Genomic DNA, 55645 nt, shown 5'->3' on the forward strand with positions numbered 1-55645 from the left:
GCTAGGGTTCATACGTGGGTCAGGTTTGAACGGAAATCAGTGCGGTCGGTGGGTCAGGATTCGGCGGCAATCAACACTGCATCCCTGGGACGCCGTCACCCCTGGCGACACGGCGGTGCTAGCCTGCGCAAGGCCTCAGGACGTCAGGAGTGCTGCCATGCGCATCGCGACACGTGTCTCTCGAGCCTTCACGCTTCGCAGGTTCCTGGTCACCGTGCCGGGCCTGCTGGCGATGATCCTGGTCGCCACCGGGTCCGCAGCGACGGCCGCCACCTACAGCGGGGAGGCGCGCAGCGAAGCCCGGACGCTGAATCTCATCGCGCCGGTCGACGCCCGATCGGTGGTGGACAACGTGCCCACCGGCACCTTGACCTCTGCGGAGATCGCGGAATATCGGCCGAATTTCAATGGCGCGGAGAGCAGCAGCAGTGCCGGCGGCGGTGCGCTCGCGGGGCTGGTGTTCCTGTCCGCCAACGCCACGACGCGCACCATCGGGCATGACGACTCGGCGTCCATCGCCTCATCGAGCGCGTCGGCCCGGTTGACCGACAGTTTCATCATCCATTGCGGCGGCTGCGCGGACGGCACGGTCGGCACGATGCTGTTCCAGGTGGTGACTGCGGCCAAGCTCTCTTCGACCTCCTTTGCCGGCGGCATCATCGGCACACCGCCTTTCGGCCTCGCGCGCAGCGAGATGACATGGAACACCTCGCTGCAGGTGAACAGCACCGGACTCGACGCGGTGACCGGCGCCTGGCCGACGACCGTCATGGCCGGGTCGGGGATCTCCCGCGTGACCGACAGTACCGGGCTCGACGACCTCAGCGTGACCGGCCTGCACGGCGCGAGGCATACCTTCGCGTTGACCTTTGCCTTCGGGCGGCCGATCGAGCTCGATTTCGCCGCCGCGATGCAAGCCAATGGATCCGCCATCCCGACGGGGCTCGAGTCGCAATACGCCTATGGCAACTGGGGGATGGGGGAAGCGTTCACCGCGTGGGGCGGCATCCTGTCGGTGCGGGACTCGTCCGGGCAACTGGTGAGCGGGTTCTCGGCGCTGACCTCGCAGGGGATCAGCTACGCACAGTCTTTCTCCGAAGTGGTCCCCGAGCCCGCCACCTGGGCGCTGATGGGGCTGGGCGCCCTGGTGTTGCCGCTGCTGGCGCGCCGGGCAAGACGCATTGACTCGATTCCACCGGTTGAATGAATGCGGGCTTCCCAGGATCCCGCATGAGGGATCCAGCCCTGGATGAGTTGCTGCGATCCATTGGGAGGGAGGAAAGCAAAGCCGCAATCTTCTGCTTCGCCGCGCGATCGGACTTCGCGGATACTCCCGCGCAGCCGTTGCACGCTCCTTCATGACCCTTCGCCGCATCCGCTTCGCCGCTCTTTCTGTCCTCCTGGTCGTGGTCATCCTGGCCGCGGGCGCCGCGCTGGTCTACATGTCGCAGCGCATGGCCGCTGATGGGAGCTTCAGGACCCGATCGACGCTGATCACGGCAACGGATCGTCCGGTGTACTTCTGGACGGTGGTCGCGATCCCCTGGCTCGCGGGCGTCGTCTTTCTCGCAAGCGCTCCACTGGTGGCATGGCGCGCATGGAAGGCCACCCCGGAAGAGCAGGACAAGTTGGAGCGCCAGAATCCGCGCATCTATGGTCAGACTCGCCGCTCGTTGACCATTGCCTTCTGGGTCCTGGTCGCAATGATCTGCACGATCCCTGCGTGGGCGGTGACCTTGCCACTGTCCGATGCTGAGCGTCCGTCTGCGCCCCTCGATCTGCGGCTGCCTCCGCATGCGGCGCGCGATGCGGCTCCGGCCGCGCAACTGCCGGCGGCAAAGCCTGTCGCAGGCACCGGCCAGTCCATGCGCGTGCAGCCGATCAGGACCCTCTTCGAATGGGGCGTCGAAGGAAGCCGCGAAGCGCTCATCGCTTGTCAGCGGGGCGCCTACCCAGGCGCGGCGGTCGCTGCGTATCAGACCTGGACGCCGAAGAGCAACGCCCAGCCGGATCACTGCGACAGGTTCTGAAGCCTCCTCGTCGGCTGAACCGGCGGCCACCGCTCAGAGCGTCAGCCACCCCACCAGCACCGCGCACACCACCAGGAAGGGGAGGCTGATGCGATGGAACTCCGCCAGCCCGCCCGGCACGCGCGCCAGGCGCAGGGCGATGAGGTTGGCCATCGATCCCAGCACGAAGCCGAAGCCCCCGACGTTCACGCCGATGGCCAGCACGGCCGGTTGCGGCAGGTGGTCCGCCAGCAGCAAGGTGGCCGGCACATTGCTGATCACCTGCGAGCTCACGATCGCCGCCAGATAGGCCGGCAGCGGCTGGTCCAGCGGCAGCCGCGCCAGCAGGCCGGCCACCTGGGGCAGGGCGACGAGCTGGTGCAGGTCCACGAACATCAGGGCGAAGGTGGCGAGCAGGGCCCAGTCCAGCCGCTTCAGCACCTCCCGGTACCAGAGCGCGTAGACCGCCACCACCACCGCCAGCGCGGGCACCCACTGGTGCAGCTCCAGCGACAGCACGAAGCCCACGAACAGCACGACGGACAGCGTCAGCAGCCGGGGCTGGGTGGCCGTCTTGTGCCGCGCGGGCGCGATCGTGATCGGCGTGCCCGGCATCGTGAGGAGGATGGTCGCCGTCAGCAGGACCAGCATCACGCCCACCGACGGTCCCATCATCGCGATGAAACCGCCGAAGGACTCGCCGGAGCGATGCCAGAGGTAGAGGTTCTGCGGGTTGCCGATCGGCGTCAGCGACGAGCCGGCGTTCACCGCCAGCGCCTCCAGCGCGACCAGTCGTGCCAGGGGCAGCTTGGCCTGCGCGGCCAGCTCGCGGGTCAGTGGCACCAGCAGGAACAGGCTCACGTCGTTGGTGACCAGCGCGGCGAGCACTGCGGCGACCGCGCACATCACCAGCGCCAATTGCCGCGCCGTGCCGGTGCGGGCCAGCAGCGCGCGGGCGGCACCCTGCAGCACGCCGCTGCGTTCGACGCCTTGCGTGATGGCCAGCAGGCCGGTCAACGCCCCCAGGGTCTGCCAGTCGATCAGGCGCAACCAGTCGCCCGGCGAGATCGGCCGCAGCAGGGCGAAGGCGACGGCCACCAGGGCCAGGAAACCCAGCAGACGGTTGCCGCCCGGGCCGGCATCGTGATCGCCGGGCGGGAGGTCCGGTGCAGGGTCCGACGGATCGGGGCTGGGGCGTGAGGAGAGGGGGGCGCTCATGAAACGATGGGGGGCGAGGGCTCGACGCCCGGGGGAGTGGCAGGATGACGCGCAGTACCGGTTTCCGGCATGCGTGTCGCGAAGAGGGGCAGCGCAGCGCAAGCGATCAACGCCAGCACGCTGAAGGCCCACGCCGGTGCCCGTGACGGCCAGCGCCAGACGGAGGCCAGTACGGCCTGGAGTGAACGGCGCGCCCGGCGGCGACTAGCCGTCGCCCAGGCTGACCAGGCGTTGAATCTCCTTGCGGCGCGCGCCGATGGCCGAGTCGATCCGGGGCAGCCACGCCGCGAGCAGACTGTCCTTGGCCGCCGCGAAATGCACGTCTTGCGCCGACAGCGGCTGTCGTCCGACCTGCAGCGTCTGCAGATTCCCACCCGCCGCGCGCAGCCGGGCATGGACGCTGTCGGCGGAGCCATGAAAACTGGTCACGAGCAGCACGTCGCAGTGTCCGGCCTCGAGCGTGCGAAGCCGACGCGACAGGTCACCCGCCACCGGTCGCACGTCCAGACCATCCGCGGCGGGATTGGCCAGCGCGTTGCCGTAGGTCGCCATGCGGGACATGCAGACCACCCGACCGCGCAGGTCGTCGACATGGCGGACATCGAGCTGGCGGTCCCGCCGGCTGACGGTCCAGATGGCGCCGCGGAAGAGGGGCACCGAGAAGCTCAGCCGCTCGCTGCGCTCTTCGGTCGGGCTGACGCCGAAACCGATGGTCTCGCCCCGTTCGACCAGCCGGAGCAGGCGGGAGAAGGGCACGGCGCTCCGCTCCCAGCGCAGCTTGGCGGCCTGTTCGACGACCGTCAGGATCGGGGTCAGGAAGGTGGCATCGACGGCCTCGGACAGGGCCAGCGGGACGACCGGGGGCACGCGCCCGGACTGCGCGACGGCCGGCGTCGCGGCGACGAGCGCCGCGCCAAGGAAGCTCCGGCGCTTCAGGGGCTGGCCTGCCGTCAAGGCCAGGTCGGCGAGGTGTTGCATGCGTTGATTCCTCTGTCCCTTGAACGGGTCTGAGGAACATTGTCGGGCAGTCATGCGACAGCAGGATGCTTCCTCCGCCTCGGTCCGGACGCAACACCTGGCACCAGGCCCCGAAGGCCACCTGTTCCGCGATTGATGACAATGATTCTCAATTGAGATCAATTCTCATCTATAGTGCCGACCGACTCAACCCGGCACGAATCGCGATGTCCCTCTTCACGCTCGACAAGATCGGCCCCTGGCTGACCCCGCTGCTGCTCTGCGCGGGCGCCCAGGCCCATTCGCCCTATCTCAAGCCCAATACCTTCAGCGCCGAGGAGCAGCGCAAGCAGGTGATCGTGGAAGCCTCGTTCGCCGAAGGCGACCTGCGGCCCGACGTGGCGATGAAGTCCGACGCCTTCCACGTGATCGGGCCCGACGGCAGGAAGCTGGCGCTGACGCCGGCGGCCGCGCTGAAGGAGGCGACCTATCTCGAGGTGCCGCTCGGCGCCGGCAACGGCACCTATCTCGTGTCGTCGGGGGTGCGCAAGGGCCGGCTGGCCAAGGGCGTGCTGCGCGACGGCAAGGTGCATTTCGCCGAACGCGCGGAAGACACGCAGCCGGGCGACAAGCCGATCGAGGTGCAGAGCATCACCCGCGCCGACGTCTACGTCAGCCGCGGCCGTCCGAGAGCGGCGGATTTCGACACCGACGGCGTCGGCATCTATCCGGTGACCCAGCCCTATGACCTCTATGCCGGAGACCCCGTCACCGTGCGCGTGCGCGACAGCCGCCAGCCCCTGGCCGGCGAGACCGTGACCGTCATCGCCGACGGCCAGAACTACGTCAGCCACAAGCAGGCGGAGCAGGACTTCACCACCAACGCCGCCGGCGAAGTGAGCTTCAAGCCGAAGACGGCGGGTCTCTACCTGCTCCAGGTGCGCGTGCGTCGCGCCTCGGCGGACAACCCCGCGCTGTGGATCAGCACCACGGCCACCCTGACCATCGAAGTGCAGCCCCAGCCATGAAGACCTCCCTCCCACGTCACCTGTTCGTCGCCCTGCTGGGACTGGCCGCGCTGCCTGCGCTGGCCGCGTCGCATTCCTCGACCACCTTCATCGCCGAGCAGGACCTCAACGGCGACGGCAAGGTGCTGCTGGCCGAATTCAAGCTGGGCCGCGAGGTCGAGTTCGTGCGCATCGACTTCAATGCCGACGGCCAGCTGAGCGAGGCCGAATACCTCGGCGAATTCGAGGGTCGGCTGATGCAGCGCGTCGGCAAGATCGCCGACCCGGAGAAGCGCCGCGAGGAACTGCAGCGCCAGATGCGTCAGGCCAAGGTCCGTTTCGGTGTGCTCGACACCGACAAGAACGGCAGCATCAGCCTGGAGGAGTTCCAGACCGCCGGCCTGCGCATGTTCACCCTGCACGATCGCAACAAGGACGGCGCGGTGGACGAGGCAGACCTGAAGATCGCCGAGGACGAGAAGAAGGCGGGCAAGGAAAGCTTCGTTTCGCCGTGAGGTGTATGGCACCTTCTCCCGCTTGCGGGAGAGGGCGGGGGTGAGGGCCAGCGGCCGCGGCAGTCATCAGCGCCCATCCAGCCGGAACGACGCCCTCGTTTCAACCGCCGGCGCCGCGTCGCCGCTCTCATCCTTCAAGGCAACACCTGTCACCTGACGGGATCGCGCCTCGTTGAGCAACCACGCGAGGCGCGCCGCCGCCGCGTCCGGCGCCAAGCCTTCCGGCCTCACGTTGGAGATGCAATTGCGCTCCGCGTCCACGCGGCCGGGCCGAGGCGCCCAGGTGACGTACACGCCCATGCTGTCGGGGGAGCTCAGGCCCGGGCGCTCGCCGATCAGCACGACGGCGAGCTTCGCCCCCAGCGCGTGACCGATCGGATCGCCGATCGCGACGCGCGCCTGGCGAGCGATGGCCACGGGCGCCCAGCGCCAGTCGTTCGCCAGCAGCGGCCTGAGCGCCGAGATGAAGGCGAGGGCATGACGCTCGATCGCCAACGCGGACAGGCCGTCCGCCACGATCAGCGCGAGGTCTGGCGGACCTTCCACCTCACACCCGGCCAGCAGCGCGGTCGACCTGTCGTCGAGCCGACGACCGAGATCCGGCCGCTGCAGGTACATGGCCCGATCGGTGGCGGCGCTGTGCAGATCGAGTGTCGCCAGCCCCGCCGCGCTCAACGAGGCGGCGAGCGCCTCGTGATCCAACTCGCGATGCACCGCGTCCCGCGCCTGCGCATGGGCGAGCTGGAACGCCAGGTGCGCCGCCGTGGGCTGACTGACGCCCGCGCGGCCCAGGCCGATGCGCGCCGGCGTGTGCCGGCGCAGCGTGCTCCAGGGGTTGGAAATGAGGGTGTCGCTCATGGTGTCGTCGCTCATGGCTGTCCTCACGACGACGGCAGCAAGGCCGCGAAGGCCGGGGACATGCCGTCCACCAGATGACCCGGCGCGCCGGGGCGGGCGATGCGCATGCGCTCGAGCCAGCGCTCGAACTCCGGCGCGGGGCGCAGTCCCAGCACCCGCCGCGCATACAGCGCGTCATGGAAGGACGTGGTCTGGTAGTTGAGCATCACGTCGTCCGAGCCCGGGATGCCCATGATGAAGTTGCAGCCCGCCACGCCCAGCAGCGTCAGCAGCACGTCCATGTCGTTCTGGTCGGCCGCGGCATGGTTGGTGTAGCAGATGTCGCAGCCCATCGGCAGGCCGAGCAGCTTGGCGCAGAAGTGGTCCTCCAGTCCCGCGCGGATGATCTGCTTGCCGTCGTACAAGTACTCGGGCCCGATGAAGCCGACCACCGTGTTCACGAGCAGCGGCTCGAAGTGCCGCGCCACCGCATAGGCCCTGGCCTCGACGGTCTGCTGGTCGCAGCCGTGGTGCGCGCCGGCGGACAGCGCGCTGCCCTGGCCGGTCTCGAAGTACATGACGTGCCGGCCGCGTTGTCCGTCGTCGAAGACGGCGCCCCGCGCCAGCGACAGCGCCGCCGCGCGGGCCTCGCCCAGCAGCTTCAGGTCGATGCCGAAGCTGCGGTTGGTCGCCTCCGTACCGCCGATGGACTGGAACACCAGGTCGACCGGCGCGCCGCGCTCGATGCACTGCAGCGTGTTGGTCACGTGGGTGAGCACGCAGCTCTGGGTGGGAATCTCGAAGCGCTCGATGACCTCCGCGAGCAGGCCCAGCAGGTGCGAGACCTGGGTCACGTTGTCGGTCGCGGGATTGATGCCGATGACCGCGTCGCCGCTGCCGTACATCAGCCCGTCCAGCACGCTGGCGGCGATGCCGCTGGCATCGTCGGTCGGGTGGTTGGGCTGCAGCCGCGTGGACAGCCGGCCCGGCAGGCCCAGCGTGTTGCGGAAACGCGTGACGACCTCGCACTTCCTCGCCACCAGGATCAGGTCCTGGTTCCGCATGATCTTGCTCACCGCGGCCACGATCTCGGGCGTGAGCCCCGTAGCCAGGCGCGTCAGGGCCGCCGTGTCGGCCGCGTCCGAGAGCAGCCACTCCCGCAGCCCGCCAACCGTCAGGTGCCCGACCGGGAGGAAGGCCGCGGCGTCGTGCGTGTCGACGATGAGGCGGGTGACCTCGTCGTCCTCGTAGGGGACCAGCGCCTCGTTGAGGAAGGTTTTCAGCGGCAGATCGGCCAGGGCCATCTGCGCGGCGACGCGCTCCTGCTCGGAGCCGGCGCCGACGCCCGCGAGCCGGTCGCCCGAGCGCTCCGGCGTGGCCTTGGCCATCAGCTCGCGCAGGCTGTCGAAACGGTAGCTGACGGCACCGACACTCTCGCCGTAGGCCGAGGCCCTGGAAACGTTCATCGCTGGCTCCTTGCGCGCCAGCTTAACCGCCGCCCGGGACGCCCGTCCGCCTCCCCGCCCGGAACGCCACGGCGGTGCCCGGACTCATCAACACGGATGATGCGACGGCTCGATGCATTGCCTACGCTGATTCTTTCGGTGCAGCCCGCAGGCCGCGGTGATCGCCGGGGGATCGAACCCTGATCGCTCTCCTCCCGATCTCCGCCTGATCTCCCTCGGATCGCTGCCTCATCCCCCTGCGCGCACCGAGGGAGTCATCGCCATGTCCGTCCGATTCCAGGATCATCCCTTCACGCTGACCCAGCCCGACGGCAGCACGCTGGCCGTGCGCGGCAGCGGCAACCAGTTCCGCGCCACCTTCGAGACCCTCGACGGCCGGCCGGTGGTGCTGAACCCGCAGACCGGCTGGTACGGGCCGGTCGCGACACCGCCGCCGGGACTGGTGGCGGCGCTGGCCGCTGCTCCGGGCGGGACCGGCAGCGCCGGACTCGTGCAGGTGTCGCCATTGCAGCGTGAAGCCGCCGGCAGTCCGCTGGCCCGCCGCTGCGATCAGCGCCGCGCGGAACGCCAGCAGGAGCTGCGCTCGCTGCGCAACCTGGGCTCGTCGGGCGGGCCGCTGCTGGCCCCGCCGCAGCGCCAGACGGTGGGCGACTTCGTCGGCCTGTGCCTGCTGATCGACTTCGTCGACGAGCCGGCGACCATCCCCCGCGACGAGGTCGATCGCTTCTGCAACCAGGTCGGCTACAACGGCTTCGGCAACCAGGGCTCGGTGCGCGATTTCTTCCTCGACAACTCCGCGGGGCGCTGCAAGTACAGCAACGTGGTGGCGCCGTACTACCGCGCCAAGCATCCGCGCACCTACTACACCGACGAGTCGATCCAGATGCCGATCCGGGCCTGGGAACTGATCGGCGAGGCGCTGGCGCACCACAAGGCCACGGGCTTCGACTTCACCCCGCTCACCGCCGATGCGCAGGGCTTCGTCTACGCGATGAACGTGTTCTATGCCGGCGAGGTGCGCAACAACTGGTCCCGCGGGCTGTGGCCGCATGCGCACCGGTTGCAGGCGACGGTGCCGCTGGCGCCGGGCAAGGGCGCGCTGGACTACCAGTTCACCGCCATGACCAGCGAACTGACGCTGGGCACCTTCTGCCACGAGAACGGCCACATGCTGTGCGACTACCCCGATCTCTACGACGACGAGGAGGACGCGCAGTCCAGCGGCGTGGGCATGTACTGCCTGATGTGCGCCGGCAACTTCGACGAGAAGAATCCCATCGCCATCAGCGCCTACCTCAAGCGCCTGTCGGGCTGGGCGAACCAGGTGATCCCGCTGGAACACGACCGGATCGTCGAGCTCAAGGCCGGCAGCAACGACATGGCCATCCACAGCCGCGGCGGGCGCGAGTACTTCCTCGTCGAGAACCGCCAGCGCAGCGGGCGCGACGGCTCGCTGCGCGACAGCGGCCTCGCCATCTGGCACGTGGACGAGACCGGCGACAACAGCCGGGAACAGATGACACCCGCCAGCCATTACGAGCTGTCGCTCGAACAGGCCGACGGGCTCTTCCAGCTCGAACGCGGGCGCAACCAGATGGGCGATGCCGGCGACCTGTACAAGGGACCCGCCGCGCGTTTCGCCGACGACACCACGCCCTCCAGCCGCTGGTGGAACGGCACGGCCTCCAACCTGACCATCGACCAGATCTCCGCCTCCGGGGCGACGATGAGCTTCCGCAGCCGCTTCGGCGCCGGCACGCCGCCGGCCGCGGTGCGGCACGTCGCGCAGCCCGACCTTGCCATTCCCGACAACGACGCCGCCGGCATCCGCAGCACGATCCAGGTGCCGGAGGACGTGACGCTGGCGTCCATCAAGATCGGGCTGACCATCGCCCACCCCTATGTGGGCGACCTTCGCGCCTCGCTCGCGACGCCCTGGGGCGCCGTGGTCGAGTTGCATCCGAAGGGGCAGGGCGGCAACGCGAAGAACCTCGACCTGACCTACGACGAGTCCACGCTGCCCGCATTGGCCACGCTGCGGGGACGCAGCAGCCGCGGCGCCTGGACGCTGACCGTGCAGGACCTCGCGCCGCAGGACCGCGGCCGTCTGCAGCGCTGGGGGCTGGACCTCACCGCCGCGGCCGCGCTGCCCGACGTCGTGGTGCTGAAGGAATCCCCCGGGACCGCGATCCCGGACGGCAAGGCCGCCGGCATCGAGCGCACGCTGAGCAATCCCCGGGCCTTCGTGCTCGCGAGCGTGGAGGTGTCCGTGGAGATCTCGCACAGCTGGGTCGGCGACCTGGAAGTCAGCCTCGTGTCGCCGGCCGGCACCCTGGTGCCGCTGCATGCGCGCGCCGGCGGGTCCTCGCACGATCTCGCCGCGACCTACACGTCGGCGACCACGCCGGCGCTGGCGGCCCTGGCCGGGCAGCCCGCGGCCGGTGCCTGGAAGCTGCGTGTGGCCGACCGCGAGGCGCAGGACGTCGGCAAGCTCAACGGCTGGCGTCTGACCTTGAAGGCCTGAGGGGGAGCGTGTCGGCCCGCGCCTGCGCGGGCGGCCGCTCCGTGCGGCCGTCCGCGTGCCGGGCGAAGCGGTCGTCGCCGTCCCCGCCTTCTTCCTTGCCGTCCCCGTGGACCGGCGCGGCGTCGGGCCAGGGCCAGCCGCCGAACTCGGTGCGCCGGTAGTCCTCGAAGGCCTGACGCAGCTCCTGCTCGGTGTTCATGACGAAGGGACCGTACTGCGCCACCGGCTCGCCGATGGGGCGGCCTTGCAGCATCAGCAGCTCGCCCGGTTCATCGCCGTTGGTCAGCACGACCCTGGCGCCCGCGCGCACTTCGATGGAGGAACCGACGGGCACCACCTGACCCTCGATGGTGATCCGGCTGCCGGCGAAGAAGTACAGCTTGCGCCGCGTGCCATCGCCCAGCGCCGCGGGCAGGGTCCATGTCGCACCGGCTTCCAGGCGCAGCGTCCACATCGCCAGGTCCGAATGCAGGCGAGAGCCCCACGAGTCCGGCGGCGGCGCGAGCGGTCTGGCCGCGCCGGCATGGCCGTCGCCATCGACGGCGGCCGGCAGGCCGCCCGCGATCACCACGACCTCGGTCGCGCGTCCCGCTTCGTCGACGAAGGTGTGCCGCGGGATGTCCTGCGACCAGAACATCGTGAAGTGCGGCTCGACCATCTTGCTGTCCGCCGGCAGGTTGAGCCAGATCTGGAACAGCTCCAGCGGGTTGGGCCGGTCGGTGTGCAGCAGCGGGAACATCTCCGCGTGGACGATGCCCTTGCCGGCGGTCAACCACTGCACGTCCCCGCCGCCGAAGCGCGCGCCGGCCCCCAGCGAGTCGGCATGGTCGATGCGGCCCTTGCGGACGATGGTCACCGTCTCGAAGCCGCGGTGCGGGTGCGCCGGGAAGCCGGGCACCTGCTGCCCGTGGTACATGCTCCAGCCGTCCTGGCGTGAGAAGTCCGAGCCCATCTTCCGGCCCGCCAGCAGCGACGCGTCCGGTCCGTGGCGGCCGTTGCCGCGCGGATAGGCGTCGTCATGGTGGACGCAGAACAGGAACGGATCGATCGTCTCCCAGGGCATCCCGAGCGGCTGGATGGAGACGATGGCGGAGGAGGGCGCGTCGGTGGCGGTGATGGCGGTCGTTGCTGTCATGGCTGTTACGGCGTTCTGGCGTTGGCGTTGGCGTTCTGGCGTTCTGGCGCTTAGGCGCTTAGGCGCTTAGGCGCCTAGGCGATTACCCGGATATCCCTCCACCCTAACCCGAACCGGCCGTCCGCGCTCGAGCCGAGGCATTCCTGACGATCTGCCGGGGCAGGCGGGCCTCGTCAGTCGTCGCCCTACACGAGCTTCATCCAGTCCCGGATGGTGCGTCCCAGGGGGCCCGCGTACAACGTCCACCATGGACCAAGGGCGTGAATTCCCCGCCGATGGCTCCGCTCGAAGGAGGCCTTGCCGTGCAGCAACAACGAACGAAAGCGACGACGTCACTGACCCGCCTGCGCCGCTGGCTGGCCGCGGGCAATGTGGCGCTGGGACTGATGCTCTGCGTGGCGGCCGGTCTGAGCCTGCACAACGCCCGCGAAGGCGATGAAGGCGCGGCGCAGCTGACCGCCGAGAATCTGGCCACGAGCATGGGCAGTGAAGTGGCCGCGGAGCTGCGCCTCATCGACAACGCCCTGGCCACGGTGGCCGAGCGGTATGCCAAGACGCCCCGCGCGGCGGACCGGGCGGACGTCCTGGCGGCAATGGTGGCCGAGCAACGGCAGCTGCTCCAGCACGTGAGCGCGATTCGCGTGGTCGATGCGACCGGTGCGGTGGTCGCCGACGAGGGCGCGGGCATAGGCACGGCGGCCATCCACCTGGGCGACCGGCCGTACTTCGAGCGCGCGCGGGCGCGCGACGCCACCGTGGTGTCCGAGCCGCTGAAGAGCCGCACGGCGGGCGTGTGGTGCATCGTGCTCGCACGGCGCCTGATCAACGGCGACGGCGGCTTCGACGGCGTCGTGCTGACGGAGGTGACCTCGGACCACTTCGCGCAACGCTTTGCCGGCATGGAACTCGGACGGTCCGGCGCCATGGCGATGCGCATGAACGACAACTTCCTGCTGGTGGCCCGGCATTCCGCGTCCGAACCCCGGTCCCTCAAGGGCCTGGGCGAAGCGAACGTCTCCAAGGCCCTGCGCGAGAACATGCAGCGCGACGCGAGCCACGGCTGGTACGTGACCCCGACGGCCCTGGACAAGGTCGAGCGCATCACCGCCTACCACCGCGTGCCGGGCTACCCGTTCACGATCTACGCCGGCCTGAGCACCGAGGAGTATCTCGGGGCCTGGTACCGCCAGGCCGCCGAACTGTCGGGGCTGGTGGCGCTGATGATCGCCTTGGTCGGCGGCGTCTCCGTGCTGCTCTATCGCGGGCACAAGCGCGAGAGCGAAGGCCGCATGGACGCGGACCGCACCGCGCGCGAGCAGTCGCTGATGCTGGAGAACGACCTGGTGGGCATGGTGCGCCTGCGGTCGCGCGTGATCCTCTGGGACAACCGCGCCCTGGCGCGCATCCTCGGCTACGACGCCGGCGAACTGCGCGGCATGTCGATGCGCGACCTCTACCTGGACCAGGCCACCTTCGACCACATCGGCCGGGCCGGCTACGGCGCCCTGCATGCCGGCGAACGCTTCCGCACCCAGGTGCAGATGCGCAGGAAGGACGGCTCCGCGCTGTGGATCGATCTCAGCGGCATGCTCGTCTCCGAGGACGAAAGCCTGTGGATGCTGGTGGACATCGACGCGCTCAAGCAGAGCGAGGAGAAGGCCTACGGCATGGCCTTCCGGGACGCCTTGACCGGCCTGCCCAACCGTCGCCTGTTCGAGGAAAAGCTCGCCGACGCCCAGGCGACCGCGCTGCGGGCGGACACGGGCCTCGCGGTCTGTTACCTGGACCTGGACGGCTTCAAGCCCGTCAACGACCGCCATGGGCACGAGGCCGGCGACGAGGTGCTCAAGGAGGTCGGCGCGCGGCTGCAGCAGACCTTGCGCGCCAACGACATCGTGGCCCGCCTGGGCGGCGACGAGTTCGCGATCGTGCTGACCGCCAACAGCGAGGTGGGCGGGGCCCGCGCCGTCCTGCAGCGCTGCCTGGCGGAGATCGAGCGGCCGATCGAGGTCGCGGGCGGCCACCGCGTGACCGTGAGCGCGAGCATCGGCATCGTCCTGGCCCGCGGGGCCTGCGAGACGGCGGCGATCCTGCGCGGGGCCGACGAGGCCATGTACGCGGCCAAGCGGGCGGGCAAGGGGCGCATCCAGATCGGATCGACCTTCTCGTCGGCCGACGCGAGCACCTTGACGCCCCGCTCGACCGTGCCTGCCGCGCTGGTCGAGCGGCCGTTTCGCGTGGCCTGAGGGGTGAGGTGCCCGGCGCTGGCGCCGGGCGGGAGCGGAAATTGCCGCGGCGCGTGATCCACCCTGTCCAGGCGGCGTTCGCGCGGCTCGGGGCAGGCCTGACCGCCTCCCGTCCGCTCCTTCCGACTCATGCCCCCACCACGCTGTTCCACCGGTATTTCCGGCCTCGATGACATCCTCCAGGGGGGGCTGCCCCCCGGCCACCTCTACCTCTTCGAGGGGGAACCCGGTACCGGTAAGACCACGCTCGGCATGCATTTCCTGCTCGCCGGGCTGGCCGTCGGGGAATCGGGTCTGTACGTCACGCTGTCCGAGACCGGCACCGAGCTGAAGGAGGTCGCCAAGTCCCACGGCTGGGACCTCGATCAGGCCGGCCTGGAGGTGTTCGAGCTGGTCAGCGCGGAGCAACTGGGCCCGGAGGCGGAGCAGTCCATCATCCACCCCGCCGAGCTGGAGCTGAACCAGACCGTCCAGGGCGTGATGGCCCGGATCGAGGCGACCCGTCCGAAGCGCGTGGTCTTCGACAGCCTGTCGGAGATGCGTCTGCTGGCGCAGGACCCGTTGCGGTACCGGCGCCAGGTGCTCGCGCTCAAGCACTTCTTCGCCCACCACGACTGCACGGTGCTGATGCTGGACGACCTCAGCGCCTCCACCGGCGACATGCAGCTGCGCAGCATCGCCCACGGGGTCGTGTGGTTGCAGCAGATCGTCGGCGAGTACGGCGCCGACAAACGCTTCCTGCGCGTGGCGAAGATGCGCGGCATCGGCTTTCGCAGCGGCGAGCACGACTTCACCCTCAAGACCGGCGGCCTGGAGGTGTTCCCGCGCCTGGTCGCGGCCGAGCACCACAAGACCTTCATTCCGGAGAACGTCAGCACCGGCAACGCGGCCTTCGACGCCGCGCTGGGCGGCGGGCTGGCGCGCGGCAGCAACACGCTGTTCGTCGGACCGTCCGGCGTCGGCAAGACCACCACCGCCATCGCCTGCGTCCACGCCGCGCTGCGGCGCGGCGAGCGGGCCGCCTACTACCTGTTCGACGAGGGGCTGGGCACGCTGCTGCCGCGCGCCAGGACCCTGGGTTACGACCTCCAGGCCGACATCGACGACGGGCGTTTCCTCCTCAGCGCCCTGGATCCCGCGGAGGTCACCGCGGGGGAATTCGCCGCGCGCGTCCGGCAGTCGGTCGAGCAGGACGGCGCCCGCACGGTGGTGATCGACAGCCTCAATGCCTACCTCCAGGCCATGCCCGGCGGCAAGTTCCTGATGCTGCAGATGCATGAGCTCCTGACCTACCTCAACCAGCGCGGCGTGATGACGATCCTGGTGCTGGGCCAGCACGGCATCCTGGGCCAGGGACGGATCGACATCGACCTCAGCTACCTGAGCGACGCCGTGGTGCTGTTCCGCTACTTCGAGGCGCGCGGCAACCTGCTGAAGGCGATCTCGGTGGCCAAGAGCCGCACCAGCCGCCACGCCAACACCATCCACGAGTTCCGCCTCGGCGACCAGGGCGTGGAAATCGGCGAGGCGCTGACGGACTTCGAGGGCGTGGTGTCCGGCGTCTCGCGTTATGCCGGGGACATCGCGTTGCTCGGCGATCGCGACGACGAGCGGCAGCGGCGCTGAATGACGAGTGCCTTCGAATCCCGCGTGATCATCCTGGCCCCGTTCGGCCGGGATGCCCAGGTGATCGCCGAGGTGGTGACGGGCATGGCGCCGGCCCAGCCCGTCCAGGCGCCGGAGCAGCTGCTGGCGGCGCTGAACGAGGGGGCGGCGGCCGCCGTCGTGACCGAGGAAGCGCTGTCCATCGCGCCGGGCAGCCCGGTGCACCTGTGGCTGAGCCGGCAGCCGTCGTGGTCGGACTTCCCGTTCGTCGTCCTGACCAGCAAGCGCACCGGACGGCGCCCGCCCAACGCGGCGACCTCGCTGCACCTGATGGGCAACGTCATCCTGCTGGAGCGTCCGCTGAGCCCCGACACGCTGCACACCGCCGTGGAGGCGGCCGTGCGCGCCCGGGCGCGGCAGTATGCGAACCGGGCGATGCTGGCGGAGCTGGCGGTCGCGCACGATGCGGTGGAGCGGCTCAATCGCGAGCTCGAGGACCGCATCGAGAGCCGCACGCGCGAGCTCTCGATGGCCAACAACCGGCTCATGAACGAGATCGCCGAGCGCGAGCGGGCGCAGGCGGCGCTGCTGCAGGTCCAGAAGATGGAGGCCATGGGGCACCTGACCGGCGGCATCGCGCACGACTTCAACAACCTGCTGCACGTCATCGGTACCAACCTCGACCTGCTGGCGCGGCTGGACTGCCCGCCGCCGGCCGGCCGGATCGTCGAAGGCGCGCGGCGGACGGTGAAGCGCGGCGCGCGTTTGACCGAGCAGCTGCTGTCCTTCGCCCGCAACCAGTCGCTGGTGCCGCAGGCCATCGACATCCACGCGTCGATCAACGGCATGCAGGAACTGCTGCTGACCTCGGTCGGTTCGCGCGTGCGCATCGCCCTGGAGCTGGCGCATCCGAAGCCGATCGTGCTGCTGGATCCCAACCAGCTGGAGATGGCCGTGCTCAACCTCGCGCTCAATGCGCGCGACGCGATGAAGGAGGGCGGCACCATCGCCATCACCACGCAAGAGGCGGAATGCGAGCGCGAGGGTCAGGTCGTGCCCTGCGTGCGGGTGACGGTGGCCGACAGCGGTGCTGGCATTCCGCCGTCGATCATCGAGCGCGTGTTCGAGCCCTTCTTCACCACGAAGGCGATGGGCAGCGGCACCGGCCTGGGCCTGGCGCAGGTGTACGGCTTCGCGAAGCAGTCCGGCGGGCAGGTGAGCATCGAGAGCGCGCCGGGGCAGGGGACGCAGGTCCACCTGCTGTTCCCGCTGGCGACGGAGTCGCTGGCGGAGGAGTCCGAGGCGGACCGGTCCAGCCTGGTCACGCCGCGCCAGGACATCCTGGTCGTCGAGGACGACGACGAGGTGCGCCATTCCATCGTCCAGAGCCTGGAGCTGCTGGGCCACCAGGTGTCGGCGGTCTCCAACGGCGCGGATGCGCTGCGCACGCTGGGCGAGCGCCGACCCAGCCTGCTGATCGTGGACTACGTGATGCCGGGCATGAACGGCGGGGAACTGATCCGCCGGGTGCAGGACGCCTGGCCCACGATCCCCATCATCCTGGCGACCGGCTATGCCGACATGGAGAAGGTCGGCCAGGTGCTGGGCGCCAGGTCCATCCTGAAGAAGCCGTTCCGCGTCGATGCGCTGGCGGAGGCGGTGCATCTGGCGGTGGCGTGAGGGGCCGCGCTCAAACGCGGCTGCGGGTCAGGACGCCGGATCGAAGAAGAACACGCGAAGCTCCTGTTGGCAGCGGCAGGCCTTGGCGATGCGCGCGGCCCAATCGACGGCCGCTTCGCGAGAAGGCAGTTCCAGGACACAGAATCCGCCGTTGAGCGTCGGCGCCCACGGATAGCCGCCTTCGGCGACCGTGCCGTCCGCCGAGACGAGCACGGGCGGAACGCTCTCGTCGATGCCGCCGCCGAAGACATAGACACGGGCCGACTTCGCCTCCTCGATGACGGCATGCGAGTCGCGGACCACGGCGTCCCATTCGCCGTCGGGGACGACCATCGCGGCGCTGGGGAAGGAGATCAGGTACTTGGCCATGGGGCGGGTGCTCCTCTGTGCTGGACCCGCGATGATGCCCAGGATCGGCGTGCGCGCCATCCGTGCTCGCCAGAGTCGCCGCCTGAGGGGCGACGCCTGCGATCACGAGGCAGGAATGATGTTGAAATCGCGGTGCCCGTCCACCTCCCATCTCGAATCGCCACGTGATCACCTTGCACATCACCACCGACAAGTCGGACCTGGACATCGACCTGATCCACGCGTTCCTCGCGAACGAGTCGTCGTGGGCAAAGGGAATCTCGCGCCAGGTCGTCGAGCGATCCATCGAGCATTCGCTGTGCTTCGGCGGTTTCGTCGACGGACGGCAGGTGGCCTTTGCCCGCGTCATCACGGATCGCGCGACTTTCGCGAACCTCGTCGATGTCTTCGTGCTGCCCGCGCATCGCGGCAAGGGCTACAGCAAGCGACTGATGGAGGCCGTGATGTCGCACGCCGATCTCCAAGGGCTTCGGCGGTTCACGCTGGCGACCGGCGATGCGCATGCGCTCTACGCGCCATTCGGATTCACGTCGCCGTTGATGCCGACGACGCTGATGGAGCGCTACTTCCCCGGCTTGTACGAGTCGACAGCGGGTGAGAGGCTGAACGAATGACAGCTCCCCTCTCCGTTCATCGCGCCTTCGAGCGGATGGCGCGCCACCGCCACGCGCAAGGCTATGTCGCGCTCGTGCTCGCCGGCGGCTACGTGGAGGCGGGCGATCGTGGCCGGGTGCGTGTCGAGGCCGGCCAAGCCGTGTTCCATGGCGAGCACGAATCGCATCAGAACGAGTTCTTCCGCGCCGGCGCGCGTGTGCTGAATCTGCCGGCGCTCGGCAGCGATTTCCACGATCCGTTCGGACATGTGGACGATGCGGACGCGATCGCCCGGCTGGCCGAGCGCGATCCCCACGAGGCCGCCGCGCTGTTGCGCCGGACCTTCCGCCCTTTGGCCATGCGGCTCAACGATTGGCCGGACTTGCTGGCCGCGGCGCTCGCAGCCGATCCGGCCCTCAGCCTCGCCGATTGGGCCGATGCCATGGGCATCGCGCCGCAGTCGCTCAGCCGGGGTTTCGGCCGGGCCTTCGGCACCAGTCCGAAGCGCTACCGGTTGGAGCTGCGCACGTTGCAGGCGCTGCGCCGGCTGCCGGGCTGGCAGGGCTCGATGGCGGCGCTCGCCGCCGAGACCGGCTTCGCCGACCAGGCCCACCTGACGCGCGCCATCGTCGCGCTGACCGGGCGGACGCCGACCCGCTGGGTGGGTTAAGTCCGTTCAAGAACGGAGCGCCTCGCTTGCCTAGCATCGGGGCATGCAACGACGAACCTTCCTGACCGTGCCGCTGATCGCTTCGGTGGCGTCCGTGCTTTGCACTCTGCCTGCCGACGCCCGGCCCGATGCCCGAGCTGCCAGCCGCACCCGATGGAAGGTGCGCGCTTCGGAAGGCTTCGATGCGATCGCCTTCCTCGGCCCCCTGTCGGGCACGCAGCTCTACCTGGACTTCTACGGCGAGGACGCCGCCGCCTTCGCGCCGCGTCTTCCCGAGGTGGTGCGCAGCGACGTGCCCCGCCTTTGGAACGAGGCGACAAAGGACGGCTTCGGCTTGCTCGGTCCCAACCTGCAGGTGCTGTTCTCGGCCAACGGCAACGACGCGACGATCGCCACGCTGCTGACCGCGCTGCGGTCGCGGCAGACGGCCATCCTGCCGAGCTACAAGGCCAGCAGCTACTGGAGCGAGGAGGACTGGACCTGGTTCGATCGCGCCGCGCCGCGGATCGATGCGATCTTCAGCGCGATGCAGCGCGCCGGGTTCGCGGCCTTCCGCAAGGAGCGGATCGGCAACGATCTGGACCAGCGCATCGCCGAGGTGCAGCGCGCGCTCGCCGGCTTCGACGTGATCTCCTGGCAGGAGAAGCTGACCGGGCGGAGCTTCGATCCCGAGATCCAGATCGTGCTGCTGCAGTTCTCGAAGCCGCATGGCATCAAGGTGCAAGGCCAGACCTTCCTGCAGGCCGCCGACTACGACACCGCGACCACGGTGCGCATCGCCGCGCACGAGATGCTCCATCCGCCCGTGCCGATGGACGGCCCGGCCGCGACGGCGGCGCTCGCGGCCCTCGGTCGCGATCCGCTGATCACGAAGATCGTCCGCGACCACGATCCCCGCTGGGGCTACACGACGCTGCCGGGTCTTCTGAACGAGGACCTGTGCCAGGCGCTGGACCAGTTGATCAGCGAGGCGCTCGGCGCGGCCCGCAATCCGGCGGATCGCTGGCGCAAATCGGACGACGGCATCCACGTGATCGCCGCCGGCCTGTACGGCTTGCTGCGCCAGGATCGATGGGCGGAGAAGGGCGGATCGATCGAGCGTTGGCTCGCTGCCGCCGCCGCCGAGGGACGATTGGATCCGGCGGTGTTCCATCCGGCGGCGGCGCGGGTGCTGGAGCGGCCTATCGATGCCCTGTGGCCGTTGTAGTTGCCGCTCAGAACACCCACTTCGCCCTCGCGTAGTAGTACGCCCCGTTGAACCCCACCGGCGACAGCACGTCGTAGGGGAAGTTGCCGAAGTACGCGATGTCGGACGTCGAGCGGCTGGGGTAGCGGTCCGTCGCGTTGACCGCGCCGACGCTGACGCTCAGCGCGCGGGTCGCCTGCCACTGCGCCTCCAGGTCCAGCTGCCAGACCGGCGCGTAGGTCTGCGTGGGCACGAAGCCGTCGCCGAAGTCGAAGACGCGCGTCGTGCTGCCGTGACGCGTCAGGCGGCTCAGCAAGGACCACGCGCCGCCGCGCCATTGCGCGGTCAGGATGTGGCGCTGGCGCGGGGCGGCGTTGGTCAGCGTGTTCAGCTCCTCCAGGCCCACGTTCGCGTCGGCATGCGGTCTCGCCGTCGTTTTGCTGAACGCGGCGGCCCACGACAGCCGCAACTCCCCGTCGAGTGCCGCGCCGTTCCACTCGGTCACCAGGTCCGCGCCGCGCGTGCGCGTGTCCAGCGCGTTGGTGAAGAAGTTGACCCCGTCGATGCCCGGGACGCCGAAGAGGGACGCCAGCGTTTGCGACAGCCCGTCGCCGCTGATCCGCTGCGACAGCGTGACGCGGTCCTTGACGCGGATCGCGTAGGCATCGAGCGTCGCCGACCAGTGGCGGTCGGGCTGCCAGGTCAGGCCGAGGCTCGCGTTGCGCGAGCGCTCCGCCTTCAGGTCCTGCGCGCCGAGGTAACGAGCGATCGGACTGTCCACCGGAAGCGTGCGGATCTGGCTGAGCTCGCCGCCGTCCCCGCGGTCGGTCACGGTGAAGCTGAAGCCGCGTTGCGCCAGCGAGGGCGCGCGGAAGTTGGTCGAGATCGCGCCGCGCAGCGCGAAGCCCCCGGCGAGCGCCAGGCGCGAGGACAGCTTGGCCGTCGTGGCGTTGCCGAAGTCGCTGTAGTGATCGTGGCGCAGCGCGGCTTCGGCCTGCCAGTCGCGGGTGAAGGACGCGCTCAGGTCGACGTAGGCGCCGATCACGCGGCGCGACAGGCTCGCCGCATCGCCCTGCTGAAGACCCGGCCCGGCCTGTGCGCCGGCGGGGCCGTCGAAAGCGCCGACCGCGTAAGAGGCCGCGTCGCCCGCGCCGGTGACGAAGCGCTCATGACGCCCGTCGAGGCCGGCCGCCAAGGTGGCCGGGCGGCTCAGTCCGGGGATCGTGACGGAGCGCGTCAGATCAAGGTTGACGGTCGTGAGCCGCGTGCCGAAATCGCCGAGGTGGAACTCGGTCGGACTGGCCGCGCCGAGCGAGGTGTTCAGCGAATGCCGCACGCCGTAGTCGAAGTCGTTGCGACCGTGGTCGAGCGACAGGTCGTAGTCCCACCCCGCCCAGTCGCCGCGCAGACCGGCGACGAGCTGCAGGTCGCGGTTGTCGCCGGTGGTCTGCGGCCGGTAGCCGTCCGGGTAGACGCTCTTGAGGTTGGCGAAGCTGTCCGGGTAGCGGTAGTACGCCGCGCCCGTGGAGCGCCGCTGCTGCCAGGTGCCGAAGGCGTAGGCCTGCTGCTGCGGCGTGAGGTCCACGGCGCCGTTGAAGAAGGCCTGCCACTGGCGCGTGGCGGGTTCGCCGGCGGCGTAGTTGCGTTGGCCGACGGTGGCGAGGTTGTCGGGCGTCGCGTCCTCCCACGGCGGCAGTTGATCGAAGCCGCTGCGGTTGGTCGCGTTGCGGTGCAGGCCTTCGAGGCCGGCGCGCAGGAAGCCGCGTTCGCCGATGGCCCAGCCTTGCGACAGGCTGGCCGACTGGGCCTGGCCGTCGTTGATCGTGCGGCCGGTGGGCTCGAACTTCGTGTGGAAGAGACCGGCCTCGGCGCCGAGTTCGCCGCCGCTGCGGCGCTCGTCGAGGATCACGTTGACCACGCCCGCGATGGCGTCGGAGCCGTACTGCGCGCCGGCGCCGTCGCGCACGACCTCGATGCGCTGCACGGCGGCGAGCGGGATGGTGTTGAAGTCGACGGGGTTCGCGCCCTTGCCGGTCTTGGATTCGAGGTTGACGAGCGCCGAACTGTGACGGCGCTTGCCGTTGACGAGCACCAGCACCTGGTCCGGCGACAGGCCGCGCAGCTGCGCCGCGCGCACGTGGTCCGCGCCGCCGGAGTTGGACTGCCGCGGGAAGTTGAACGACGGCAGCAGCGCCTGCAGCGCGGCGGCGAGCGTGCCGTCGGGACCGGCGGCGCGCAGGAGCTCGTCGCGCGAGAGCACGTCCACGGGGACCTGGCTGTCCGCGAGCGTCCGGTCGCGGGCACGCGTGCCGGTGACGAGGACGGGACTGAGGGCGGTGTCGGATTGGGCGAACGCGGGGACGCCGCTCGTCAGCAGGGTCAGCGAGGCGAGGGCGGTGGCAGAGAGCTTCAGCATGGGGGCGGCGCAAGTGCAGGCAGACGGGCCGCCAGCCTATCGACGCGCACGCCGCAAACCCGCATTCCGCTTCAGACGACTCCCTCATAAGCTCATGCCGTCGCGTCGCCACGACGAAGTCCGCCGCGCGGGCCGGAGCGCCAGTAGCATCGCGCGTCCCCCGTCCGAGCCTCCCCTCCATGTCCCCGTCCGTTCCTGCCGGCGATCCGCCCGGCGCGCAGCCGCAGCGCATCCTCGACGTCCGCCACGCGATGGCGCTGTGCATCGGCATGGTGGTCGGCGCGGGCATCTTCAAGACCTCGCCGATGGTGGCGCAGTTCCTGGCCACGCCGGAGCAGCTCTACCTGGCCTGGGCGTTGGGCGGCGTGCTGTCCTTCATCGGCGGGCTGTGCTTCGCGGAACTCGCCGCGGCCTTCCCGGACGCCGGCGGCGATTACCACTTCCTGCGCCGCGCCTTCGGCGCGCGGCTCGGCTTCCTGTTCGCGTGGTCGCGCTTCGCGGTGATCCACACGGGCTCGATGGCCTTGCTCGGTTTCGTGTTCGGGGACTACCTGGCGCAGGTGGTCGACCTCTCGCCCTGGCTCGGCGAGCACGTGAGCGCATGGCTCGCGGGCGGGCTCATCGTGGCGCTGACGGGGCTGAACCTGCTTGGCGTGCGCGTGGGGCTGGGCACGCAGCTCGGGCTGACGACGCTGGTCATCGGCGGGCTGTTGCTGCTCGGCGTGAGCGCGGGCGTGCAGCAATGGCAAGGCCTGGCACCGGCCACGTCCGCCGGGCAGGGTGCCGCGGGGGCGGTCGGCGCCGCGAGTGCCGCGACCGTCTCGTGGGGCACGGCGATGGTGTTCGTGTTCCTCGCCTACGGCGGCTGGAGCGATGCGGCGACCTTGTCGTCCGAGATGAAGGACCCGCGCCGCGGCATCGTGCGCGCGCTGCTGCTGGGGTTGGGAACGGTCACGGCGCTCTACCTGCTCGCCAACTGGGCCTATGTGCGCGTGCTCGGTCTGGGCGGCCTGGCCGCGAGCGCGGCCCCGGCGGCGGAGTCGATGCGGGTGGTGTTCGGCCGCGGCGCGGAAGTCGCGATGGTCGGCGTCGTGACGCTGACGGCGCTGTCGGTGATGAACGCGATCCTGATCGCCGGTCCGCGCACGACCTACGCGGCGGCTCGCGATCTGGCGGCGGAGCTGCAGCTGGCGCGCTGGGACGCGGATCGCGGCACGCCCACCGTGGCGGTGATCGCGACCAGCGGCATGGCCCTGGCGCTGGTCGCGTTCGGCGCGGCGACGCGGGGCGGCTTCTCGACGATGGTCGACTACCTGTCGCCGGTGTACTGGTTCTTCATGACGCTCAGCGGCCTGGCGGTGCTGGTGCTGCGTCGCAAGGCGCCGGCGCATTCGCGGCCGTTCCGCGTGCCGTTGTACCCGGCGCTGCCGCTGGTGTTCGTCGGCTGCAGCGCGTACGTGCTGTGGGCCAGCGTCGTGTACGTCAGCGCCGGCGCGATCGTCGGCGTCGCGGTGCTGGCCGCGGGCGCGCTGCTGCTGTGGGGTTATGGCCGGCTGCGGCGGTCCGCATGAAGCCGGCTCAGAACGCGACGACGAGCGAGTCCGCGAAACGCTCCGCGACGAACTGCCGGACCTCGGGCGACTGGAACGCCCGGACCAGCTTCGGCACCCAGGGGCGGTCCTTGTCCTGCGTCCGCACGGCGATGAGGTTGGCGTAGGGGCTCTTCGCGTCCTCGATCGCGATCGCATCGCGTCTCGGGACGAGCCCGGTCTGCACCGCGTAGTTGGTGTTGATCGCGCTGGCGTCGACGTCGTCCAGCGTGCGCGGCAACTGCGCGGCGTCGACCTGGACGATCTGCAGCTTGTGCGGGTTCGCGGCGATGTCGAGCGTCGTGGCCGAGATGCCAGCGCCCGCCTTCAGCGTGATGACGCCGGCCTTGTGCAGCAGTTGCAGCGCGCGGCCGCTGTTGGTCGGATCGTTGGGGATGGCGACGCGGGCACCGGTCGGCAGCTGATCGAGCCGCTTGACGCGTTTCGAGTAGAAGCCCAGCGGCGCCGTGACCGTGACGCCGACCGCGCTGAGCTGGTAGCCGCGCGCCTGGATCTGCGACTGCAGGAAGGGCAGGTGCTGGTAGCTGTTGGCCTGCACGTCGCCGGCGTCGAGCGCGGCGTTGGGCTGCACGTAGTCGGAGAACTCGACGATCTGGAGCGTGAGGCCGTCACGGGCGGCGACCTTCTTCGCGACCTCGGCGATCTGCGCATGCGGGCCGTTGGTGACGGCGATCCTGATGATCTCCTCGGCGCGGCTCGCGCCGGAGAAGAGCAGGGCGGCAATGCCGGTGAACACGAAGAGGGCGTGACGTCGGGTGGTCATGTCGGTGAGGAACGAGAAAGAGCCCGGGAGGCGGGACTCCCGGGCTTGAAGATGCTCGGTAGAGCACACGGCAAAGGTCGACGTCAGGATCGCCGAGGCGGACCCGGCTGCCTACGAAGGGATGCGCAGGTGCTTATGAGTTCCCCTCTAAGATTCCCTCACCAGCTTTCGGGGAGGGGCTCGCGTTGAGCAAGCAGAAGCAACAGGCGCTCGCGGGCGGCAAGGGTCACAAGGACGATCAGGGCACCAAGGCTCTCCGGGAGAGAGAGGCGGCCGACGCCCTGGTCGACCGGGGCCTGTGGCAGGACGCGGCGACGCGTTACCGCGCCCTGGCCGAGGCGGGCAGCCAGGATGCCGTGCTCTTCCACAACTGGGGCGTGACCTTGCGGGAGCTCGGTCAGCCCCAGGCGGCCCTGGACGCGTTCGAACGGGCCATCGGCCTGCAGCCGACCTATGCGAAGGCGTTCCACGGCCTGAGTCTGGCCTACCGGGACCTCGGCGCCGCGGACTCGGCGCGGATGGCCATCGAGCTCGCCATCGAGCACGATCCCCAGCGCGACACCTTTCGTCTGGCGTTGATCGACCAGTTGATCACTGCGGGCGAGTTGGACGCCGCCCTCCAGCAAGCCGATCGATTCGAACGCGGCGCTGCTGGTCATGCCGTCGCCCAGAACCTGAAGGGGATGGCGCTTCGCAAGGCCGGATCACTCGACGGCGCGCTGGAAGCCTTCGGCAACGCGATCGAAGCGGACCCGCAGCTCGCCGCGCCGCTTCAGAATCGCGCGAACCTGCATCTCCGGGCCAGGAGGTTCTCGCTGGCCGTGGCGGACTTCGATGCGGCGATCGAGCGGGCGCCGCACACGACGTGGCTGGCGGGCCTGAGGCTGTACGCCGCGATGCATCTCTTCGATTGGCGCCGCCATGCGCAAGACCGACAAGAACTCCTGAAGCGCGTCGAAGCGGGCGAACCGGTCGCGCAGCCGCTGATCGTCCAACACCTGACGGACGATCCGGCGCTGCAGCAGCGGGCGGCAAGCACCTGGGCGGCACAGACGCTGCCGCGACCGCAGCCGGGTCCGCGGGTGCTGGGCTTCCCGACGGGGCGCAAGATCCGCATCGCCTACGTCTCTCGCGACTTCCACAGTCACCCCGTCGCCTACCTGATCGCGGAGGTGCTGGAGCTTCATGACCGGCAGGTCTTCGACGTCGCGATCCTCCACTACGGCCGCGCCAGCGACGATCCCATGCAGCGCCGGCTGCGCGCCGGCGTCGATGCGTTCATCGATGTCCAGCACCAGACCGATGAGCAGATCGTCCAGATCTGCCGAGAACTGTCCATCGACGTCGCCGTCGACCTGACGGGCTACACCGACAACTCCCGCAACGCGATCTTCGCGAGCCGGATCGCACCGGTGCAGGTGCTCTATCTGGGCTATCTCGGGACCTCGGGATCCGGGCTGTACGACTACGTCGTCGCGGACCCGCAGCTCGTCGACGATCGGACCCGCAGCTTCTTCGATGAGAAGCTGCTGATCCTGCCGTCGTACCAGGCCAATGATCGACAACGCCCGAGGCCCCCGGCCGGTGGGCAGCGCGCCGCTGCGGGGCTGCCCGAGGATGCGTTCGTGTTCTGCTGCTTCAACAACCCGGCGAAGCTGACGCCATCGATGTTTGCGGCGTGGGCGCGGATCCTCGAGCGCGTGCCTGGCTCGGTGCTCTGGCTGCTGGCCGAGGGGGACGAGGCCATCCGCAACCTCCGCAGCCATGCCGCGGAGCTCGGCCTTGCACCGGATCGACTGGTCTTCGCGAGTCGATGCGATCGCGAGGTCTATCTCGCTCGACTGGCGTCGGCGGACCTCTTCCTCGACACGCTCCCGTACAACGCCGGCACGACGGCCAGCGACGCGCTGTGGATGGGCCTGCCGGTGCTGACGCAGGCAGGGCAGTCCTTCGCCGGCCGGATGGCGTCCAGCCTGCTGCATGCCGTGGGCATGCCTGAACTGGTGATGAGCACGCGGGACGAATACATCGACACCGCGGTGGCGCTCGCGACCGAGGCCAACAGGCTCAACGAGCTGCGCAATCGCCTGCGAGCGAATCGCGACTCGGCGGCACTGTTCGACACGCCGGCCTTCACGCGCAGCCTGGAGTTGGCCTATCTCACGGCGCTTTCAGGAACGCAGGAGGGAGATGTGGTTGTCGGCGAATGACGAGTGACCTCAGACGCATCGTTTCGACGTGCACCTGCATCACTCTGACGAGGGCCACCTAGGGATTGCGGCGACAGCGTGGATCGGCGAGGGTCCGGGAAGATCCACCCACCCGGAGAAACTCATGAGCTGTCGTCTCTCGAAGGCTGCATTGGCGGTTGGCGCGCTGTGCCTGGCTGCGACCGGTCAGGCGTTCGCGCAGACCTCCACCTTCTACTTCGGCGGCCAGCCGCCAGAAGCGACCCGGTGGGTCGCGGGGCAGATCACCTACGACTTCGCCACGGCCAGTTCGGCTGTGGACATCCGCGGCCAGTTCGACGAGGGGCAACGGCTGCTGTACAGCGGCATCACCATCACCTTCAGCAGTGCGGAACTCGGCACCGTCACCTGGACCGACGGGCAGGTGGTCGTCTACAACGACTACGACTACTGCTTCGCCCCCGGCGTCTCCAGCTGCAATGCCCCGTTGCAGCATGAGGCCGACCGGATCGATTTCCGGCACAGCTCGATCGAGTTGGAGCACAACTTCCAGCTCGTCATCATGGGCGACGGCCAGAACTTCCTGGGCACGGGCGACTTGAATGCCTCGGTGCTCAACCTGCCGTACACCAGCGTCGCCATCTACCAAGGGATCGCGGTGGCCGGCAACGTGATGCTGGCCGCGACACCGTTCGCGGTCCCGCCGCCCATCCCCGAGCCCGCGACCGCGGCGATGAGCCTGGGCGGTCTCGCGTTGCTGGGGCTGATCGGCCGGCGGCGTCGGCAGGCCGCGCGCGGCTGATCGGCGAGTCGTTCCTCGCCGCCCTTGAGGGGGCTTCCTGCCGTCGGAGAGAATCGGCCCGCCGTGCGCGACGTGGCTGATCCTTCTGTCCTGTCGCCACAGTTGTCGACTCGGGATGACCAACAGGAGCCCCCCACCATGGGACATCGGGAACACCACTACCACGTCAGCGTGACGTGGACCGGCAACCAGGGCAGCGGCACGTCGGGCTACAAGGCCTACCGCCGCGACCATGCGATCGAGGCGCCGGGCAAGGCGCCGATCCTGGGATCGTCCGATCCGGCCTTCCTCGGGGACAGGACCCGCTGGAATCCCGAGGACCTGCTGGTGGCTTCCACCAGCGCCTGTCACAAGCTCTGGTACCTCCACCTCTGCGCCGAAGCCGGCATCGCCGTGCTCGCCTACGTGGACGAGGCCGAGGGCACGATGGTGGAAGGCGAGAAGGGGCGCTTCACGCAGATCGTCCTGCGTCCGCGCGTCACCGTGCGGGCGGGTGACGATGTCGAGCTCGCCCAGCGCCTGCACCACGACGCGCACGAGCAGTGCTTCATCGCCAACTCGCTGAACTTCCCGGTGCTCTGCGAGCCGTCGATCCAGACGGCGTGAGCGGAGGACGCCCGGCAAGGCGTTCCCGGGCAGCGCGTCAAGTCCCTCACCGACGCTTCCCCGTCCGGGCCGTGGCCCGGGACGCCGGACGCGGGCAGGATGCGGTCCTCCGAATTTCCGGATCCGATCGCATGTGTTTCCAGACTCTCCGATCCGCGCTGGCCGTCGCCTGTGCCACTGCCGCCTTTGCCGTCGCCTGTGCGGCCGCGCTGATCGCCAGTCCTGCCCAGGCCGCGCCCGACGCGAAGAGCCTGGTCACCGATGCCGCCGCCATGGGTCAGCTCGTCGAGGCCGTGAGCTTCGACGTGATGTCCGAAGCCGCGATCAACACGTGCCAGGAGATCGGCGCCCCCTCCGTCACGCCGATGCGGGACGCGTGGGTCGTCTGGCGCGGGCGCTACCAGATCGCCCCGATGCGGGTGGTGCTCACCCGCATGATGCAGCGGCGCAGTGGCGATGCGCCCTGGGACAAGCTCGTCGAGCCCATGCGCCAGCGCGTGCTGAGCGACCCGCAAGCCTGCGCCACGCTTGCGCGCGAGTGGCAGGGCGGCGGCAAGGACGTCGACGCGCGCTATCCGCAGGCGGGCGCCGTGGCGCGCGCGATCGTGCAGGCCAATCTCGTGATGCCGATCACCCCGCTCCCCGTGGCCGCCGAACCCGCCCGGGGCCAGGTCTTGCTGCCCAGCCAGGTGATCGCCCTGACGGAGCAGCGCGGCAACTGGCTCGTGATCTCCGAGGAAGCCGCCCGGCGCAAGCTCGGGCTGGTCTACGTCAAGGGCCGGGTGGCGCGCGACATGAGCCGTCCCGAAAACTTCCATCTTGTGCAGGAGCAGGGCGACCGGATCGGCGAGCAGGTCATCCACCTGAAGTTCAACGCCGAATCGTGGCTTGGCAAGGAGGTGGTGCTGCGCGGTGTGGTCACCTCGCTGAACCGCTTGTCGATGGACCTCGCCGATGCCGCGCTCGTCAACGATGCGTCGGGCCTGACACCGTCGCCGTTGGCGCAGACGCCGCTGGCGCGCAAGACGGTGTCGCTGCAGCGCGTGTCGACCGCGCCCGGCAAGGGCCTGGGCGACAAGGACCTGGCGGCCGTCGTGATCCACGGCGAAGCCAACAACATCAACGGCACCCGCTGGGAGGAGGACGTGCGCTTCCTGCTGCGGGACGGCAGCGTCTACCGCCGCACCGAGATGCCGCCCGATCAGCTCGACGTCGCCGCGTCGCGCCAGCTCGAGCCGCAGCGCTGGGGGCGTTGGCGCAGCGCCGGCAAGGGTTACGCCATGCAGGCGCAGGACGACGACGGTCGACCCGTCGGCGACTGGAAGCCCGAGGGCCACGAGGCGGTGCGGCCCTGGCCGAAGGATGCGCGACTGGACGGCAGCTTCAGCCGGCGCAGCTTCACCGGCAGCATGATCACCGGCGGCACGTCGGCCACGCACGGCATCCGCTTCACGAAGGACGGGCGCTTCGAGCGCAGCTTCAGCGCGACCTCCGGCACGGGCAGCCTGCAGGCGATCACGGGCACCGTGGTCGCGGGGTCGTCGCATGGCGACGGCAAGGGCAGCAGCAGCACGGGCAGCAGCACCGTCGGCACGGGGCTGGGGACGGTCGGGGTCAGCAGCGGCACGCGCACGAAGGACGATGGCGCGAGTCGCCGCGGCAGATATCAACTGGACGGCTTCGCGATCACGCTCGAGTACGACGACGGCCACAAGGAGCGGCTGCTCAGCTTCCCCGTCGACGGCGACAGCCGGTCCGTCTACATCGGCACCGGCAGCTACGATCGCGACAAATGATGCAGCTTCAACCTTGGCGACCGCAGCGAGGCCCCGCGCTGCATCACGTGATCGCGATCCTGATCGTCGCGCTGGGCGGCGTCGCGCACGCGCAGGCGGCCTCCGGCTGCCTGGGCGTCTACGTCGATCCCCAGAAGCGCTTTCTCCACAACGAGGCGCCGGCCGCCGCCGTCCCGCAGGCCTTGCCCGCGGGGACGCCATTGGGCGCGGTGGCCTACAAGCCGCGGGGCGCGGCGACAGCCGTCCCGCTCGAGGACTACTTCGGCAGGTTCTGCACCACCGGATTCCTCGTGATGCACGAGGGTCAGGTCGTGTTCGAACGTTACCTCCAGCAGGCGAAGCCGTCGACGGCGCTGCTGTCCGCGTCGATGTCCAAGACCGTCCTCGCGCTGCTGATCGGCATCGCGATCGACGAGGGCCGGCTGTCCCTGGACGAGCGCGTCGCGACGGTGCTGCCCGACTTCCGCGACAGTGCCTTCGCCGACGACAGCGTCGAAGACCTGTTGCGCATGAGCTCGGGCGTGGCGCTGAAGAACTCCTTCCGGCCCGGCGAGGTCTCGGACAACCAGACCACGAATCCGATGATCGAGCTCTTCACCGACATGCGCGTCTATCTGGCGGGCAAGAAAGACAAGGATCCGGCCGGCAAGGTCTTCAACTACAACGGCGCGGTGACGGCCGTGCTCGGCCTGATGCTGAGCGCGCGCACCGGCGTGAGCAATACCGACTACCTGTCCACGCGCCTGTGGGGGCCGATGGGCGCCGAGTCACCCGCCTACTGGATCAAGAACCGGGCGGGGCAGGAGGGCGTGCAAGGGCAGTTCGTCGCCACCTTGCGGGATTACGCCCGACTGGGGCAGCTGATCATGAACCTCGGCCGCGTGGGCGAGCGTCAGGTCGTGCCCCAGGCCTGGATCGCGCAGATGACCGCGTTGCGCAAGGACAAGCCCCAGCCCGCGAACGTGCCCTTCTACGGCCTGCACGTCTGGATCCCGCAGGCGGCGGGCGGGCGCTCCTTCGCCTGGGGGACGAACGGGCAGAACATCTTCGTGGATCCGACGGCGAAGGTCGTGATCGTGCATACCGGCAACAGCCCGGATGCGGAGTTCAACGGCAACGACCACCTGTTTCCGATCCGGGATGCGATCACGGCAGCGCTCCGGGCCGTCAGGAACTGAGCATCCGCAAGCGTCGCGCGGCTTCCTCGTCCGCCGCGTCATCGATCTCGCGGATCACCTCGCCGAGGTCGACGGGACCGGCCGCATGCTTGAAGCGACCCGTCAGCGGCGTGTCGGGCGTGAGGCTGCCGCTCTCGTACAAGGCCCAGATCTCGTGCCCGTAGTCGGTGCTCAGCAGGTCCGGGGCGAAGCCGCCGAAGAAGTCGCGCAGGTTGTTGACGTCGCGCAGCAGCATGCGCTTGGCGTGGTTGTTGCCGGCGGCGTCCACGGCCTGCGGCAGGTCGATGATCACGGGGCCGTCGCCGGCCAGCAGGATGTTGAACTCGGACAGGTCGCCGTGGACCACGCCCGCGCCGAGCATGCGCACCACTTCGACCAGCAGGCTCTGGTGATGGGTGCGGGCTTCCTCGGCGGTGAACATCACGTCGTTGAGCCGCGGCGCCGCATCGCCGTGCTCGTCCACGACGAGTTCCATCAGCAGCACGCCGTCCATGAAGTTGTAGGGCTGCGGCACGCGCACGCCGGCGCCGGCCAGGCGATACAGCGCGTCGACCTCGGCGTTCTGCCAGGCGGCCTCCTGGGCCTGGCGTCCGAACTTCGTGCCCTTGGCCATCGCCCGCGCCTGCCGGCTGTTCTTGGTCTTGCGGTTCTCGGTGTAGTCCACGGCCTGCCGGAAGCTGCGCTGCGTGGCCTCCTTGTAGATCTTGGCGCAGCGGGTCTCGTCGCCGCAGCGCACCACGTAGACCAGCGCCTCCTTGCCGCTCATCAGCTGACGCACGACGGTGTCGATCAGGCCTTCCTCGATCAGGGATTGGAGTCGCGGGGGTGCTTTCATGAATGCCTTGAGCGTGGGCTCATCGCCCGCCGATGGCGGCGGCCGAATGAGCGGGAACCAGAGGGGCGACGAACTCCCAGACCGCCGTCAGGTTCTCGGCGGCGAGTGCCTTCATCTCGTCCGACAGCGGCGCGGCCAGGGTCTCGGTCTGGGCCGCGGTCCAGAAGCGCTGCGCCGCGCGGGCGGCCCGCTCCCAGACCTCGGGCCGGGCGCCGATCGGGCCGACCTTCGGCTCGATCGGGCGAAGATCCGGATCCACGCCGCCGCCGATGGAAGCGTATCGCATGGGCAGGATGTCGTAGGCGGGCGCGATGCCCTGGTATTCGCCGCGCTCGTCGATGAGCAGCGAGAGGTTCTCGAAGTGCCGATCGCCGTTGCCGATCAGCTCGCTGAAGGCGGCCATGGTGTGCACGTGGCGGGCGTCCTCGGCAGAAAGGGACTTCGCCGCCACGCAGCGCGCGGCGAACTCCGACCAGCTGTCGCGCTTGCCGAAGAATTCGTCATCGACGGCGCCCGCCGAGAGCATGCCGACGCGGCCGTTGAGCCCCACGCGATCGAAGCGCTGGACCTCGAGGAACACGTAGTCGCCGGCGGTCAGCAGTTGCGTGCGGGCGGCGGGCACGCCCACCTCGCCCAGCGATCGGAGGGCCAGGTGCTCGAGCGGCAGCAGCTCCGCCATGCGGCTGCCCAGCTTGGCGAACTTCACGATCACGTGGCCGGCGTCCTCGGTGAGCCAGAGGAACTTGGGCTGCTCGCCGCCAGCGCCAAGGCCATAGACGGAGCCTTTCAGCGCTGAGGCCATGTCCAGGTAGGCGAGCGACTTCTCTCGAACCGGTGTCGGCCTTGCCTTCCGGAGCTCGAGGTCCATCTGCAGGGAAGCGTTGCCGAACACGAGGTTGCCGGGGAGGTTGAGACCGTGGGTGAACAAGTAGGTGATGCGATGCTCGTCCCGCCACTCGGACAGGCTTTGGGGAAAGCCGTGCATCGGCGCAAGCTCATGGGCAAGCTGCTTGCCAAGGAAGCCCGAGGGCGCCGCGAAATTCATGTACGGGGGCAGTCCGTCATAGAGCGTGACGCGACCTTCGTCATCTGAATCGCGCTCCAGCGTCGCGCCACTGAGGAACTCCAGTTGGACAAATGGCACGACGGCGCCAGACTTCAGCAGCCGGTAGACCTGCAGCTTCTGCGGCATGGTTCGGTGAATTTCGATCAACTCCTCAAACCGTGAGTATCGCCGCCCACCCGACATCGCGATCTGAGCGGTCCAAAGCATGCTGCGCCTGACCGCGTTCTGGCGGTGGGCGCGGCGGGCTGCCGTGCGCACGCCCGTCCTCGGCGTCCTGCTGCTCGCCATCCGCAACTACGTGCTGCACCAGAGCGCCAACCAGGCGGGGAGCATGGCGTTCTCGATGGTGCTGTCGATGTTCCCGTTGCTGCTGCTGCTCTCGGCGGGCGCGGCCTACATCGGGTCGCCCGGCGATGCGGCCGCGCTGGCAAGCCGCGTCGTGGAATACGCGCCACCGCTCGTGCGCAGCGCGCTGCAGCCGGTGGTCAACCAGGTGCTGGCCCAGCGCAGCCAGGCGCTGCTGGCGATCGGTCTCTTCGTCACGCTGTGGACGGCGTCGTCGGGCATGCAGGCGGTGCGCACCGCCCTGAACCGCGCCTACGCCATCGAGCGCGGCCTGCCGTTCTGGCGGGCGCGCCTGAAGGTCACGCTGTTCACGTTGATCGTCGGGGGCGGCATCCTCGCCATCTTCAGCTCCGTCATCGTCATGCCGTATGTGTGGGACGCGCTGGAGAACAGCGTCGGCAAGGGCCGCGAGACGCTCTGGCTGCGCAACAGCGTGCGCTACGGCGTCGCCTTGCCGGTGCTGACGGTGCTGTACGCGCTGCTCTACGGCTGGCTCCCCGACATCCGCCAGCGGCTGCGCACCGTGCTGCCCGGCGCCATCGTCGGCGCGGCGCTCTGGGTGGCGTCGGCGGCGACGCTCTCGTACACGCTGCGCAGCGCGGGCAAGCTGGCGCTGCTCTACGGCAGCTTCGCCGGCGTGGTGGCCACGCTGGTGTTCCTCTACATTAGCGCGACGACGCTGATCTACGGCGCCGAGGTCAATGCGGTGATCCGCGAGCGCTTGACGCAGGAGCGGGAACCGGAGCCGGCCTGAAGGCGGATCTGAAGGCGGACCTGAAGGCGGGGCAGTCCCGCCAGGACATCGTCACGACACGGTGGCGTCTTCCCTGGGCGTTTCCGGTATCCAGACCTGGAAGGTCGTCCCTTCGCCCGGAGCGCTGATCACTTCGATCCGGCCCGCGTGCTTCTGCACGATGGAGTAGGACAGCGACAGGCCCAGGCCGGTGCCTTTGCCCACCGGCTTGGTGGTGAAGAAGGGCTCGAAGATCCGGCGCCGGACCTCTTCGCTCATGCCGCACCCGGTGTCCTCCACTTCCACGCACACCCACCCGTCCTGCGCGCGCGTGCTCAGGCGGATCTCGCCGCGCTGCGGGATCGCATGGGCGGCGTTGACGATCAGGTTCATGAAGACCTGGTTCAACTGCGCCGCGATGCAACGCACCGGTGGCAGCACGCCGTAGTCCTTCTTCACCTCGGCCTTGTACTTGACCTCGTTCATGACCACATTGAGCGTCGAGTCGAGCCCGGCGTTGAGGTCGGCGTCCTGCCACTCCGCGTGGTCGACCCGCGAGAAGTCCTTCAGGTCCTGCACGATCTTCTTGACGCGCACCAGGCCGTCGTCGCTCTCGTCGAGCAGTTGCGGCAGGTCCTCCTTCACGAAGGCCAGATCGATGCGCTTGTCCAGTTCCCGCAGCGCGCGGTCGACGGACTCGGGCAGGGCGCCGGGCGTCAGCGCCTGCATCGTCTCGAGCAGCTCGAACATCGGTTCCACGTAGCTCCGAAGGGTGCTCATGTTGGAACTGACGAAGCCGATCGGATTGTTGATCTCGTGCGCGACGCCCGCGGCCAGCTGGCCGATCGAGGCCATCTTCTCGGACTGCAGCAGCTGGTTCTGGGCTTCTTCGAGCCGGCTGTTGGTCAACTTGATGCGCCGGTAGTTCTCTTCCAGTTCGCGCTGCACCTGGCGCTCCTTGCTCCGGTCCTGCAGCAGCCACCAGGTTTGCGCCAGGCGGTCATGGGGGTTGGCCACATACGCGATCATTTCGATCCACAGTCGCCGGCCGCGCGCGGACACCATCTCCATCTCGTGCTGCAGGGACTCGCCGCGCGTGAGCACCGGGTAGGCGACCGCGCCCAGCGACTGGAAATCCTCGTCGCTGACGAAGAAGGAACGCGTCGGGATCCCGCTGGGCGACGCGCCGTCCAGTTCGAAGGTCTCGCTGAACTTGCGATTGCCTCGCACGATCCGCTGGTTCAGCGTGGTGACGATGCCCACCGAAGCGTTCTCCAGGAAGGCCTCCAGTTCATGGTGCGTCAGCAGCAATTCGGCGGTGCGCTCGCTGACCAGTTCCTCCAGCTCGGCGCGATGGCGGCGCAATTCCTCTTCCGCGCGACGACGCTGTGTCACGTCCTGCAGCGTCTCGATGGCGCCGATGACGGTCCCGTTCGCGTCCATCAGCGGCGCGGCGGTGAAGAACAGCCAGCGCCCGCCCTGGTCCATCTGTGGGAAGAAGGACTCGACCTCGTAGGCGTCGTCGATCGTCTCCGAACGGCGGCAGCGTCCCTCATAAAGCGGCCCGTTGTGCGCGTCGATCGCGCCGTCGATGATCAGGTCGGCCAGCAGCGGGCGCTGTTCCACGTAGAAGGCCGACCAGGCGTCCTGTCGCCCCAGCATGTCGAAGCGGTCCCGGCCGGTGAGCTTGCTGCAGGCGGCATTCCAGTGCGTGACCCGGTGCTCGGCATCGAGCACGAAGCTGGCCACGGGGTTGTTCTCGATGATCTGGTGCAGGACGCGTCCCACATCCAGCAGGCTGGTCTGCACATGGCGGATGTCGCTCAGATCCTGCACCGTGAGCACATTCAGGCGGCGACCCTGCACCACGATCGGTCGCGCGTTCAGTTCGAGCGACCGCGTCGAGCCGCTCGCGGTGAGGGCATCGATCTCGATCGCCGGCGGCGGACCCTCCGCGCCGATGGCCTGCAGCCCGTAGGTCCGCAGCGCTGCCTGCTGCTCGGGCGCGGCCCAGGCGTCGAACGGCATCTCCGCCAGCGCCCGCGCGTCGTAGCCCAGCAGGCGGAGCATGGCCGCATTGGCATGCACGATGGACTGCTCGTCATGGACGAGGATCGGCGTCGTCACCGCTTCCAGGGCGATCGCCCAGCCGGCCGGCAGCCCGGTCGCCGTGTCCTCGGGCGCTGCGATGTGCGCGCTCATAGCTTCACTTCTCCGGGATCTTCCAGGATGAAGGAGCCGTCCTCGGCCCAGTTGACGTGGGTGATGCCGGGCTCCAGGCGCTCGAGTCGGCGCAGCTCCGCCTCCTGCACGCTGATCTGGCCCTGCTGCGTGCGGACGAGGTCGGCCAGCCGGCGGTTCTCGATCGTCAGCTCGCGCACCTGCAGCACCTGCCGCACCGCGCTGAGCAGCTCGAAGTCGGCCCAGGGCTTGGCGATGAAACGCGCGATGGCCGCCTCGTTGACGGCGCGGACCAGCGCGTTCAGGTCGGTGTAGCCCGACAGGATGATGCGCTCGCACTCCGGTTGCAGCGTGCGCAGCGCCGTCAGGAAGTCCACGCCATTCATCTCCGGCATGCGGTAGTCGGAGATGGCCAGCGCATAGCGATGGCGCCGCGCCTGTTCCAGCGCCAGCGCGCCGTTGGCGCACTCGTCGACGATGTAGCGGCTGCCGTCCGCGGCAGCCAGGCCATGCCGGAGCAGGCGATGCAGGGCATGCAGGATGCCGGGCTCGTCATCCACGATCAGGATGCGTTCATCCATGGGAGGCTCCTTGGGCGGCGGTCGCCGCCAGGCGTGGTGCGCCGTCGTCATCCGGCAAGCGGACGTAGAGCGCCAGCCGGGCGCCCTCGCGACCGGCGAACTCGCGGATCTGCCGCACCATCCGCCCGTCGAAGACATGCCCCGCCGCCAGCAGCAGCGTGCCCTTGGGCGTGAGCAGGTCGCGCGCGAGCACCATGCCCGGCTCGACGTCCGACGGGCTGATCTGGCGATCGCGGGGCTTGTCCTCCGGCTCGTCGGTCAGCGCCAGTTCGAAGGCCTCGACCACTTCCGGCTCGTAGCGCGTGCCGGCGCCGCCGCGCACGAGTTGCAAGGCCTGGGCGGGGGAGAAGTGCTGCTCGGCCATCCGGCCCGAGTGTGCCGCGCAGTAGTCGCTGGCCACGCTGAGAACCTGCGCCGCCAGCGGTACCGCGTCGCCCGACAGACCGTCCGGGAAGCCCTTGCCGTCCACGCGCTCGTGCTGCGAGCGCACCAGCCGCGCGACATGTTGCAGGTGTCCCAGCGGCAGCAGGGCGGCCTCGCCGTTGAGCGTGTGACGCCGGTAGCGCGCCATCTCTTCCGCGTTCATCGTCGACACCGGCTTGCGCAGCAGCGCGTCCGGAAAGCCCATCTTGCCGATCTCGTGCAGCAGGCCCGCGCTGTGCACGTCCTCCTCGACCCGCGGGCCCAGGCCCATGCGACGCGCCGTGCGCCGCGCCAGGTCCGCGACCTGCCGGGAGTAGCCGGCCAGCCCGCCTTCGCGCAACTCCAGCAGGCCCGAGAACACCTGGATGGACAGGAGGAAGGTTTCCTTCACCTGGTCGAAGGACTTCTCCAGCATGGCGTTGACCTGCTCCAGCTCCTGCGTGCGTGCGCGCACGCGGTGCGAGAGGTCGGCATTGAGCGACTGCAGTTCCGCGTTCTGGGTCTTGGTGAGCTGGAGCAGTGCGCGGTTCTCCACCTCGAGCCGGCGGCGCGCCAGCGCGTCGTCGATCGCCAGCAGCAGCTCGCGGTCGTCCCAGGGCTTGGCGATGTGGCGCTGGATCTGCCCGCGGTTCACGGCGGCCACCGTGGCCTGGATGTCGGCATAACCGGTGAGCAGGATGCGGCCGACCGACGGCCAGCGCTCGCGCACCTGTTCGAGGAACTCGGCGCCATCCATCTCCGGCATGCGCATGTCGGAGACCACCACGTCGACGGTCTCCGTGGCCAGGATCTCCAGGCCGGCGGCACCGCCCGGTGCCAGCAGCACGCGATAGCCCTGCGGTCGGACCAGCCGACGCAGCGCGCTCAGGATCGACGGCTCGTCATCCACGAAAAGGACGACGGGCTGCGCGGTCTCTTCGGTCATCTGTTGATCTCCCTGATGTGACCCGGCGAAGGACGCCTGCTGAGTGTAGGAGCGCTTGCGATGGCACGCCAACCCCTTGGTCCGACGATCACGCCGTTGCCGGACGGGACGGGCATGGCCTGGCCGAGCCGGCGCGACGGAGACCGTCACGCCCCCGCATCATTCACCTGATCGGCTCCGCGACCGTTTCTTCATGTTTCAATGGAACGGAAGGAGCAGGCCCGATGAAAACCGCCGTCTTCAGTACCCGTCGATACGACCAGACCCTTCTGCAGCAGGTGAACCGGGAGATCGGCCACGAGCTCGTGTTCGTGCAGGACCGGCTGACCGTCGACACGGCGGCGCTGGCCGCCGGATGCCAGGCGGTGTGCGTGTTCGTCAACGACGCCGTGGATGCCGAGGTGCTGACCCGGCTCGCGGCGCAGGGCACGCTGCTGGTGGCGACGCGGTCGACCGGCTTCAATCACATCGATGCGGCGGCCGCGCGCCGGCTGGGCATCGAGGTCGTGCGGGTCACCGACTACTCGCCGTACTCGGTGGCCGAGTTCGCCGTCGGCCTGCTGCTGGCGGTCAACCGCAAGATCGTCCGCGCCAGCGTGCGCACGCGGGACGGCAACTTCGAGCTCGACGGCCTGATGGGTTTCGACCTGCACGGCAAGACGGTGGGGGTGATCGGCACGGGCAAGATCGGCACGATCTTCGCGCGGATCATGGCGGGCTTCGGCTGCACGATGCTGGGCCACGACGCGTTCCCGAAGCCGGCGTTCGAGGCACTCGGCGGCCGCTACGTGCCGTTGCCCGAGCTGATGGCGCGGTCGGACGTGATCTCGCTGCACTGCCCGCTGACGGAACAGACGCGTCACATCGTCGATGCGAACTCGCTGGCGCAGCTCAAGCGCGGCGCGATCCTGGTGAACACGAGCCGCGGCGGCCTGGTCGACACCGAGGCGGCGACGCAGGCGCTGAAGACGGGCCAGCTCGGCGGCCTGGCGATCGACGTCTACGAGCAGGAGGCCAGCCTGTTCTTCCAGGACCTGTCCTCGACGGTGATCCACGACGATGTGATCCAGCGGCTGGTGTCCTTCCCGAACGTGATCGTCACCGGGCATCAGGCCTTCTTCACCGTCGAGGCCATCGGGCAGATCATGGCCACGACGCTGGAAAGCCTCAGCGCGTTCGAGCGCGGGGAGCCGTTGTTGAACCGGGTTCCGGAGGGCTGACCCGCTTCAAGGCGCCATCGCCTTTGCCGTCGCCATTGCCGTCGCCTTTTTCGTCGCCCTTGCCCGGGAGCGCCGATTGCCGCGTGGTCTGTTCGGCGCCGACGTCTCGCGCCACCCCGGAACTCCGTTCCCCTGGAGGACAGGCGATGAAGCACTTCAGCACCTTCCTGACCGCGTTCTGCGTCACCCTGGTCGCGGCGGCTGCCATCGCGCAGACGACGGAACCGCCGGTCACGTCCAACGCCAGCCGGCGCCAGTCCGGGACCGTGGGCCCGCCGCTGGAGGCCGCCTCGATGAGCCCGCCCGCCGCCTCGGCGTCGCGGCCCGCAGTGCCGACGCCGGCGCCGACAGTGACGCCCGCGGCGCCAGCACCGGGCGCCACGCCGACGCCGGCCCAGGCGCCGGAGGTCGAACCTGCAGACACCGCATCGCCAGCGACCGCCACGCCAGGCGTCTCCGCCAAGCCCGCCGCCGGCAGTCGTGCCAGTCGCCGGGCGAGTGGCCGTGTGACGGAAGCGGATGGATCCTCCGGTGGGCTGCCGGTGCGGCCGGACCGGAACTGACGCGGTTGCAGGAGGGATTTCAGCCCGACGACGCCCAGAATCACCATCTGGGACTCGTCCTCGTGTGAGGCCCGCGCAAGACCCGGCCCCTGCGTGATCACCCGATGACAGCAATCCCCCCAGAGGGTGTGGCGGATCGCGTCCAGGTCGGTGATGCCCCCATCGACCACCCCAGTCAGCACTGACACAATGCCCCCCAAAATTCTGAGAGGGAGGGAAAGATGTCAGTTTCAACGGAAGACCGCTTCGCGCCGCCTCAGGCCGTGGTGGCCGACGTGGCTGCGCAGGAATCCGGCGAGGTCCTGGCCGGACGCGGCACCCGCCTCATCGCGGCGCTCATCGATGCCGGCATCCTCTGGGCGGTCCTGATGCTGGCCGCGTTCCTGGTGCCGGCCGTCAAGGACGTGCTCGACACCCGTGGACGGAACTTCTCCCTCACCGCCTTGAACCTGTCGTCGCTGTTCCTCGGGCTGGCGGCCTTCCTGCTGGTTCAGGCCTGGCCCCTGCTCAAGCGCGGACAGACCATCGGCAAGATGCTCTTCAAGATGCGCATCGTGCGCTCCGACGGCTCCAGGCCGGACGCCTGGCGGCTGCTCGGCCTGCGCTACGGCATCGGCTTCGTGCTGAACGCCAACGGCGTCACCTCGATGATCTACGCGCTGCTCGACTGCGTGCTGATCTTCCGCGAATCGCGCAAGTGCCTGCATGACACGATCGCCGACACGAAGGTGATCAAGCTCTGAACCCGCATCCCGCCGTGCCCGCGCCGCGCATCGACACGCTGGCGCTGGCCGAGACCCCTGAAGGCATCGTCCTGTCCCTGCGGCCCGCCGGGCTGGTGGCGCGGACCATGGCCTTCCTGCTGGACCTGTTCATCCGGCTGGTCCTCGACCTGGTCCTGGTGATGTCGCTGGGCGCCTTCGGCGGCCTGGGGGGGCTGGGCTTCGGCCTGATGCTGATCGGGATGTTCCTCGTGGAGTGGCTGTACCCGATCGCCTTCGAACTCGGCCGTTCCGGCGCCACGCCCGGCAAGCAGGCGGCAGGCCTGCGCGTGGTCATGGACACCGGTCTGCCGGTCACGCCGGCTGCGTCCGTCACCCGCAACCTGCTGCGCGTCGCGGACTTCCTGCCGCTGGCCTACGCCTTCGGCATCGTGACGATGCTGCTCCACCGCGATTGCAAGCGCCTGGGCGACCTGGCCGCCGGCACGCTCGTCGTGTACGCCCAGCCGGTGATCCTGCATGACGCGCCGCCCGCCGCGCCCAGCCTGGCGCCGGCACGGCCGCTGAACCAGCGCGAGCAGGCCGCCGTCCGCGCCTGGGCTGGCCGCGCGAAGCGGCTGACGCCGGAACGTTTCGAGGAACTCGCGTCCCTGGCCGTCCCCGTGTTGCCGGCGGAACAGCCCGGCGAGAAGAGACGCAGCGCGTCCGAACGGCTGCTCGGCGTCGCGCAATGGTTGATGGGGAAGCGCGCATGAGTCCGATGCATTTCGAGGCGACCTACGGCCCGCTGTGGGAGGCCTTCGCCGCGGAACTGGCGCTCGCCAAGCTGGGCAAGAGTGCGGACGGCGCGTTGCTCGCGTCGCAGTACCGCCGCGTCTGCGAACACCTGGCGCTGGCGCAGTCGCGCGCGTACCCGATCCACCTGGTGGCGCGGCTCGAAGCGCTGACGCAGGACGCGCACCAGCTGATCTACCGCCGGCAGGACTACGGCCTGCGGCAGCTGTCGCGCCTGCTGCGCGTCGATCTGCCCCGCGCCGTGCGCGCGCAGGGACGCTTCGTGCTGGCGGCGACCGTGCTGTTCGTGTTGCCGTTGGTCGTGGCCTTCCTGCTCGCGTGGTCGGGTCCCGATTTCGCGCTCCGCCTGCTGGACGCGAGCCAGCTGCGCGAGTACGAGTCGATGTACGGCGACGGCAAGCGCGCCTTCGGCCGCCTGCGCGAGGCCGGCGACGACTGGTACATGTTCGGCGTCTACATCTTCCACAACGTCGGCATCGGCTTCCGCTGCTTCGGCGCGGGCATCCTGGCGGGCGTGGGCAGCGCCCTCGTGCTGCTCTACAACGGGCTGATGATCGGTGCGGTCGCCGGGCACCTGACGCGGGTCGGGCTCGGCCACAACTTCTGGCCTTTCGTGGCCACGCATTCGGCCTTCGAGCTGACCGGCATCGTGCTGTGCGGCGCGGCGGGATTGCGCATGGGGCTGGGCTGGCTGGCGCCCGGACGGCTCGGCCGCATCGAGGCGCTGGCCGCGTCGGCGCGCGCCTCCGTGCCCATCGTCTACGCGGCCTTCTTCCTGCTGCTGGTCGCCGCCGCCTTCGAGGCCTTCTGGTCGTCCGCCGCCTGGATCGCGCCGGGCGTCAAGTACGGCGTGGCGGCCGTGTGCTGGGGGCTGGTGGTGGCGTGGCTCGGCCTGATGGGTCGAGAGGCCGGTCGAGAGGTGGGCCGGGAGACGGACCGGGTGACGGGCCGGGAGACGGACCGGGAGCGCCCCCATGCGCGTTGACGGCCTGGCCATCGTCCTGCGCCCGCGCACCCAGGCCGAAGCCTGCGACCTGGGACTGGCGCTGGTGCGTGCGCACGCGGCGTCGATCTGGCGCTGCTTCACGCCGCTGCTGCTGGCGGTCGCGGTGCTCGCGATGTGCACGGTGGATCTCGGCGGCACGCTGCCGATCCTGATCCTGTTCTGGCTCAAGCCGTGGCTGGACCGCAGCCTGCTGTTTGTGATGTCGCGCGCCGTCTTCGGCGAGGCGACACGCTGGAGCGACCTGTGGCGCGCGCGCCGGCAGGTCTTCGGCGGACAGTTCCTGCGCACGCTGCTGTGGCGGCGCTTCTCGCCGTGGCGCGCCTACACGCAGCCGATCGAGCAGCTCGAAGGCCAGCGCGGCGCCGCGCGACGCAAGCGCGCCAAGCTGATGCTCAACGACAACCGCGGCGCGGCCACCGCGCTGCAGGTCGCCTTCGCCCACGCCGAGGCGGTGCTCGGCTACGCGCTGATCGCGCTGGTCTGGTGGTTCGCGCCGGAGAACCGCAACGCCGGCGTGTGGGACTGGTTCTTCCATCCGGAGGCGCACGCGGCCGGTCAGATGGGGCTGGACATCGCGGTCGCGTCGGCCTACGCGCTGGTCGTGCTGTTCCTGGAGCCGTTCTACGTCGCGGCGGGATTCGCCATGTACCTGAACCGGCGCGTGGTCCTCGAGGCCTGGGACATCGAGCAGGAGTTCCGCCGTGCGTTCACGTGACCTGCTGCTGGCCGCCGTGATGCTGGCGTGCGGGGCTGTCCACGCGCAGCCGGCGGCTTCAGCGCCTGCGGCCTATGCGCCCTCTGCATCGGCAGCCGGACCCGGCGTGACGCCCGTGCCGGTCAAGGTCGCCGCGTCGGCGATCGATGCCGAGGCCGTGTGGATCGCCGAAGGCGAAGTCCGCGCCGATCCGCTGTGGGCGGGCGAGGAAAAGAAAAAGGTCCTGCGCTTCAAGAAGTCCAAGGACGAAGCGCCGGAAAAGAAGCTCGAGAAGCCCGAGGACTTCCGCTGGTGGGTCGAGATGTTCAAGAACCTGTCGGCGGGCCTGCGCGTGGCGCTGTGGCTGATCGGCGCCGCGGCGCTGGTCTGGGTGCTGCTGCGGCTGCGGGACTGGCTCAAGGGGCAGGAGGGCGGCAGCGCGCTGAAGGGCGCGCCACCGACGCACGTGGGCTCGCTGGACATCCGCCCGGAGAGCCTGCCGGACGACATCGGCGCCGCCGCGCGCGCGCTCTGGCAGCGCGGCGAGCAGCGCGCCGCGCTCTCGCTGCTGTACCGCGGCGCGTTGTCGCGGCTGGTGCACGGGCACGGCGTGCCGATCCGCTCGGCCAGCACCGAGCGCGAATGCCTGGTCCTGGCGGCGGCGCGGGTGTCGCCGGCCGCGCTGGACTTCCTGTCGCGCCTGGTCTCGGGCTGGCAGACGGTGGCGTATGCGCAGCGTGAGCTGGCGGCGGATCGCTTCGAGGCGCTGTGCGCCGACTTCGACGCACGCATGGCGGTCGGCCCGGTCAACGGCGGGACCGGCACGACCGCGGGCGGAATCGCCGTTTCGTCGAACGGGAGCGCGGCATGACGCGCGAGCGCCTGTTCCTGCTGCTGGCCGCGCTGGTGCTGATCGCCAGCGGCTGGTGGCTCTCGGTCAACACCGAATGGGTGGAGGAGGACGTCCCGCGTCCGGCCACTGGCGAGGCCCGCAGCAACCCGGTCTACGCGTTCGAGCAGATCATGCGCAAGCTCGGCATGCACGCGGAGCATCACGAGCAGCTCGACCGCATGCCGCCGGAGGGCGCGCGGCTGGTGCTGCTGTCGGCCGACTGGGACCTGGTGCCGGAACGCGGCGCGCAGATCCGCGCGTGGGTCGAGCGCGGCGGTCACCTGGTGCTGCTGCAAGGCGCGGACTGGGACGACACGCGGCTGGAGAGCTGGGTGCCCGTCTTCGCGGCCGACATCAGCGAGAAGGTCAAGCGCCAGCGTGCGCCGGAGGCTGCCGCCAGGGCGCAGCGGCCGAAGTCGCCGATGCACGCGGCGTCGGCCGGCGCGAAGGCCGGCAAGGACGACGACGAGGAGGAGAACCGCGACGAGGCCGTCTCCGAGCCCCCGGTCTTCGGCGAGATCGAATCGCTCGACCTCTGCCACCGCTTCAACTGGAGCAAGCGCCTGAAGGTCAAGCCGGGCCGGCAGGCGGACTGGACGCTCACGCAGGAGCACGGTCAGCAGCTGATCCGCGCGGCCCAGGGCCGCGGCAGCGTGACGGTGCTCAACACGAGCGCGTTCCTCTTCCAGGGCCAGGCGCCTTTCGGTTGCGACACGTCGCTGCTGCTGGCCGCCACCGTCCAGGCCGACCCCGGCGCCACGGTGTGGATCTACCTGAACGAGAAGCGCGAGGCGCTGACGCCCTGGCTGTGGCACAGCGGTTGGATCGCGATCGTGCTGGGCGGGCTGGCGCTGGTCGCCGCGCTGTGGCGCGCCGCGGTGCGCTTCGGTCCGCGCCTGGCCGCGCCGCCGCGGCTGCGGCGGTCGATCTCGGAGCAGGTGCGCGGCATGGGCGCCTACCTGCATCGCCATGGCCGCGACGCCTTGCTCGCCGCGCAGCAGCGCGCGCTCGCCGAAGCGGCGACGCGCACCCTGCGCGGCTACGCCCGCCTGCCGCTGGCCGACCGCGTGCATGCCGTCGCGACCGCGACCGGCGTGGCGCGGGACGAGCTGTACGCGGCGATGTCCTCCAAGTTCTGCACCCGTGCCGAGCTGCCCGCGCGGCTGCATCTGCTCGAGACCGCGCGGCGGCTCCTGCTCAGCCGCCAGTGATCCGCCGGCGACCCTGCGCTCAACCCTTCGCTCACCCCGCAGCTCGACCCGACCCCGATCCGAATCAGCACTGCATTCACGACGAAAGACCTTCGCAATGATCAAGCCCGAGGAACTCCAGCTCGCCGCGCACTGGCTGCAGGTGCTGCGCAACGAAGTCGGCAAGGCCGTGGTCGGCCAGCCGGACGCGGTCGAGCAGATGCTCGTCGCCGTGGTGGCGTCCGGCCACGTGCTGGTCGAGGGCGTGCCGGGGCTGGGCAAGACGCTGCTGGCGCGCACGCTGGCGCAGGCGCTGCAGCTGAAGTACGCGCGGGTGCAGTTCACGCCGGACCTGATGCCGGCGGACGTCATCGGCCACAGCGTGCTGGACGACACCGGCGCGGGCCTGGGACAGCTGCGCGTGCGCAAGGGTCCGGTGTTCACCAACCTGCTGCTGGCCGATGAAATCAACCGCGCGCCGGCCAAGACGCAGAGCGCGCTGCTGGAAGTGATGCAGGAATACCAGGCCACGCTGGAAGGCGAGAGCCTGGCCCTGCCGCGGCCCTTCATCGTGATGGCCACGCAGAACCCGGTCGACACCGAGGGCACCTACCCGCTGCCCGAGGCGCAGCTCGACCGCTTCCTGCTGCAGATCCGCATCGGTTATCCGACGCATGATGAAGAGACGGCCATCGTGCAGCTGGTGACGGCACACCGCGCCGGTCACGAGCTGCCGCTGGAGGCGGTGCAGCCGGTGCTGGACGACGTGCAGGTGCTGGAGCTGCAGCGCCTGGCGAGCCTGGTGCACGTGGACGCCAAGGTCATCGACTACGCGGTGCGCGTGGTCCGCGTGACGCGGAATTGGCCGGGGCTGGAGTTCGGCGCGGGGCCGCGCGCGAGCGTGGCGCTGATCCGCGCGGCGCGGGCCGTCGCGTTGATCGAGGGCCGCGACTTCGTCACGCCCGACGACGTCGCCAAGCAGGCGCTGGCGGTGCTGCGTCATCGCGTGACGATGGCGCCGGACGCCCAGATCGAAGGGCGCGATCTCGACGAGATCCTGGCCGCCGCGCTGGAGAGCGTGGAGGCGCCGCGACTCTGATGAACACCGCTCGTCGCGTCGTCCTGCCCACCCGGGCCAGCATCGTGCTGCTGGCCGGCCTGGCCCTGACCGCCGCCCTCGCGTTGGCGGCCGGCGCGCCGCTGGCACTGGTGGCGCCGGCGGGCGGGGCACTGTTCGGGGTGCTGCTGATCGCGGCTGGCGTCGACCTGTGGCGCAGCCTGCGCCTGTGGCGCCGCAGCGGCGTGCGCGTCGAGCGCCGTCTGCCGGCGGCGTTCGCCATCGGCGCGTCGACCGAGCTCAAGCTGGACCTCGTCAACGCCAGCGAGTTGGCCTGGCGGATGCAGGTCTTCGACGAGCTCGACCCGCTTTTCGATTTCGAAGGTCTGCCGCGCTCGCTCGTGCTCGGCGCGCAGAGCCGCAGCCGCGTGAGCTTCCGCGTCACGGCGCGCCAGCGCGGCGTCGCGCAGCTCGGTCGCACGCAACTGCTGTGGCGCACCCGCGCGGGTTGCTTCGAGGTGCGCGACCGCGTCGGCGAAGCGAGCGAGCTGCGCGTCTATCCGAATTTCGCGGCGCTGGCGCGTTACGCCTGGCTGTCCGGCGATCGTCGGCTGGCGCAGATCGGCATCAAGACCTTCATCCAGCGCGGGCAGGGCACGGACTTCCGCCAGCTCGCCGAATACAAGCGCGGCGATCCGCTGCGGCACCTGGACGTGAAGGCCTCGCTGCGGCATCGCAAGCCGGTGGTGCGCGAGTTCCAGGACGAGCGCGACCAGTGCGTGATGTTCCTGCTCGATTGCGGGCGGCGCATGCGCGCGGACGAGCAGTCGGCCGGCGTGGGCGAGACCAGCCACTTCGACGACGCGCTGGACGCGCTGATGCTGCTGGCCTACGTCGCGCTGTCGGAAGGGGACGAGGTCGGCGCGATGACCTTCGGCAACGAGGAAGGCCAGAGCCGCGACTGCGCGCCGCGCAAGGGCATGGGCACGCTCAACGTGCTGATGAACAAGATGCACGACCTGCAGCCGGGCGGCCACCATTCGGACTACCTGGCCGCGGCGGAGGCGCTGTCGCACCGGCTGCGCCGGCGCTCGCTGGTCATCGTGCTGACCAACTTCCGCGATGAGGACTCGCCCGAACTGCAGCCCGCGCTGCGCCTGCTGCGCCGCCGCCACCTGGTGCTGCTGGCCAGCCTGCGCGAGACGGCGCTGGGCCGCATCGCCGGGCAGCCGATCGCGGGGCCGGAGGACGCCGTCGCGGTCGCGAGCGCGCACCTGCTGTCCCAGGCCCGCCACGACGCCTTTGCCCGCGTGGTCGACCACGACCGCCTGTCCATCGATGTCGAGCCGCGCCAGCTCGCGTCCACGCTGGTCAACCGGTACCACGAGGTCAAGCGGGCCGGGTTGCTCTGAGTAGCGCTCGACGCGTTCAACGCATCCAATTCAACGACGGAGGGAACCCATGACTGAGCAGACCTTGAATCAATACGCCGCGCCGCGCGCGCATGTGGCCGACGTGGCCGCGTCCGAAGGACCGGGAGAGCTCAATCTCTTCTCGTCCAAGGGACGCATCGGGCGGCTGCGCTACCTGGCGTACGCGACAGGCGCCTCGCTGATCCATGGCGCGGTGTCCATGGGCCTGACCTTCGCGCTGGGGAACTCGACCGGGTTCGTCGTCTTCGGTCTGGCGGCATTCGCGGTGGCGCTGTGGTTCACGATCATCACCGGCATCAAGCGGTGCCATGACATGGACATGAGCGGCTGGTGGACGGTGACGGTCTTCATCCCGCTGATCGCGCTGATCTGGATCTTCGTGCCGGGCAGCAAGGGCGCCAACCGCTTCGGCCCGCCGCCGCCGGCCAACACCTGGGGCGTGCGCATCCTGGGGATCCTGCTGCCGCTGTTCTTCTTCGTCGGCATCATCGCGGCGATCGCGCTGCCGGCGTACAAGGGCTACGTCAACAAGGCGCGCGCGGCGCAGGCGGCGCAGCAGGTCCAGCCGGCCCAGCAGCCCTGATCACCAGGCCGGACCAGCCCGACCAGTGGGCCTGGTCGGCGGGTCTGGGCGCTGTCAGCGGTGAGGCCGGTGCGCGCTCTGCGGAGCGGGATTGCCCGCGGGCGGTCAACGAGGGGGAGGGCGCGTCCGTTGGCCCTCCCAGGTGGACCTGTCCCCCGATCGGGACCGCCGCGGGAGCGTGACATGACGAGAGCGAATCGATGCCGCCGGACCCTCCGGGTCCTGGCGCTGGGCAGCTTGCTGGCGGCCGGGGCGGCCGTTCATGCCCAGTCGCTGCGCTGCAGCGATGGCGGTGTGCGCGAGGGTGATTCCAAGGTCTTCCTGCTGCGCGCCTGCGGGCAGCCGGCCATTGCCGATTCGTACTGCGCCCGGGTGCTGACGAACGCGCCGCCGCCTGTGCCGTACTACCCGGGCCAGCCGCCGGTGCAGCAAGTGCCGCAGGTCGCCTGCGTGATGATCGACGAATGGCTCTACGAGCGTGGCGACGGCTACCTGCCGGCGGTGATCCGGATCCGCGAGGGGCGGATCATCTCGATCCGTTTCGGCGAGCAGGGAAAGTCCGAGCCGCGCTGACGGCGAGACCGGCCGTGCCTTGCCGCAAGCGCGAGGTGTCTGTCCCGGATGGGGCATGCGTCGCGCGGCGTGAACGGCTACCCTGTGGTCCCCACGACTGCCTGCCACGCCATGACCACCGACGCTTGCCACCAACTCCGCCGAAGCCTGCTCGACCTCCACCGCGCGCTGGTCGAGCTGGAGCGCGGCGACTACCAGAAGACCCACGGTCCGCAGAGCGCGGGCGAGTTCCTCCAGGTCATGGCCTTCGGCGAGGAGATGAAGTGGCTGGAGCCGCTGAGTCGGCTGATCACGATGCTGGACGAAGCGATCGACGGCGCGGCGGATGCGACACAGACGCCACTGCCGGTGGCGCAGCGCCTGCGCGGGCTGCTGAGCCTGGACCGCGACAGCGCGGATCCGTTCATGAAGCGATACGCGGAGCGCTTCGACCAGTCGCCGGAGCTGGTGAGCGCGCATGCGGGCGCGATCGCGGCGTTGAAGGCGGTGGGGACGGTGTCGCCTCAGGGTTGATGACGTGCCAGAGCGGTCGCCGGATGTCCCGGATTGATCCGATGGATCCATGCGCCGGCAGCAGCCGCGATCAACGCGGGGAGGGCCAGCAACAGCAGGATGCAGCCGACGGCGCCGGCGTATTTCCCTGAGTCGGCGGGGAAGAGTCCATAGATCGCCGATCCAGGCAGGAGCACCGCGAGTCCGCAAGTGAGGGCGACTGCCAGGGTCGATTGCAGCTTCAACCGTCGCAGCAACCAGATCGCCGGCAGCAGGCAGAAGACCAGCGTCGCGTAGCTGACGGGAAGGAGCAATGCGAACAGCGTGAGCGCGTCGCCTCCGACCAGCGGCCAAGTGGCGCCCGCCATCGCCGCCGAAGCGATCAGCGGCGCCAACCCTGTCGCCATGACCTGCTTGCGCTCTTGTGGTGTCCAGTCCGGACGGGTCATGAAGGTCGACAGCGCGTCGAGCGCCTGGGCATTGCGGTTCGACCACGGTATCACCGACGCCGCAATCCTTCCCCTGGGGGAAGTTCGCAGTCGTCCGGCGCCAGGTCATGCACCCTGGGACGACCTGCCCCGCAACCCATGGCGGCGGCGTTATTCTGAGCGCGTAGGGAACAACCAGTGGCAGCCGGATGCGGCGTGACAACGACTGACCCCACAGCGATTCGACTGGCAGCGGAGCATCATGAGGAAAGCCTTTCGACTTCTTCTGGCCCTCGTCCTGGCGCTGGTCCTTCTGATCGCCGCGTCTCCCCTGTTGCTCTATGCGTTGGGGCTGTCCGGTGTGGAAGGCCGCCCAGAGCGGCCCACTGTGATGGCGAGCGCCGAAGAGCAGGCACGCGTCTGGAAGCTGGCGCGCGGGGAGGGCACGCCAGTGGTCCAGACATTGAACCCTTATGGTGTCGTTCTCGACTTGTGGAGCGATTCCCCGCCGTCTTCGCCCGCTGAGCATCTGGCGTATTGGGTGGCCAGCTCCCATCTTGCCGAACATCGACCTCCGCTCCGGGGCATGGGGTCGTGGCATCTCCAATGCACAGCGCTCAGCATCTGGCTGACGCGGCATTGGACAGCCGAGGAACTGCTGACAGCTGCCTACCGCACGGGGCGCGTGCGAAGAAGCTTGGAGAGAAGCGGAGAGTCGAAACGAGAAACAGCGCCAATGGACGATGACAGACCATCTCATGCGAATCTATCTGGATGATGAACGAACCACCCCCGAAGGCTGGACGCGCGCGTACTGGCCGGACGAAGTCATCGCGCTGCTGAAGGCCGGCGGGGTCGAGGAAGTCAGCCTCGATCACGACCTGGGCGACGACGAGCGCGGGACCGGGTACGACGTGGTGCTGTGGGTCGAGGAGGCCGTGGCGCTGCACGGCTTCGTCCCACCGCGGATGCGGGTGCATTCCGCCAACTCTTCGGCGCGCGAGAAGATGGAAGCGGGAATCCGGGCCATCGAGCGGCTGAGCGCGCAAAGGCGACCAGGAAATCCATGGAAGTAAGGCTCCACGCCAACATCGTCGACTCATCGACGGCCGCCGCGGCCGACGCCCTCTATCCCGTGTTCGAGGCCATGCGGCCGCTGCTGCGCGGCGACTATGGCGGCCCGATGGAGCACCTGCTGATTCAGCTTGAGCTGCTGGAGATGTTTGCTCGGTCCGACGGTTCCGCACGTCATCCTTTCCGCTTCCAGAAGCGGGTGTCCGGACGCTCGCACTTCGGCCTGCCTGCGCAGGCGGACACGTTCAACGTCGGTCACATGAGCGTGCGGCCGGACTTCGGGTTGATCGCCAGGTTGAGCGGAGACCAGGTCGTCTCGTATGCCCTGTCCCTGATCCACGATTCACTGCCGGTTCTGGGGCAGAAGAAGAGCATCAGAGGCTTCGATATCGAGCTGTTCTGTTCAACGTTCCGACGTGCCTGCGAGAGCCTCGGCCATCCGCTGGAAGTCCAGGCGCCCCACCTGCCGTGATTGATCCCCGGAGATCTTTCATGACCGCACGCAGTCCTCGCCCCATCAAGAAGCGCGACTTCCCCGTCGAGCACATCCGTCGTTATCTGGAGCCCGGTCCGATCGTGCTGGTCAGCTCGCACTGGCGCGGCCGGGACAACGTGATGACGATGGGCTGGCACCTGGTCATGGAGTTCTCGCCTTCGCTGATCGGCTGCGTGATCTCATCGGCGAATCACAGCCACGACATGATCCGGCGAAGCCGCGAATGCGTGATCAACCTGCCGACCACCGCGCTGACCGATACCGTGGTGCGCATCGGCAACTGCAGCGGCACTGAGGTCGACAAGTTCGAGGCCTTCGGCTTGACGAAGCAGCCCGCTGCCCAGGTCCAGGCGCCGCTGATTGGCGAGTGCCACGCGAGCTTTGAATGCCGCCTGCACGACACGCGGATGATCAAGCGCTACGACCTGTTCGTCTTCGAAGTCGTGAAGTCGCATGTGGCGCCAAGGCCGAAGCATCCCGAGACGCTGCATTACGCGGGCGACGGCACCTTCGTCGTCGCGGGTGAGGTGATCAGCCGCCGGTCGCTGTTCCGGCCGGGGATGTTGTGAGCCGCGTGGCCCTCAATTCGCTCCGCGCTGCTTCACGTTGACCTCACCGACGCCACGCAGACTCCGCGTCTTCCGTGGCTCCTGTGAATTCAATGACGCGGATTCTGCTTTCCGTCGCCGGTTGGGCGCTCCTTCTTCTGCTGCTCCATCGCGGCTGGAACTTCGTCGAGGCGTCGTGGTTCCGAAGCCTAATGCCCAAGTCCCTGGAGGTGGGCGAGCCTGTGCTGATCCGTGACCTGGGCGCCATCCGAGAAGGCTGTGGCGTGGCGATTTTCAAGCTGGACGACGCGGCCTTGAAACGGATCGAGTCGCAGGGGGGGACTTACCTCGGCGACACATGGAAGGAGACGCCTTATCCCCCTGGTGGATCCGGGGCGGACAGTTGGCTGACAGGCATGAGCGAGGGCTGCGGTGACCTGCCGGACGACATGCGCGCCCAGGTCCACGACGCGCTTGGCACCCCCGGCGCCTTCTACGCGCTGGGGCACGAGAAGGGCTACATCGTCATTCCCCGCCTGGGCTGGGCGGTCTTGTCCTTCTTCGGGTAAGTCTCCAGAAAGACCACCGCGCCGACCATGCTCCCGGCTCCATTTCCGGAGCGGGAGCATTTCCATGTCGTCTTTCCCCGTCCCCATCGGCGTGTCGCGCCGCCTGCCGGCTCTCCTCATCGTTTCCGGCGTGCTGCTGTCGGGCTGCGCCACGCCGCAGAATTCCGATCCCATCGAGTCCGTGAACCGCAAGACCTTCGCCCTCAACGAGGGCATCGACAAGGTCGTGCTCAAGCCGGTGGCCACCGTCTACAAGACGGTCGTGCCCACGCCAGTGCGCGGTGGCGTGACCAACTTCTTCTCCAACCTGGGCGATCCGTGGTCCGGCGCCAACCTGCTGCTGCAGGGGCGCTTCAAGGACGGCATGTCCGACTTCGCCCGCTTCGGCACGAACACGACGGCCGGCCTGCTGGGCTTCATGGACGTCGCCACCGGCTGGGGCATGCCTCGCCACGGCGACGGCTTCAGCGACACGCTCGGCGTGTGGGGCGTCGGCGGCGGCGCCTACCTGGTGCTGCCCCTGTTCGGACCGTTCGACCTGCGCGGCACCGCGTCCATTCCCATCAACAGCGTCGGCAGCCTGACCGGGCAGTTGGAAGACGCCGGCGCGCGCAACGCGCTCACCATCGTCAGCATGGTCGACAAGCGCGCCAATCTGCTCGACGTGACGAAGATGGTCGACGATGTGGCGCTCGACAAGTACCTCTTCGTACGCGATGCCTACCTGCAGCGTCGCACACAGCGGGAGGTGGATCGATCGGGCGCGCCGCGCGTCGAGAGCGAAGTCTCGAAGCCGGACGCGACAGAGCGTGAGATGCCGAAACCCTGATACGGTCGCGCGGTCGCAGAATCCGTTCCGGTCCACCGACTACGAAGAGGCACGGATCTGGCTGCTCGAGGATGAGTTCACGCAGGTGCGGGGACGGATGCTTGTTGATGACGAACCTCTGACCGCTTGAGAACAGTCTCCCCGGCGATGGAGCAGCGCAGCAGGGATCACCGTCGCTTCTCCGGTGCCCTGTCTTTCGACTTCTTGGGCGACCCGCCGACGATGCCATCCCATCCCGCCATGGCGATCTCCGCCACGGCCTGGAGTTCCGTCCGTTCGGCGCCGTCGCGCGCGCGGATGGCCATGCCGCTCTGTACGGTCTGCAAGTACCTCGCGAGGTGGGCGATGTCGAGGGAGGGAGGCAACTCGCCGTCGGCGACTGCCTGCGCCAGGCGCGCCGACAGCACCTCGAACGCGCCGCCCCGGGTGCTCTTCATCAGATCGGCGAGCTCATCATGGCCGTCGCTGCCGACCACGCTCAGCGTGGCCAGGCAGCCGTGGGGGAGATCGATGTCCGATCCCGTCATCGCGGCGGCCGAGTCCCATAGATAGGCGAACGCCGCGTCGCGCGCCGTGGCCGCCTCGCGGAAGCGGCCCAGGACGAGGTGCTCGAAGGTGGCGGTGTACAGCCGGAGCGTCTCCGCATACAGGTCGTCCTTCGAGCCGAAGGCGGCATAGAGACTGGTCGAGCCGATGCCCAGCACCGCCGTCAGGTCGGCGATCGACGTCGCTTCATAGCCCTTGACCCAGAAGAGCTTCATGGCCCTCATCAAGGCGTCCTCCCGATCGAAGGCCCGTGGTCGCCCACGGCTGCGCGACGGGGTGCCCACGGGCTCCGCCGACTCCGGAAGTTCTTTTTGCAGCGATCGCTTCATAAATGGCTTGACCCCATCGTTGTCGACATTCTACGATTAATGCATCGATCACTGCATAAAGGACGGATCATGAGCACCCTTACTGGAAAACGCGCCCTCGTCACTGGGGGATCGCGGGGCATCGGAGCGGCCATTGCCGTTGCGCTCGCTGAAGACGGCGCGGATGTCGCGCTGACCTATCAGAACTCGCCGGAGCGCGCCCAGGAGGTCGTGGCAGCTATCGAGCGGCTGGGCCGTCGCGCCATGGCCATCCAGGCCGACAGCGCGGATCCCGCCGCCATCAGGCGCTCGGTCGACGAGGCGGTCAGCACCTTGGGCGGACTGGACATCCTCGTCAACAACGCCGGGATCGCGCGCTACAGCGCGATCGCCGACTTCAGCGTGGAGGACATCGATGCGCTGCTCGCGGTCAATGTCCGTGGCCCTGTCCTGACCACCCAGGCGGCGATCCCGCACCTCGGCGCGGGCGGCCGCGTGATCACCATCGGCTCGGCCGGAGCGGACCGCATCGTCGGCTCGCCGGGCACGGTCTACTACATGACCAAGTCGGCGCTGCAGTCCTTCACCCGCGGGCTGGCGCAGGAGCTGGGTCCGAAGGACATCACGGCCAACCTCGTGCAGCCGGGCTCGACCGACACCGACATGAATCCCGCCAACGGCGAAAGCGCGGACTTCCAGCGCGGCCTCACGCCGCTGGGCCGCTTCGCCGCGCCGGCGGACATCGCCGCGGCGGTCACCTTCCTCGCGAGCCCGGGGGCAAGACATGTCACCGGCCCCATCATCACGGTCGACGGCGGACTGCTTACCTGAGTCCTTCGCATGCGTCGGAGGCGATCCCGCGATCAAGCCGTGATCGCCTCCAACACATGCAGCACCGCGAAGATCATCGCCATCAGCCCGCTCAGCAGCGTTGAGTTCAGCAGGAACTTCAAGGTCCTGTAGACGCGCTGCCGCTCCGTCTTCAATCGCAGCGAACGCTCGCGCAGCGGCGCGAGCTTCGCGAAGAGCGCGCTGAACACGCCGCGCTCGTCCTCCGCCGTGTTGGCCACCAGCGTGCCGCGCGCGATCACGCGGTAGCCCGCGTGGATCACCCGCCCCAACGCATTCATCGGGCGGTCCACATCGCACATCAGTATCAG

General features: G+C 69.3%; 53 protein-coding genes (1 of these 53 cut by a window edge). 37 read left to right on the forward strand and 16 right to left on the reverse strand.

What is annotated here, in order from left to right:
* Positions 1-157: 157 nt before the first annotated feature.
* Entirely contained in the window at positions 158-1207 is a 1050-nt protein-coding gene (locus tag AC07PR_RS00005; protein WP_495133934.1) for a PEP-CTERM sorting domain-containing protein, read from the forward strand.
* Positions 1208-1358: 151 nt separating this feature from the next.
* Positions 1359-2030 (forward strand): hypothetical protein, encoded by a 672-nt coding sequence (locus AC07PR_RS00010; RefSeq protein WP_495133935.1) that lies wholly within the window; start codon positions 1359-1361, stop codon positions 2028-2030.
* Positions 2031-2063: 33 nt separating this feature from the next.
* Here AC07PR_RS00010 and AC07PR_RS00015 read toward each other — a convergent pair whose 3' ends face one another.
* Positions 2064-3227, reverse strand: coding sequence for an SLC13 family permease (locus tag AC07PR_RS00015; RefSeq protein ID WP_483106718.1), 1164 nt, complete (start codon positions 3225-3227; stop codon positions 2064-2066).
* 204 nt (positions 3228-3431) lie between these two features.
* The gene (locus AC07PR_RS00020; RefSeq protein ID WP_495133936.1) at positions 3432-4205 is read right to left on the reverse strand and encodes a substrate-binding periplasmic protein; all 774 of its coding nucleotides are present in this window, start codon (positions 4203-4205) and stop codon (positions 3432-3434) included.
* Positions 4206-4411: 206 nt separating this feature from the next.
* Here AC07PR_RS00020 and AC07PR_RS00025 point away from each other — a divergent pair, with 206 nt between their 5' ends.
* Complete coding sequence (locus AC07PR_RS00025) at positions 4412-5212, forward strand: DUF4198 domain-containing protein (RefSeq protein WP_495133937.1); 801 nt, start codon at positions 4412-4414, stop codon at positions 5210-5212.
* Positions 5209-5706 carry an EF-hand domain-containing protein gene (locus AC07PR_RS00030; RefSeq protein ID WP_495133938.1) on the forward strand — a complete coding sequence of 166 codons (498 nt, stop codon included), beginning with the start codon at positions 5209-5211 and terminating at the stop codon, positions 5704-5706. The genes AC07PR_RS00025 and AC07PR_RS00030 overlap by 4 nt, the downstream gene beginning before the upstream one ends.
* A 66-nt stretch (positions 5707-5772) precedes the next feature.
* Here the strand turns inward: AC07PR_RS00030 and eutC are convergent, their stop codons facing one another.
* Both eutC and AC07PR_RS00040 read right to left on the reverse strand, forming a co-directional pair.
* Entirely contained in the window at positions 5773-6579 is an 807-nt protein-coding gene (gene eutC, locus AC07PR_RS00035) for an ethanolamine ammonia-lyase subunit EutC (protein ID WP_495133939.1), read from the reverse strand.
* Between the two features lie 8 nt (positions 6580-6587).
* Positions 6588-8009, reverse strand: a complete 1422-nt coding sequence (locus AC07PR_RS00040) for an ethanolamine ammonia-lyase subunit EutB (RefSeq protein ID WP_495133940.1) — start codon at positions 8007-8009, stop codon at positions 6588-6590.
* Positions 8010-8271: 262 nt separating this feature from the next.
* On the opposite strand from AC07PR_RS00040, the gene AC07PR_RS00045 reads away from it, so the two are divergent.
* Positions 8272-10533: a M6 family metalloprotease domain-containing protein gene (locus AC07PR_RS00045; RefSeq protein WP_495133941.1), complete on the forward strand. Its 2262-nt coding sequence runs from the start codon at positions 8272-8274 to the stop codon at positions 10531-10533.
* Here AC07PR_RS00045 and AC07PR_RS00050 read toward each other — a convergent pair.
* Positions 10502-11668, reverse strand: a complete 1167-nt coding sequence (locus AC07PR_RS00050) for a pirin family protein (RefSeq protein ID WP_495133942.1) — start codon at positions 11666-11668, stop codon at positions 10502-10504. The genes AC07PR_RS00045 and AC07PR_RS00050 overlap by 32 nt on opposite strands.
* 302 nt (positions 11669-11970) lie before the next feature.
* On the opposite strand from AC07PR_RS00050, the gene AC07PR_RS00055 reads away from it, so the two are divergent.
* The 3 genes from AC07PR_RS00055 to AC07PR_RS00065 all read left to right on the forward strand — a co-directional run bounded on the left by AC07PR_RS00055 (position 11971) and on the right by AC07PR_RS00065 (position 17199).
* Positions 11971-13914, forward strand: coding sequence for a diguanylate cyclase domain-containing protein (locus tag AC07PR_RS00055; RefSeq protein WP_495133943.1), 1944 nt, complete (start codon positions 11971-11973; stop codon positions 13912-13914).
* 129 nt (positions 13915-14043) lie between these two features.
* Positions 14044-15540: an ATPase domain-containing protein gene (locus AC07PR_RS00060; protein WP_483106707.1), complete on the forward strand. Its 1497-nt coding sequence runs from the start codon at positions 14044-14046 to the stop codon at positions 15538-15540.
* On the forward strand, positions 15541-17199 hold the full coding sequence (locus AC07PR_RS00065; RefSeq protein WP_495133944.1) for a response regulator: 1659 nt from the start codon (positions 15541-15543) through the stop codon (positions 17197-17199). It begins immediately after the preceding gene.
* Between the two features lie 27 nt (positions 17200-17226).
* Here AC07PR_RS00065 and AC07PR_RS00070 read toward each other — a convergent pair whose 3' ends face one another.
* Positions 17227-17568, reverse strand: coding sequence for a YciI family protein (locus tag AC07PR_RS00070; RefSeq protein WP_483106705.1), 342 nt, complete (start codon positions 17566-17568; stop codon positions 17227-17229).
* Between the two features lie 164 nt (positions 17569-17732).
* On the opposite strand from AC07PR_RS00070, the gene AC07PR_RS00075 reads away from it, so the two are divergent.
* The 3 genes from AC07PR_RS00075 to AC07PR_RS00085 are packed head-to-tail and all read left to right on the forward strand — an operon-like array spanning position 17733 to position 20039.
* The gene (locus AC07PR_RS00075; RefSeq protein ID WP_495133945.1) at positions 17733-18182 is read left to right on the forward strand and encodes a GNAT family N-acetyltransferase; all 450 of its coding nucleotides are present in this window, start codon (positions 17733-17735) and stop codon (positions 18180-18182) included.
* Positions 18179-18832, forward strand: coding sequence for an AraC family transcriptional regulator (locus AC07PR_RS00080; RefSeq protein ID WP_495133946.1), 654 nt, complete (start codon positions 18179-18181; stop codon positions 18830-18832). Before AC07PR_RS00075 ends, AC07PR_RS00080 begins: the two co-directional genes overlap by 4 nt.
* A gap of 43 nt (positions 18833-18875) precedes the next feature.
* Positions 18876-20039, forward strand: coding sequence for a hypothetical protein (locus AC07PR_RS00085; RefSeq protein WP_495133947.1), 1164 nt, complete (start codon positions 18876-18878; stop codon positions 20037-20039).
* A 7-nt stretch (positions 20040-20046) separates the two neighbouring features.
* On the opposite strand, the gene AC07PR_RS00090 is transcribed toward AC07PR_RS00085, so the two are convergent.
* Positions 20047-22434 carry a TonB-dependent receptor plug domain-containing protein gene (locus tag AC07PR_RS00090; RefSeq protein WP_495133948.1) on the reverse strand — a complete coding sequence of 796 codons (2388 nt, stop codon included), beginning with the start codon at positions 22432-22434 and terminating at the stop codon, positions 20047-20049.
* A 179-nt stretch (positions 22435-22613) separates the two neighbouring features.
* Between AC07PR_RS00090 and AC07PR_RS00095 the strand changes: the two genes are divergently transcribed.
* Entirely contained in the window at positions 22614-24005 is a 1392-nt protein-coding gene (locus AC07PR_RS00095) for an APC family permease (protein WP_495133949.1), read from the forward strand.
* 7 nt (positions 24006-24012) lie between these two features.
* On the opposite strand, the gene AC07PR_RS00100 is transcribed toward AC07PR_RS00095, so the two are convergent.
* Positions 24013-24807, reverse strand: a complete 795-nt coding sequence (locus AC07PR_RS00100) for a MetQ/NlpA family ABC transporter substrate-binding protein (RefSeq protein WP_495133950.1) — start codon at positions 24805-24807, stop codon at positions 24013-24015.
* A 185-nt stretch (positions 24808-24992) separates the two neighbouring features.
* Here AC07PR_RS00100 and AC07PR_RS00105 point away from each other — a divergent pair, with 185 nt between their 5' ends.
* The 5 genes from AC07PR_RS00105 to AC07PR_RS00125 all read left to right on the forward strand — a co-directional run bounded on the left by AC07PR_RS00105 (position 24993) and on the right by AC07PR_RS00125 (position 31378).
* On the forward strand, positions 24993-27017 hold the full coding sequence (locus AC07PR_RS00105; protein WP_495133951.1) for an O-linked N-acetylglucosamine transferase, SPINDLY family protein: 2025 nt from the start codon (positions 24993-24995) through the stop codon (positions 27015-27017).
* A 124-nt stretch (positions 27018-27141) separates the two neighbouring features.
* Positions 27142-27798, forward strand: coding sequence for a PEP-CTERM sorting domain-containing protein (locus tag AC07PR_RS00110; RefSeq protein WP_377154613.1), 657 nt, complete (start codon positions 27142-27144; stop codon positions 27796-27798).
* A gap of 138 nt (positions 27799-27936) precedes the next feature.
* Positions 27937-28404, forward strand: a complete 468-nt coding sequence (locus tag AC07PR_RS00115; RefSeq protein WP_495133952.1) for an OsmC family protein — start codon at positions 27937-27939, stop codon at positions 28402-28404.
* Between the two features lie 131 nt (positions 28405-28535).
* Positions 28536-30200: a hypothetical protein gene (locus AC07PR_RS00120; protein WP_495133953.1), complete on the forward strand. Its 1665-nt coding sequence runs from the start codon at positions 28536-28538 to the stop codon at positions 30198-30200.
* Positions 30200-31378 (forward strand): serine hydrolase domain-containing protein, encoded by a 1179-nt coding sequence (locus AC07PR_RS00125; RefSeq protein WP_483106694.1) that lies wholly within the window; start codon positions 30200-30202, stop codon positions 31376-31378. Before AC07PR_RS00120 ends, AC07PR_RS00125 begins: the two co-directional genes overlap by 1 nt.
* Here the strand turns inward: AC07PR_RS00125 and AC07PR_RS00130 are convergent.
* Positions 31368-32213: a PA4780 family RIO1-like protein kinase gene (locus AC07PR_RS00130; RefSeq protein ID WP_431103966.1), complete on the reverse strand. Its 846-nt coding sequence runs from the start codon at positions 32211-32213 to the stop codon at positions 31368-31370. The genes AC07PR_RS00125 and AC07PR_RS00130 overlap by 11 nt on opposite strands.
* 19 nt (positions 32214-32232) lie before the next feature.
* Complete coding sequence (locus AC07PR_RS00135; protein WP_495133954.1) at positions 32233-33405, reverse strand: HipA domain-containing protein; 1173 nt, start codon at positions 33403-33405, stop codon at positions 32233-32235.
* A gap of 79 nt (positions 33406-33484) precedes the next feature.
* Here AC07PR_RS00135 and AC07PR_RS00140 point away from each other — a divergent pair, with 79 nt between their 5' ends.
* On the forward strand, positions 33485-34378 hold the full coding sequence (locus AC07PR_RS00140; RefSeq protein ID WP_377154623.1) for a YihY/virulence factor BrkB family protein: 894 nt from the start codon (positions 33485-33487) through the stop codon (positions 34376-34378).
* A 51-nt stretch (positions 34379-34429) separates the two neighbouring features.
* On the opposite strand, the gene AC07PR_RS00145 is transcribed toward AC07PR_RS00140, so the two are convergent.
* The 3 genes from AC07PR_RS00145 to nosR are packed head-to-tail and all read right to left on the reverse strand — an operon-like array spanning position 34430 to position 38467.
* A complete protein-coding gene (locus AC07PR_RS00145) occupies positions 34430-36559 on the reverse strand; it encodes an ATP-binding protein (RefSeq protein ID WP_495133955.1) in 2130 nt (709 codons plus the stop codon).
* On the reverse strand, positions 36556-37119 hold the full coding sequence (locus AC07PR_RS00150) for a response regulator (RefSeq protein WP_377154627.1): 564 nt from the start codon (positions 37117-37119) through the stop codon (positions 36556-36558). The genes AC07PR_RS00145 and AC07PR_RS00150 overlap by 4 nt, the downstream gene beginning before the upstream one ends.
* Positions 37112-38467: a response regulator c-di-GMP phosphodiesterase, NosR family gene (nosR, locus tag AC07PR_RS00155; protein WP_495133956.1), complete on the reverse strand. Its 1356-nt coding sequence runs from the start codon at positions 38465-38467 to the stop codon at positions 37112-37114. The genes AC07PR_RS00150 and nosR overlap by 8 nt, the downstream gene beginning before the upstream one ends.
* Before the next feature lie 224 nt (positions 38468-38691).
* On the opposite strand from nosR, the gene AC07PR_RS00160 reads away from it, so the two are divergent.
* The 13 genes from AC07PR_RS00160 to AC07PR_RS00220 all read left to right on the forward strand — a co-directional run bounded on the left by AC07PR_RS00160 (position 38692) and on the right by AC07PR_RS00220 (position 49708).
* Entirely contained in the window at positions 38692-39687 is a 996-nt protein-coding gene (locus tag AC07PR_RS00160; protein ID WP_495133957.1) for a 2-hydroxyacid dehydrogenase, read from the forward strand.
* 146 nt (positions 39688-39833) lie between these two features.
* A complete protein-coding gene (locus tag AC07PR_RS00165; protein WP_495133958.1) occupies positions 39834-40250 on the forward strand; it encodes a hypothetical protein in 417 nt (138 codons plus the stop codon).
* A gap of 221 nt (positions 40251-40471) precedes the next feature.
* Positions 40472-40993: an RDD family protein gene (locus AC07PR_RS00170; RefSeq protein ID WP_377154633.1), complete on the forward strand. Its 522-nt coding sequence runs from the start codon at positions 40472-40474 to the stop codon at positions 40991-40993.
* Positions 40994-41007: 14 nt separating this feature from the next.
* Complete coding sequence (locus AC07PR_RS00175) at positions 41008-41727, forward strand: RDD family protein (protein WP_495133959.1); 720 nt, start codon at positions 41008-41010, stop codon at positions 41725-41727.
* Positions 41724-42752 carry a stage II sporulation protein M gene (locus AC07PR_RS00180; protein WP_495133960.1) on the forward strand — a complete coding sequence of 343 codons (1029 nt, stop codon included), beginning with the start codon at positions 41724-41726 and terminating at the stop codon, positions 42750-42752. The genes AC07PR_RS00175 and AC07PR_RS00180 overlap by 4 nt, the downstream gene beginning before the upstream one ends.
* Positions 42742-43488, forward strand: coding sequence for a hypothetical protein (locus tag AC07PR_RS00185; RefSeq protein ID WP_431103954.1), 747 nt, complete (start codon positions 42742-42744; stop codon positions 43486-43488). The genes AC07PR_RS00180 and AC07PR_RS00185 overlap by 11 nt, the downstream gene beginning before the upstream one ends.
* The gene (locus AC07PR_RS00190; RefSeq protein WP_495133961.1) at positions 43475-44338 is read left to right on the forward strand and encodes a DUF4129 domain-containing protein; all 864 of its coding nucleotides are present in this window, start codon (positions 43475-43477) and stop codon (positions 44336-44338) included. The genes AC07PR_RS00185 and AC07PR_RS00190 overlap by 14 nt, the downstream gene beginning before the upstream one ends.
* Positions 44335-45570: a DUF4350 domain-containing protein gene (locus AC07PR_RS00195; RefSeq protein WP_495133962.1), complete on the forward strand. Its 1236-nt coding sequence runs from the start codon at positions 44335-44337 to the stop codon at positions 45568-45570. Before AC07PR_RS00190 ends, AC07PR_RS00195 begins: the two co-directional genes overlap by 4 nt.
* A 97-nt stretch (positions 45571-45667) precedes the next feature.
* Positions 45668-46648 carry an AAA family ATPase gene (locus tag AC07PR_RS00200; protein ID WP_495133963.1) on the forward strand — a complete coding sequence of 327 codons (981 nt, stop codon included), beginning with the start codon at positions 45668-45670 and terminating at the stop codon, positions 46646-46648.
* Positions 46648-48018, forward strand: coding sequence for a DUF58 domain-containing protein (locus tag AC07PR_RS00205; RefSeq protein WP_495133964.1), 1371 nt, complete (start codon positions 46648-46650; stop codon positions 48016-48018). The genes AC07PR_RS00200 and AC07PR_RS00205 overlap by 1 nt, the downstream gene beginning before the upstream one ends.
* A gap of 49 nt (positions 48019-48067) precedes the next feature.
* Positions 48068-48622 (forward strand): DUF805 domain-containing protein, encoded by a 555-nt coding sequence (locus tag AC07PR_RS00210; protein ID WP_377154649.1) that lies wholly within the window; start codon positions 48068-48070, stop codon positions 48620-48622.
* 183 nt (positions 48623-48805) lie between these two features.
* Positions 48806-49195: a DUF2845 domain-containing protein gene (locus tag AC07PR_RS00215; protein ID WP_495133965.1), complete on the forward strand. Its 390-nt coding sequence runs from the start codon at positions 48806-48808 to the stop codon at positions 49193-49195.
* A 111-nt stretch (positions 49196-49306) separates the two neighbouring features.
* Complete coding sequence (locus AC07PR_RS00220; protein WP_431103947.1) at positions 49307-49708, forward strand: hypothetical protein; 402 nt, start codon at positions 49307-49309, stop codon at positions 49706-49708.
* On the opposite strand, the gene AC07PR_RS00225 is transcribed toward AC07PR_RS00220, so the two are convergent.
* Positions 49699-50136, reverse strand: coding sequence for a hypothetical protein (locus AC07PR_RS00225; RefSeq protein ID WP_495133966.1), 438 nt, complete (start codon positions 50134-50136; stop codon positions 49699-49701). The two genes, AC07PR_RS00220 and AC07PR_RS00225, sit on opposite strands and share 10 nt — an antisense overlap.
* Before the next feature lie 737 nt (positions 50137-50873).
* On the opposite strand from AC07PR_RS00225, the gene AC07PR_RS00230 reads away from it, so the two are divergent.
* The 5 genes from AC07PR_RS00230 to AC07PR_RS00250 all read left to right on the forward strand — a co-directional run bounded on the left by AC07PR_RS00230 (position 50874) and on the right by AC07PR_RS00250 (position 53631).
* Complete coding sequence (locus tag AC07PR_RS00230) at positions 50874-51191, forward strand: cyclic-phosphate processing receiver domain-containing protein (protein WP_495133967.1); 318 nt, start codon at positions 50874-50876, stop codon at positions 51189-51191.
* A gap of 71 nt (positions 51192-51262) precedes the next feature.
* A complete protein-coding gene (locus AC07PR_RS00235; RefSeq protein WP_495133968.1) occupies positions 51263-51661 on the forward strand; it encodes a hypothetical protein in 399 nt (132 codons plus the stop codon).
* A 20-nt stretch (positions 51662-51681) separates the two neighbouring features.
* Positions 51682-52254 (forward strand): flavin reductase family protein, encoded by a 573-nt coding sequence (locus tag AC07PR_RS00240; protein WP_495133969.1) that lies wholly within the window; start codon positions 51682-51684, stop codon positions 52252-52254.
* Between the two features lie 92 nt (positions 52255-52346).
* Positions 52347-52802 (forward strand): hypothetical protein, encoded by a 456-nt coding sequence (locus AC07PR_RS00245; protein WP_495133970.1) that lies wholly within the window; start codon positions 52347-52349, stop codon positions 52800-52802.
* Positions 52803-52866: 64 nt separating this feature from the next.
* On the forward strand, positions 52867-53631 hold the full coding sequence (locus tag AC07PR_RS00250; protein WP_495133971.1) for an MlaA family lipoprotein: 765 nt from the start codon (positions 52867-52869) through the stop codon (positions 53629-53631).
* 167 nt (positions 53632-53798) lie between these two features.
* On the opposite strand, the gene AC07PR_RS00255 is transcribed toward AC07PR_RS00250, so the two are convergent.
* Entirely contained in the window at positions 53799-54506 is a 708-nt protein-coding gene (locus tag AC07PR_RS00255; protein ID WP_483106680.1) for a TetR/AcrR family transcriptional regulator, read from the reverse strand.
* A gap of 69 nt (positions 54507-54575) precedes the next feature.
* On the opposite strand from AC07PR_RS00255, the gene AC07PR_RS00260 reads away from it, so the two are divergent.
* Positions 54576-55316, forward strand: coding sequence for an SDR family NAD(P)-dependent oxidoreductase (locus tag AC07PR_RS00260; RefSeq protein WP_495133972.1), 741 nt, complete (start codon positions 54576-54578; stop codon positions 55314-55316).
* Positions 55317-55348: 32 nt separating this feature from the next.
* Here AC07PR_RS00260 and AC07PR_RS00265 read toward each other — a convergent pair whose 3' ends face one another.
* On the reverse strand, positions 55349-55645 hold the 3' portion of the coding sequence (locus tag AC07PR_RS00265; RefSeq protein ID WP_495133973.1) for an aspartyl/asparaginyl beta-hydroxylase domain-containing protein. The gene runs 678 nt beyond the window's last position; only the last 297 of its 975 coding nucleotides appear in the window; the start codon falls outside the window, past its right edge — the gene reads right to left on this strand; it ends in the stop codon at positions 55349-55351.

The organism is Roseateles sp. GW821-FHT09H11 (assembly GCF_059415845.1).

Excerpts from the sequence above, each read along its gene's own strand:
- AC07PR_RS00005 (WP_495133934.1), top strand. The coding sequence starts at position 158 with ATGCGCATCGCGACACGTGTCTCTCGAGCCTTCACGCTTCGCAGGTTC.
- AC07PR_RS00010 (WP_495133935.1), top strand. The coding sequence starts at position 1,359 with ATGACCCTTCGCCGCATCCGCTTCGCCGCTCTTTCTGTCCTCCTGGTC.
- AC07PR_RS00015 (WP_483106718.1), bottom strand. The coding sequence starts at position 3,227 with ATGAGCGCCCCCCTCTCCTCACGCCCCAGCCCCGATCCGTCGGACCCT.
- AC07PR_RS00020 (WP_495133936.1), bottom strand. The coding sequence starts at position 4,205 with ATGCAACACCTCGCCGACCTGGCCTTGACGGCAGGCCAGCCCCTGAAG.
- AC07PR_RS00025 (WP_495133937.1), top strand. The coding sequence starts at position 4,412 with ATGTCCCTCTTCACGCTCGACAAGATCGGCCCCTGGCTGACCCCGCTG.
- AC07PR_RS00030 (WP_495133938.1), top strand. The coding sequence starts at position 5,209 with ATGAAGACCTCCCTCCCACGTCACCTGTTCGTCGCCCTGCTGGGACTG.
- eutC (WP_495133939.1), bottom strand. The coding sequence starts at position 6,579 with ATGAGCGACGACACCATGAGCGACACCCTCATTTCCAACCCCTGGAGC.
- AC07PR_RS00040 (WP_495133940.1), bottom strand. The coding sequence starts at position 8,009 with ATGAACGTTTCCAGGGCCTCGGCCTACGGCGAGAGTGTCGGTGCCGTC.
- AC07PR_RS00045 (WP_495133941.1), top strand. The coding sequence starts at position 8,272 with ATGTCCGTCCGATTCCAGGATCATCCCTTCACGCTGACCCAGCCCGAC.
- AC07PR_RS00050 (WP_495133942.1), bottom strand. The coding sequence starts at position 11,668 with ATGACAGCAACGACCGCCATCACCGCCACCGACGCGCCCTCCTCCGCC.
- AC07PR_RS00060 (WP_483106707.1), top strand. The coding sequence starts at position 14,044 with ATGCCCCCACCACGCTGTTCCACCGGTATTTCCGGCCTCGATGACATC.
- AC07PR_RS00065 (WP_495133944.1), top strand. The coding sequence starts at position 15,541 with ATGACGAGTGCCTTCGAATCCCGCGTGATCATCCTGGCCCCGTTCGGC.
- AC07PR_RS00070 (WP_483106705.1), bottom strand. The coding sequence starts at position 17,568 with ATGGCCAAGTACCTGATCTCCTTCCCCAGCGCCGCGATGGTCGTCCCC.
- AC07PR_RS00080 (WP_495133946.1), top strand. The coding sequence starts at position 18,179 with ATGACAGCTCCCCTCTCCGTTCATCGCGCCTTCGAGCGGATGGCGCGC.
- AC07PR_RS00085 (WP_495133947.1), top strand. The coding sequence starts at position 18,876 with ATGCAACGACGAACCTTCCTGACCGTGCCGCTGATCGCTTCGGTGGCG.
- AC07PR_RS00090 (WP_495133948.1), bottom strand. The coding sequence starts at position 22,434 with ATGCTGAAGCTCTCTGCCACCGCCCTCGCCTCGCTGACCCTGCTGACG.
- AC07PR_RS00095 (WP_495133949.1), top strand. The coding sequence starts at position 22,614 with ATGTCCCCGTCCGTTCCTGCCGGCGATCCGCCCGGCGCGCAGCCGCAG.
- AC07PR_RS00100 (WP_495133950.1), bottom strand. The coding sequence starts at position 24,807 with ATGACCACCCGACGTCACGCCCTCTTCGTGTTCACCGGCATTGCCGCC.
- AC07PR_RS00110 (WP_377154613.1), top strand. The coding sequence starts at position 27,142 with ATGAGCTGTCGTCTCTCGAAGGCTGCATTGGCGGTTGGCGCGCTGTGC.
- AC07PR_RS00115 (WP_495133952.1), top strand. The coding sequence starts at position 27,937 with ATGGGACATCGGGAACACCACTACCACGTCAGCGTGACGTGGACCGGC.
- AC07PR_RS00120 (WP_495133953.1), top strand. The coding sequence starts at position 28,536 with ATGTGTTTCCAGACTCTCCGATCCGCGCTGGCCGTCGCCTGTGCCACT.
- AC07PR_RS00125 (WP_483106694.1), top strand. The coding sequence starts at position 30,200 with ATGCAGCTTCAACCTTGGCGACCGCAGCGAGGCCCCGCGCTGCATCAC.
- AC07PR_RS00130 (WP_431103966.1), bottom strand. The coding sequence starts at position 32,213 with ATGAAAGCACCCCCGCGACTCCAATCCCTGATCGAGGAAGGCCTGATC.
- AC07PR_RS00135 (WP_495133954.1), bottom strand. The coding sequence starts at position 33,405 with ATGCCGCAGAAGCTGCAGGTCTACCGGCTGCTGAAGTCTGGCGCCGTC.
- AC07PR_RS00140 (WP_377154623.1), top strand. The coding sequence starts at position 33,485 with ATGCTGCGCCTGACCGCGTTCTGGCGGTGGGCGCGGCGGGCTGCCGTG.
- AC07PR_RS00145 (WP_495133955.1), bottom strand. The coding sequence starts at position 36,559 with ATGAGCGCGCACATCGCAGCGCCCGAGGACACGGCGACCGGGCTGCCG.
- AC07PR_RS00150 (WP_377154627.1), bottom strand. The coding sequence starts at position 37,119 with ATGGATGAACGCATCCTGATCGTGGATGACGAGCCCGGCATCCTGCAT.
- nosR (WP_495133956.1), bottom strand. The coding sequence starts at position 38,467 with ATGACCGAAGAGACCGCGCAGCCCGTCGTCCTTTTCGTGGATGACGAG.
- AC07PR_RS00160 (WP_495133957.1), top strand. The coding sequence starts at position 38,692 with ATGAAAACCGCCGTCTTCAGTACCCGTCGATACGACCAGACCCTTCTG.
- AC07PR_RS00165 (WP_495133958.1), top strand. The coding sequence starts at position 39,834 with ATGAAGCACTTCAGCACCTTCCTGACCGCGTTCTGCGTCACCCTGGTC.
- AC07PR_RS00170 (WP_377154633.1), top strand. The coding sequence starts at position 40,472 with ATGTCAGTTTCAACGGAAGACCGCTTCGCGCCGCCTCAGGCCGTGGTG.
- AC07PR_RS00180 (WP_495133960.1), top strand. The coding sequence starts at position 41,724 with ATGAGTCCGATGCATTTCGAGGCGACCTACGGCCCGCTGTGGGAGGCC.
- AC07PR_RS00185 (WP_431103954.1), top strand. The coding sequence starts at position 42,742 with ATGCGCGTTGACGGCCTGGCCATCGTCCTGCGCCCGCGCACCCAGGCC.
- AC07PR_RS00195 (WP_495133962.1), top strand. The coding sequence starts at position 44,335 with ATGACGCGCGAGCGCCTGTTCCTGCTGCTGGCCGCGCTGGTGCTGATC.
- AC07PR_RS00200 (WP_495133963.1), top strand. The coding sequence starts at position 45,668 with ATGATCAAGCCCGAGGAACTCCAGCTCGCCGCGCACTGGCTGCAGGTG.
- AC07PR_RS00205 (WP_495133964.1), top strand. The coding sequence starts at position 46,648 with ATGAACACCGCTCGTCGCGTCGTCCTGCCCACCCGGGCCAGCATCGTG.
- AC07PR_RS00210 (WP_377154649.1), top strand. The coding sequence starts at position 48,068 with ATGACTGAGCAGACCTTGAATCAATACGCCGCGCCGCGCGCGCATGTG.
- AC07PR_RS00215 (WP_495133965.1), top strand. The coding sequence starts at position 48,806 with ATGACGAGAGCGAATCGATGCCGCCGGACCCTCCGGGTCCTGGCGCTG.
- AC07PR_RS00220 (WP_431103947.1), top strand. The coding sequence starts at position 49,307 with ATGACCACCGACGCTTGCCACCAACTCCGCCGAAGCCTGCTCGACCTC.
- AC07PR_RS00225 (WP_495133966.1), bottom strand. The coding sequence starts at position 50,136 with ATGACCCGTCCGGACTGGACACCACAAGAGCGCAAGCAGGTCATGGCG.
- AC07PR_RS00230 (WP_495133967.1), top strand. The coding sequence starts at position 50,874 with ATGCGAATCTATCTGGATGATGAACGAACCACCCCCGAAGGCTGGACG.
- AC07PR_RS00235 (WP_495133968.1), top strand. The coding sequence starts at position 51,263 with ATGCGGCCGCTGCTGCGCGGCGACTATGGCGGCCCGATGGAGCACCTG.
- AC07PR_RS00240 (WP_495133969.1), top strand. The coding sequence starts at position 51,682 with ATGACCGCACGCAGTCCTCGCCCCATCAAGAAGCGCGACTTCCCCGTC.
- AC07PR_RS00245 (WP_495133970.1), top strand. The coding sequence starts at position 52,347 with ATGACGCGGATTCTGCTTTCCGTCGCCGGTTGGGCGCTCCTTCTTCTG.
- AC07PR_RS00250 (WP_495133971.1), top strand. The coding sequence starts at position 52,867 with ATGTCGTCTTTCCCCGTCCCCATCGGCGTGTCGCGCCGCCTGCCGGCT.
- AC07PR_RS00255 (WP_483106680.1), bottom strand. The coding sequence starts at position 54,506 with ATGAAGCGATCGCTGCAAAAAGAACTTCCGGAGTCGGCGGAGCCCGTG.
- AC07PR_RS00260 (WP_495133972.1), top strand. The coding sequence starts at position 54,576 with ATGAGCACCCTTACTGGAAAACGCGCCCTCGTCACTGGGGGATCGCGG.